The 57,671-nt window shown below is 50.4% G+C and carries 40 protein-coding genes and 1 pseudogene (2 of these 41 cut by a window edge); 20 read left to right on the forward strand and 21 right to left on the reverse strand.

Features of this window, described 5'->3' with window-relative positions; all coding sequences use genetic code 11:
- The 3 genes in view from P8N76_25855 to P8N76_25865 are tightly spaced (each overlapping or abutting the next) and all read right to left on the reverse strand, a layout consistent with a single transcriptional unit that may run on beyond the window.
- On the reverse strand, window positions 1–222 hold the start of the coding sequence (locus P8N76_25855) for a class I SAM-dependent methyltransferase (GenBank protein ID MDG2385122.1). 501 nt of this gene lie to the left of the window's left edge; only the first 222 of its 723 coding nucleotides appear in the window; it begins with the start codon at window positions 220–222; its stop codon lies beyond the left edge, outside the window.
- A complete protein-coding gene (locus P8N76_25860) occupies window positions 209–1,204 on the reverse strand; it encodes an NAD-dependent epimerase/dehydratase family protein (protein ID MDG2385123.1) in 996 nt (331 codons plus the stop codon). The genes P8N76_25855 and P8N76_25860 overlap by 14 nt, the downstream gene beginning before the upstream one ends.
- The gene (locus P8N76_25865) at window positions 1,183–2,187 is read right to left on the reverse strand and encodes a glycosyltransferase (GenBank protein ID MDG2385124.1); all 1,005 of its coding nucleotides are present in this window, start codon (window positions 2,185–2,187) and stop codon (window positions 1,183–1,185) included. The genes P8N76_25860 and P8N76_25865 overlap by 22 nt, the downstream gene beginning before the upstream one ends.
- 747 nt (window positions 2,188–2,934) lie before the next feature.
- On the opposite strand from P8N76_25865, the gene P8N76_25870 reads away from it, so the two are divergent.
- Window positions 2,935–4,068 (forward strand): hypothetical protein, encoded by a 1,134-nt coding sequence (locus P8N76_25870; GenBank protein ID MDG2385125.1) that lies wholly within the window; start codon window positions 2,935–2,937, stop codon window positions 4,066–4,068.
- A gap of 90 nt (window positions 4,069–4,158) precedes the next feature.
- On the opposite strand, the gene P8N76_25875 is transcribed toward P8N76_25870, so the two are convergent.
- On the reverse strand, window positions 4,159–5,310 hold the full coding sequence (locus P8N76_25875) for a hypothetical protein (GenBank protein MDG2385126.1): 1,152 nt from the start codon (window positions 5,308–5,310) through the stop codon (window positions 4,159–4,161).
- A 173-nt stretch (window positions 5,311–5,483) separates the two neighbouring features.
- Window positions 5,484–6,437 (reverse strand): glycosyltransferase, encoded by a 954-nt coding sequence (locus P8N76_25880; protein MDG2385127.1) that lies wholly within the window; start codon window positions 6,435–6,437, stop codon window positions 5,484–5,486.
- Window positions 6,438–6,772: 335 nt separating this feature from the next.
- Between P8N76_25880 and P8N76_25885 the strand changes: the two genes are divergently transcribed.
- The 3 genes from P8N76_25885 to P8N76_25895 are packed head-to-tail and all read left to right on the forward strand — an operon-like array spanning window position 6,773 to window position 10,608.
- Window positions 6,773–8,158: a hypothetical protein gene (locus P8N76_25885; GenBank protein ID MDG2385128.1), complete on the forward strand. Its 1,386-nt coding sequence runs from the start codon at window positions 6,773–6,775 to the stop codon at window positions 8,156–8,158.
- A gap of 15 nt (window positions 8,159–8,173) precedes the next feature.
- Window positions 8,174–9,583, forward strand: coding sequence for a glycosyltransferase (locus P8N76_25890; GenBank protein MDG2385129.1), 1,410 nt, complete (start codon window positions 8,174–8,176; stop codon window positions 9,581–9,583).
- On the forward strand, window positions 9,580–10,608 hold the full coding sequence (locus P8N76_25895; GenBank protein ID MDG2385130.1) for a hypothetical protein: 1,029 nt from the start codon (window positions 9,580–9,582) through the stop codon (window positions 10,606–10,608). The genes P8N76_25890 and P8N76_25895 overlap by 4 nt, the downstream gene beginning before the upstream one ends.
- A 422-nt stretch (window positions 10,609–11,030) precedes the next feature.
- Here the strand turns inward: P8N76_25895 and P8N76_25900 are convergent, their stop codons facing one another.
- Together P8N76_25900 and P8N76_25905 are read right to left on the reverse strand one after the other, a co-directional pair.
- Entirely contained in the window at window positions 11,031–11,474 is a 444-nt protein-coding gene (locus P8N76_25900; protein ID MDG2385131.1) for a hypothetical protein, read from the reverse strand.
- 10 nt (window positions 11,475–11,484) lie between these two features.
- Entirely contained in the window at window positions 11,485–11,973 is a 489-nt protein-coding gene (locus P8N76_25905) for a 2,4'-dihydroxyacetophenone dioxygenase family protein (protein MDG2385132.1), read from the reverse strand.
- A 544-nt stretch (window positions 11,974–12,517) separates the two neighbouring features.
- Between P8N76_25905 and P8N76_25910 the strand changes: the two genes are divergently transcribed.
- The 3 genes from P8N76_25910 to P8N76_25920 all read left to right on the forward strand — a co-directional run bounded on the left by P8N76_25910 (window position 12,518) and on the right by P8N76_25920 (window position 18,932).
- Complete coding sequence (locus tag P8N76_25910) at window positions 12,518–15,742, forward strand: DUF1553 domain-containing protein (GenBank protein MDG2385133.1); 3,225 nt, start codon at window positions 12,518–12,520, stop codon at window positions 15,740–15,742.
- Window positions 15,743–15,808: 66 nt separating this feature from the next.
- Window positions 15,809–17,212 (forward strand): DUF1501 domain-containing protein, encoded by a 1,404-nt coding sequence (locus P8N76_25915; GenBank protein ID MDG2385134.1) that lies wholly within the window; start codon window positions 15,809–15,811, stop codon window positions 17,210–17,212.
- 298 nt (window positions 17,213–17,510) lie between these two features.
- On the forward strand, window positions 17,511–18,932 hold the full coding sequence (locus P8N76_25920; protein MDG2385135.1) for a sulfatase: 1,422 nt from the start codon (window positions 17,511–17,513) through the stop codon (window positions 18,930–18,932).
- A gap of 62 nt (window positions 18,933–18,994) precedes the next feature.
- On the opposite strand, the gene P8N76_25925 is transcribed toward P8N76_25920, so the two are convergent.
- Complete coding sequence (locus tag P8N76_25925) at window positions 18,995–20,380, reverse strand: Gfo/Idh/MocA family oxidoreductase (GenBank protein ID MDG2385136.1); 1,386 nt, start codon at window positions 20,378–20,380, stop codon at window positions 18,995–18,997.
- Between the two features lie 497 nt (window positions 20,381–20,877).
- Here P8N76_25925 and P8N76_25930 point away from each other — a divergent pair, with 497 nt between their 5' ends.
- Together P8N76_25930 and P8N76_25935 are read left to right on the forward strand one after the other, a co-directional pair.
- Window positions 20,878–23,988 carry a DUF1553 domain-containing protein gene (locus P8N76_25930; protein ID MDG2385137.1) on the forward strand — a complete coding sequence of 1,037 codons (3,111 nt, stop codon included), beginning with the start codon at window positions 20,878–20,880 and terminating at the stop codon, window positions 23,986–23,988.
- 8 nt (window positions 23,989–23,996) lie between these two features.
- Entirely contained in the window at window positions 23,997–25,415 is a 1,419-nt protein-coding gene (locus P8N76_25935) for a DUF1501 domain-containing protein (GenBank protein ID MDG2385138.1), read from the forward strand.
- 54 nt (window positions 25,416–25,469) lie between these two features.
- On the opposite strand, the gene P8N76_25940 is transcribed toward P8N76_25935, so the two are convergent.
- Complete coding sequence (locus P8N76_25940) at window positions 25,470–26,345, reverse strand: hypothetical protein (protein MDG2385139.1); 876 nt, start codon at window positions 26,343–26,345, stop codon at window positions 25,470–25,472.
- Between the two features lie 410 nt (window positions 26,346–26,755).
- Here P8N76_25940 and P8N76_25945 point away from each other — a divergent pair, with 410 nt between their 5' ends.
- The 7 genes and pseudogenes from P8N76_25945 to P8N76_25975 all read left to right on the forward strand — a co-directional run bounded on the left by P8N76_25945 (window position 26,756) and on the right by P8N76_25975 (window position 35,007).
- Window positions 26,756–27,631, forward strand: a complete 876-nt coding sequence (locus P8N76_25945; GenBank protein ID MDG2385140.1) for an alpha/beta fold hydrolase — start codon at window positions 26,756–26,758, stop codon at window positions 27,629–27,631.
- A gap of 485 nt (window positions 27,632–28,116) precedes the next feature.
- A complete protein-coding gene (locus P8N76_25950; GenBank protein ID MDG2385141.1) occupies window positions 28,117–29,001 on the forward strand; it encodes a glycosyltransferase in 885 nt (294 codons plus the stop codon).
- Window positions 28,998–30,011 carry a Gfo/Idh/MocA family oxidoreductase gene (locus tag P8N76_25955; GenBank protein MDG2385142.1) on the forward strand — a complete coding sequence of 338 codons (1,014 nt, stop codon included), beginning with the start codon at window positions 28,998–29,000 and terminating at the stop codon, window positions 30,009–30,011. The genes P8N76_25950 and P8N76_25955 overlap by 4 nt, the downstream gene beginning before the upstream one ends.
- Window positions 30,012–30,019: 8 nt before the next feature.
- Window positions 30,020–31,225 (forward strand): glycosyltransferase family 4 protein, encoded by a 1,206-nt coding sequence (locus tag P8N76_25960; GenBank protein ID MDG2385143.1) that lies wholly within the window; start codon window positions 30,020–30,022, stop codon window positions 31,223–31,225.
- Window positions 31,226–31,367: 142 nt separating this feature from the next.
- Entirely contained in the window at window positions 31,368–32,804 is a 1,437-nt protein-coding gene (locus P8N76_25965) for a hypothetical protein (GenBank protein ID MDG2385144.1), read from the forward strand.
- The gene (locus P8N76_25970) at window positions 32,797–34,215 is read left to right on the forward strand and encodes a cytochrome P450 (protein MDG2385145.1); all 1,419 of its coding nucleotides are present in this window, start codon (window positions 32,797–32,799) and stop codon (window positions 34,213–34,215) included. The genes P8N76_25965 and P8N76_25970 overlap by 8 nt, the downstream gene beginning before the upstream one ends.
- A 330-nt stretch (window positions 34,216–34,545) precedes the next feature.
- Window positions 34,546–35,007: pseudogene (locus P8N76_25975) on the forward strand (Stf0 family sulphotransferase).
- A 366-nt stretch (window positions 35,008–35,373) separates the two neighbouring features.
- Here the strand turns inward: P8N76_25975 and P8N76_25980 are convergent.
- The 6 genes from P8N76_25980 to P8N76_26005 all read right to left on the reverse strand — a co-directional run bounded on the left by P8N76_25980 (window position 35,374) and on the right by P8N76_26005 (window position 42,155).
- Window positions 35,374–36,576, reverse strand: coding sequence for an MFS transporter (locus P8N76_25980; GenBank protein MDG2385146.1), 1,203 nt, complete (start codon window positions 36,574–36,576; stop codon window positions 35,374–35,376).
- 392 nt (window positions 36,577–36,968) lie between these two features.
- On the reverse strand, window positions 36,969–37,910 hold the full coding sequence (locus P8N76_25985) for a glycosyltransferase family A protein (protein ID MDG2385147.1): 942 nt from the start codon (window positions 37,908–37,910) through the stop codon (window positions 36,969–36,971).
- Window positions 37,911–38,391: 481 nt separating this feature from the next.
- Window positions 38,392–38,898 (reverse strand): hypothetical protein, encoded by a 507-nt coding sequence (locus P8N76_25990; GenBank protein MDG2385148.1) that lies wholly within the window; start codon window positions 38,896–38,898, stop codon window positions 38,392–38,394.
- A complete protein-coding gene (locus P8N76_25995) occupies window positions 38,876–39,382 on the reverse strand; it encodes a hypothetical protein (protein ID MDG2385149.1) in 507 nt (168 codons plus the stop codon). Before P8N76_25995 ends, P8N76_25990 begins: the two co-directional genes overlap by 23 nt.
- A 15-nt stretch (window positions 39,383–39,397) precedes the next feature.
- Entirely contained in the window at window positions 39,398–40,318 is a 921-nt protein-coding gene (locus tag P8N76_26000; protein MDG2385150.1) for a hypothetical protein, read from the reverse strand.
- A gap of 442 nt (window positions 40,319–40,760) precedes the next feature.
- On the reverse strand, window positions 40,761–42,155 hold the full coding sequence (locus tag P8N76_26005; protein ID MDG2385151.1) for a hypothetical protein: 1,395 nt from the start codon (window positions 42,153–42,155) through the stop codon (window positions 40,761–40,763).
- A gap of 495 nt (window positions 42,156–42,650) precedes the next feature.
- On the opposite strand from P8N76_26005, the gene P8N76_26010 reads away from it, so the two are divergent.
- Complete coding sequence (locus tag P8N76_26010; protein MDG2385152.1) at window positions 42,651–45,185, forward strand: LLM class flavin-dependent oxidoreductase; 2,535 nt, start codon at window positions 42,651–42,653, stop codon at window positions 45,183–45,185.
- Between the two features lie 244 nt (window positions 45,186–45,429).
- Window positions 45,430–45,918 (forward strand): nuclear transport factor 2 family protein, encoded by a 489-nt coding sequence (locus P8N76_26015; GenBank protein MDG2385153.1) that lies wholly within the window; start codon window positions 45,430–45,432, stop codon window positions 45,916–45,918.
- A gap of 232 nt (window positions 45,919–46,150) precedes the next feature.
- On the opposite strand, the gene P8N76_26020 is transcribed toward P8N76_26015, so the two are convergent.
- Entirely contained in the window at window positions 46,151–46,510 is a 360-nt protein-coding gene (locus P8N76_26020; protein ID MDG2385154.1) for a hypothetical protein, read from the reverse strand.
- A 438-nt stretch (window positions 46,511–46,948) separates the two neighbouring features.
- On the opposite strand from P8N76_26020, the gene P8N76_26025 reads away from it, so the two are divergent.
- Together P8N76_26025 and P8N76_26030 are read left to right on the forward strand one after the other, a co-directional pair.
- Window positions 46,949–48,211: a DUF1552 domain-containing protein gene (locus tag P8N76_26025; protein MDG2385155.1), complete on the forward strand. Its 1,263-nt coding sequence runs from the start codon at window positions 46,949–46,951 to the stop codon at window positions 48,209–48,211.
- A gap of 12 nt (window positions 48,212–48,223) precedes the next feature.
- A complete protein-coding gene (locus tag P8N76_26030) occupies window positions 48,224–51,214 on the forward strand; it encodes a DUF1592 domain-containing protein (protein MDG2385156.1) in 2,991 nt (996 codons plus the stop codon).
- Window positions 51,215–51,304: 90 nt separating this feature from the next.
- On the opposite strand, the gene P8N76_26035 is transcribed toward P8N76_26030, so the two are convergent.
- The 5 genes from P8N76_26035 to P8N76_26055 all read right to left on the reverse strand — a co-directional run.
- Complete coding sequence (locus P8N76_26035; GenBank protein MDG2385157.1) at window positions 51,305–52,189, reverse strand: hypothetical protein; 885 nt, start codon at window positions 52,187–52,189, stop codon at window positions 51,305–51,307.
- Window positions 52,190–52,283: 94 nt separating this feature from the next.
- A complete protein-coding gene (locus tag P8N76_26040) occupies window positions 52,284–53,618 on the reverse strand; it encodes a DUF1501 domain-containing protein (GenBank protein MDG2385158.1) in 1,335 nt (444 codons plus the stop codon).
- A gap of 253 nt (window positions 53,619–53,871) precedes the next feature.
- Window positions 53,872–55,455, reverse strand: coding sequence for a sulfatase (locus P8N76_26045; protein ID MDG2385159.1), 1,584 nt, complete (start codon window positions 55,453–55,455; stop codon window positions 53,872–53,874).
- Between the two features lie 183 nt (window positions 55,456–55,638).
- On the reverse strand, window positions 55,639–57,048 hold the full coding sequence (locus P8N76_26050; GenBank protein ID MDG2385160.1) for a sugar porter family MFS transporter: 1,410 nt from the start codon (window positions 57,046–57,048) through the stop codon (window positions 55,639–55,641).
- A gap of 159 nt (window positions 57,049–57,207) precedes the next feature.
- On the reverse strand, window positions 57,208–57,671 hold the 3' portion of the coding sequence (locus P8N76_26055; GenBank protein ID MDG2385161.1) for an alpha/beta hydrolase. It continues 238 nt past the right edge of the window; the window shows 464 of its 702 coding nt (coding positions 239–702); its start codon lies off the right edge, out of view — the gene reads right to left on this strand; it ends in the stop codon at window positions 57,208–57,210.

Raw genomic sequence — 57,671 nt, forward strand, 5'->3', positions numbered from 1 at the left:
TAGAAACTCATGCCAAAATGGAATTGCGTTTCCTGTTCCGGCTCCAAAATCGAGGATCTCTAAACTGCCTGCGCTGGATTGTTGATCAGGGGGATAATGCTTTGCGACGTCACCAATTTTGTAACGCAGGTAGTAGCTCGATTCCTCGCCGCCGATCGCAATGCTATCTTCGAGCAGTGTTTCGTAATTCTGGGAAAATTCATCGAATTCAGGCTGTGCCATCACGAACCCTTCCGGCATCAAGGCTGTGTTTGTAACGAAGGGGCTCTCCGGCCGCTCTTCTTGTGGCGATGATTTGGAATATCCCCGATTGCAAGGATGTTTTGGCGAGATGCGACAAGTCAGGATACACGATTGACTGAAATCGAAAACACGGTTGGTATGCCTTTGCTTTCTCTGGTTGAAAACCTGATGTGATGAGATGTCGCCGTTTGCTGATTTGTTGGATGGTGTGGAGCAACTCTGCAATCGTGGTCGGTCGCTCTGCACTCACGATTTTGATGACCGATTGACGTTGCTCAAAGGCTCGTTTTGATGACTCGATAAGGATTTCTGCCGCATCCTGTGACCAGAGATAATCTCGGATCGTTTCCAGGGGTACGAAGACATGGGTGGGTTGCCTTTTCAAAAGATGATCCACCAATATTGCAATTAATCCCTTCGGTTGTTTTCCCGGTTCTTGAATTCCATAGAGTGTCGAAATGCGAGCGATAAAAATCGCACTCCCTGATCTAGCAAGTTTCGAAGTTGAAACGATCTGCTCTTGAATCAGCTTTTGTTTGCCGTAGTTGGTTGAAGGACAGACTGGCGATTCCTCATTCAGTAACCTTGTCGATGCTGCGCTGTAGATTGCTCCAGCGGAGCTGGAAAAACAAAAGCATCCAGGAATTTTCAGTAATCGCGACTGGCTGCCAATCATATCGATTAAGTGAGAAAGATAGCGAGTTTCGATTGTGAGTTGGTCGATTGAACTGTTCATCGAGGACACACCGCCAGCCCAGTAGATTTCCCATCCAACTGCCGGATCAATCAATTCGCTGAATCTTTGTACGAGCGATTTGATTTGAGTACATGCCAAGTCCGGTCGACCCCAAGCGAGACGTTTCGCCGGATAAAACATGCGGCGGTTTCGAACTTTCAGACTAGCAGTGAGAGCGGTTCCGAGTACACCGCCAGCACCAACTACCCAGGTGATGGGTTGCATGACTCTTGGTGTCCATTTGCGGCTGGTTTTGATAGGACGACATAAAGAGGTTTACCCATCGAAATATTCATGGTCAACGCGAGGTATTCAGCGATGACTCCCAGAGCCGTCAAGTTACACCCCGAAAAGAAGGCAACCAATACGACAAGCGAAGCCCAGCCGGGCACTTCTGCGATCCCAGTTAATTTGGCGTAGATTGCAAAGACTGCGGCCATCAAGGCAATTAGCAGTGATGCGAATCCCAACAATGAGATCCAACGCAAGGGGCGGGAACCGGAAGAGAGTAACATTCGCCAAAAATGGGCTAAAAGCTTTACGAATGAGTAGCCGGACGGGCGGCCCACTTCCTGACGGAGCCGTACGGGTGATGACCCAACTCGTGAAGTGACCCAGGAAAGCGCGATATCGAGGTAAATACCACGGCCGCAATAGGCAGCCAGATTGCGTGCAACCTCGCCTTCAATCAGTCGGAAGGAATTGAACCGAAAGGTTTGACTCTCTTTGGAGAGGAAACTGCCGATCCGTTTTGCCAACTGACTCATTGAATTTCGCAAGAATCCGTGTGGAGCTACATTTATCGGTTTCGCGTAAACCAACTGATAAGGCCCTGCAATGGCTTTATCGAGTAACTTGGCGATGTCCGCTGGAGCTTGCTGTAGATCTTCGTCCATCGTGACCACCCACTCGCCGATTGAGGTTGCCATGCCTGCCAGAGTTGCAGCATGTTGGCCAAAATTGCGCGATAACCAAATGCCACGTATCCATGGATATTCCTGTTCCAAAGCTTGAATGGTCCGATGGGATTGATCTGGCCCGCAATCATGAACCAACAGCACCTCGCAAATCTTCATCGAGAGTCCGTCTGCCGTGTGCCTCACATTGGTCCATGGACTTAGCTCCTCAGTCAGTTTTTTTAATGTTGTCTCACCACGAAAAACTGGAACAACAACCGTGATTTCAATGGGTGATTGAGCAGATGACATAGTGGATCTTTTGAGCCATCAAGAGGTTCGAAATCAATATGGCCATTATGGTTTGATCGATTCTGAAGTCAATTTGGATGTGATGCAAGTTAAGCTTGCTGAACAAAGAAGCTTGGACTGTAAGTTGCCGAACGTAAGTAAATGGGAGCTGGTCTTGGCAAGAGGAATGGCTGCGCGCATTTCGTAGAAGATTGTTTTTAGGTGATCGAGGTGAATCGCGAGTCGAATCGTGGCGCTAGAATTTGCAGGAAAAAGGACAAATCGCATGTGTATCTGCAAGCTTACAATTGACGAATTACGTGGGATGGTCCGATCCGGCCAATTCTGGATTGAATCCAATCTGCCCGTGCGAAGGTGGATTGATGCTGTCTGTCGAATCGTAATCGTTGTCCTCCTTTCAGGAAAAGGGCGATAACGACCTCCGTGACGCGAAATTCTACGCTGCGGCGGCAACTGAACTGTCTAAGTCATTTACGTGTCTCGCCTGCAAATTTACTTTTGAGATTCCGTCGATCTTGGATAACGATTGCCGAGTACAGGAAAATTGGTTTCTTTCCAACGACAGTCGAAGGCTGTTGTCGCAAACTCCTTTGGAAGCTGGTTCTCTTTTGGACTGTTTCGATCCATGTTTTGTTCGGATATTGTCTTGATGTGCGAGTTACAATTTAATGTTGGTCGAACCCCATTTCATTCGAAGCGCTAAGAGTACGTAATTGAAACGGCTCGTAGAGCTGAGGCGAAACAGAAGTGTCAAAAGTCATTGTTCATATTGGATCTCCTAAAACGGGTACGACGTCGATTCAAGCAAGCCTGGCGCATAGCCTGAGCGATTCCCGATTTCGATTTATTTCTGGAACTTCTAGCCAAGGAAATCTGGCTGCTCTCTGCTTGTTTGGTGGAAATTGTGAACGCTATCTCAAGGTTCGTCGTATCAACAGTTCTGCGTCGAATAGGGAGAGGCTAAGGCGATCTGCAAACAAGCAATGGTCTCTGCGTTTGCGGGACGCTCTTGCCGATAATGTAACACCCATCGTGTCGTCAGAAACCTGTTGGAAATTTGATGAAGCTGAGTATCGTGATCTGCGGAAATTCTTCGAAGACAGAGGATTCGAAGTGCAGATTGTGGCGTTCTTGCGTCCGGTTCTTGATTATCTATCAAGTGCTTTTCAGCAATTGGTCAAGTGGCAACGGATGGACTGGGATAGTTTCCTGGCAGAACAAGCTGCCGTCGATTACTGGAAGAAAATCAAAATGTTGGACCATGTATTTGGAACAGCAAACGTCACATTGGCATCTTACGATCCCAGTAGATTTCCCAATGGTTGCGTAACGCAAGAATTCTCCAGCTTGATCGGCCTGGGAATGACACCCCTGCAGTCTACTCGTCGCAATGAGAGTTTGAGTCAGGATGCGGTTAAACTTGTCTACGCATTGGATCGGTCTACATCTCTCCAGCAAGTGGCTTGGAAGGATCAAGTGAAACGTAGTCTTTTGGTCCGAAAGATGTTGGAATTGGAAGGTTCGGAATTCAAGTTTCATCCAGCTGTTTTTAAACAACTGGAATCGGCCTTTTGGAAACGAAAGGATTTGTTGGAGCAGCGTCTTGATTGCTCATTTTGTTTCTCGACGGATTCAGTGTTGGATGACCATGTTCGGAGCGAGGATTCTCTTTTCGATTATTCGCAGAGCACGCTTGACTGGCTCGCAGCGAATTCGGGTGCGCCTGTCTTAATCACTCGATCTGGAGACAATTTAAGTCGTCAGGTGGTGAGGCAACTTAAGCAGATTCCCTTGTACACCGATGTGGATATCCTAAGGCAAGAGGCTAGAAATATTGCCTCTCGCGTACGCCAGACGTTTAGTCCGCTTTTTTCGAGATGATCGCATTACGAATGTGATTGTTGAGATCCTTGGCGGATGGGGCGGCGATCTAAAACATCCATTTTCCTCGATGGTCGAAATGCAGTAATCCTAACAGATCGGATTGAAGAGTTTCTTGCGATGTTTACTCAACTCTTCAGATGCCCAACTGGTAAATGAGGTTAGATCAGGCCGTCGAAAAAGGCGATCGACCCGTTCCGCGACTTGCTGAGCCGCTTGTTTGCCATGCAACTTCCGAATGGGTGGGCTGTTTGATTCACGGCAAAGCCAATTCAAACTCTCTTCTGAAAAGCGAAAAAGATCTCGGTCGTCATCAATACACTCTTGATTCGCCCTGTTTTGGACGCTGCTGGGAATGGACCGCCCGAGGCGCTGTTCCAGCCAGGGTCGTTGTTTCTCAAAAGTCTCAATTTGATCGGCGATCACATTCTTTGATAGACAAATCCGTTTGCCCGGTAAGCGGGCCATCCGCGAGATGAGCATGAGGCGGCGAATCCTGTCGATTCGTCGCCTCATTTGCGGTGGCATCAATTGAAGCCACGAAAACAACATTTGGATAGCCGGAAAGGAAAGGCTTTCGTTAACCTGGATGACCGAGTTTGGGTCTAACTCAATTTCTTGCTTTGCAAGAAAATGTCGAACGACACAACCTTCGGGGAATGTTTTCGGATCGAACAAATGAATCTGAACATTCTCCCGGCCAAACAGATTATCGAACGCTCGAATTTTTGGAGCGAAGTCCAGGGAACTGTGTTCCTCGATCCTTGTTAAGAATGTTTGTAGATCCGTTACCTCCAATGATTTTATGATTTGCTGGAAGCAGCTGTCTAGCCAATCAGCTGGTGGACGTAAGTAGGCGATTATGACTGGCCGTAGCTTTTGTTGTACAAGCGACTCTCGCATTTGCGCGATGTCTTCTGGTGCTAAGCTCCAAACTGTTTCGCCGGATAGGATTAGTGACTTGTTGTTTTGTCGGACTTCCTTGTTTGCTAATTGTAGCTTCTTGTGGCATTTCGTTTTGAATCGCCGCAGTTTTGCCAGCGACCAACCCTGGTCTTTCATGAACCAACTTGATTTGGCTGATGAATCAAACAGGGTTATCAACCCGTTATCACTAGAAACATCGCCGAAACTGAGATAGTGAAAACGACGGTCCTGCAGCCGATAGAACAGGGTCTGCTGAATTGAGGAACTTCCTGTCTTGTGCATGCCGATATGAATCAAGCACTTTTTCGCCGTCATGCTTCTTTGATGGGTAAAGGTTGTTTCGTCTGGTCTGTTTCAAATCGAGTGGCACGAGACGCGTCACGAGTTTCATGTTTTGCGAATTGGCGGAAAGCTGGTTGGGGGTTCTTTTTGAATAATCGAAAATTGTAGCTGAATAGCTTGATTGAAGTCGCCAAGCCGTCACGCGATTAACGGGTGAGCTTTCGGCGAATTGCGATTTTGAGTCGTCTGAATTCGTTGGCAGCTTTCAATGGCCTAAATTTTTGGAAACTGGTTCGTGAAAGATAATCCCACCACAAACTGCTTTCAGCTGAATCATGGGGATCGCCATACCAAGGCTTGTCTAGACCCGAAAAGTGAATGATTGCAGGATCTCGCAAAGCCTCATCTACCTCGTCCATGGGAAAGAATGTGTATGCCCATGTCTTGGGTGAGCGCAATGCATGGGTTTGATTCCAACGGAGTTGCAGCGGTGTAAAATGGCCGGCAGTTGCCAGATTGATTGCGTCCATGTCATTCCGGAAATAACGGCCATGAGTTCGGCAGAGTGTTTGCAGGGTTGCGGTCGTCTCACGGTCTTTCCAGGATGTCAGGTTGAAAACCAGTACTCCCGATTGAAGATAGGGCGTGTCAGGTGCAATGTGCAGTTCTCTCCAAATGCTTGAAAGCGCAGAGTTAGGACTGGAAATTGTTGGGTTGCTTATTGCCGGCACCGCGGCAAGGCTATGGTTACCGATTCGGGTCGTAAACAGTTCGGAAAGATCTTTTCGGACCAGGATGTCTGTGTCTAGGTAAACAGCTGTTTGACGCGATTCTGCCAGGTAATTTGCGGCAAAGAAGCGTCCCCATGCCTCCTGGCCTAGGCGTTTTTCCGTTGGAAACAAATCCACTGGCATTAGTTCCCTGAGACTCTCGAAATGAAGAGCAAGTGCCGGCACCGACGCTTGTATTTGATGTTGTGTTCTTTTGTTGATGTCGCTGCAAAAAAGATGGATTTCTAGATTGGTCGTGGCCTGCTTCGTTTCCTGGATGGATCGCAGGAGCACTGCCAGTGGCATTGCAACCTTGGTGTTCCCAACCATGAATAGCGTGAGAGGATCGGTGTTATTCAAGTGCGGTATTCGCCGTTTTGGTTTGTCCAAGACGAAGTCCTAGGATTGCTCGTCAGTGAAATTCGATGACAAAACAATGGGTGTTGGCGTCTACAGGGTGCTTTCAACTCAGTGTAATCCGCACGGCGAGTATTAAATATTTGGCTTGCTGTGGAATCGCTGATTTAAGTGGGCCAACTTCCGTTAATTCATTTATTCCGAATAACTCGAATGCCAGATGAGAAATGGGGACATCCTGAAGTTAATGCTGTTTGTGTTTCGTAAACCGGAATTAGGTTAAGTAGATTGGTCTCAGTTTACTTATTGTTTGTGACTCTGTTTCGTAATGTCTGTTTCGTAATGTCTGTTTCGTAATGAATGTGCTTATGAAGTCGCACGACAGAAGATCTGTGAAAGGTTGGGTGCGCCTCTTCGTTGTGATGAGTGCTATCGGTCCCATTGCGTGGGTTTATCGATTGCTTTACACCTGCCTGGCCAAGCTGGCAGTCGCCGATCTCAAATGTAGGTCCGGTTTGATTGCGGTCTACCTCTGCCGTGGCCTTAGCAAAAATAAGTCGCTTGTGATTCCCGGGATAAGTGACATTGATTTCATTGTCGTCGTCAAGAACGGTGGGGAACACGCAGTTGTTGCCGATCGAATATTGCGAAAGTGGAATGCGCTGACCTTCGGTGTGATTGAATACTATCCAGCTGTGGTGATGACGGAGTGTGAATTTGAACGTATGTGGCACACCAATCTCGTTCGCAGGTTTCGCTTTTTAGAAGGCCAGTCTACCTGGACTTTGATGGCTGGTGCCGACGTTGTGAATCAACTGCCAGAATTAAACGAACTGAAGAAACGAGAGGCTTATTACGCGGAGTTGAATTACTGGTGGGTGCGATTTGTTGCAATGTGCTTTCACGACGAAGCCTTTTTGAATGAAAGGCTGTTGAGGAATTCTATTTGTTACAAGGCGGTAACCGAAGTTAGCAATTTGAAAAATGCACTTCAAACCGGAGAGCTTGTTCTACAGCGGGAAGATGCTTTTGAACGCGAGCAGGGTGATTTATTTGAACGATTGAAGAATCAGAAAGAGTCACGGTGTTTGACGCGAGATGACGACTTAGTGAAGGATACGCTCCAATTCATTATGGGGGCAATTTCAGATGTTTGGTCTGCTTTTTCGACGCAACCCTTCCTGACAACTCATGCCGACATTGTTCAAACTACAGCAGCCACCGAGAGTTGTCAGGCGAACAAGCAGGTGGAGGCGATGTTGGAGCATTTTCGACTTGGGTTCCACCGTAAATTCGTCGAGGCGGATTTGCATGTGGAAGTACTTCAAAGTCTTTGGTGGCAATCGAATGAATTGTTGGTGGTCGTTACGTTGCCGGCTGCATTTGAAATTGACGCGAAAATCATCACGGATTTGATTGAGGCTGCCAAGGTACAGACGTCGCGATTGCCACGATGTTTCCTCTATCTTCGAATGGGTGATGTGTTATTTCCGTTGACCCCCGAACTGCCAAAGGATTTTTACCGTGGCGTAATTACGGCGGCAACGATCCCGGATGTGATTTTGCGGTTGGGGGGGGAGGCGGTCTTTTGGACTGATTGGTCGGCATGTCTGATTAGCGGGCCGGAGGTGGAACGCCTCTGGCCTTCCCTAACTCATCAGAAAAGAAATCAGTTGAATCAAGTTAGTGAAATGGTGGCCACGGGAAGTATTTGTTATTCAACAGACTTGAGCGAATGCCAAGATGGCTTGTAGAGTCGATGTTTTGCTATGAATGTTCTATTTAATGTGATGTCAGGTCGAGGGCACACCCAAGCGGGGCTTCGGCTTGCGAATGCACTTCGCACGAAAGGTCATTACGTCACCTTTTTGTGTTGGCCTGACGCTGTTGAAGAATTTCGTGCACAAGGCTTTTCGACGGTGCTCTATGCTGAAAAGGTTTTTTCCGATTCGTTGTGCCATCGGGCGTCCACGAATGATTTAGTCGCGCCGATTCGATCGGGGGCTGTCAATGCTAGTAATCCGAAAGCGGGAGATCTGTTCGAAGCTTATTTGCATCACATCGTCAACGGTGAGTTCGACGCGCGAATAAAAACTAGTCAACCTGATGTATTTGTTTTCGATAGTTTTCTTTGGGCTAATGCACTGCGCGTTTTGTTTCTCGGTATCCCCGTTGTTGGCCTTTCCATTCCGATGGCATTCCGCCTGAACACGAAAGTCCCACCTGTGACCTCGGGGAGAACGGTTAGGGGAAACCCCCTGGATCGATTTTCGGTTTTGTTGGAGTGGATGTGGGTGGAAACAAAAAGTGTTTGGATTAATCGTTCTAGATCGCAGTTCGCAGGGACCTATCGGCACCCCTATCGTTTTCATCACCTAACTTACATTTACCGAGAAATTGCTAAACAATCAGGGATTGCCGCCAGAAGGAATCGCGACTTTGTTTTAACTGAATTCGGTCCGCGATTAGTGGTTCCGGAAATCGTTTGTGCCCCGCATGAGTTACAGTTTGAAGTGAAAGCGAAAGACTCTCGTGTTTTTTTCGGTGACTATGTTGACATGAACCGTTCAGAACCAGTTGGGCGAGTTGATGGTTTAGATCCGAAAAAGCCGTGGGTTTATTGTTCCCTGGGGACTGAGTCGAAAAACTATCCTTATTCGAAGCGTTTTTTTCGGGCGGTTGTCGAAGCAAGTCGTTTGAAATCAGATTGGCAATGGATTTTGTCCGTGCCGAATGGAGAATTAGAAAGCGATCTAGAGATTCCCAGGAATCTGGCTGTTTCTAACTGGTGGCCGCAGATCCATGTGCTGGGAAGAGCGGCCGTAATGGTGACTCACGGCGGGATTAATTCCATCTTGGAAGGGATCGAAAGTGAGGTTCCCATGGTGATCGTACCTGGGACTAGAGACCAGCCAGGCAATGCGGCCAGAGCGGAGGCTTGTGGGATTTCTCGACGCTTACCAATGAAGAATATTCGCCCAACCGAATTAATAAATGCCGTTCAACATTGTGTTGATTCATCGTCGATCAAAGATGCACTGACACGCATTCGTAATTCGATACGCAATGGAAATACTCTAGGTGAGGCGATAAATCTTATCGAATCGGTTGCTGCTGAATCGAAAAGATGTAGGGGTACTATCCGTCCAGCTAAACAGAATCACGCGTGTAGGAAATGACGATTCAAAAACTCGATAAGCTCACACTTTGGTTTCACGGGATTAAGCTGAATGTAAACAGTAACTGTCCTGAACTCTTAGAGTCTTTAAGGAGAGATTTTGAGTCGTTTTCTAAATCGAACCGTCCCGTTGAACAAACGATAAGCATTACGGCGCAGCATGGTCCGTTTGACCCCAAGCAAATACGGGGTTGGCCATTCTTACGACATCTCGGTGGAAAAGCATCTGGCTGGGGAAATGAGAGGTGGGTCGATTATGGAAATGCCCTGCTTTTTTACAATGCAGCCCAACGCTGCGGTCGAGTGGAGGCGGAAGATTCAAATCCGCTCTATCACTATACCTACTATCTGATCATCTCGACGCTCGGGGTCACGATGGATCAGATGGGGCTGCACCGCTTCCACTCGCTAGGCGTTTCCTATCACGGAACGTCAGCTTTATTCACGATGCCCATTTCAGGCGGTAAGTCAACACTTGCGATGGAACTGCTGGGAGACTTGGATGTCCTATTGATTTCAGAGGATACACCTTTAATTGATCTGAATTCAAAAGTGTTTCCTTTTGGAATTCGAATAAGCTTACGCGAAATCGATAAACTTTCTATCCCGGACGATCGGTTCAGAATCAAAAACGATCCCGTGTTCGGAAAGAAGTACTTGCTTGATATGAGTCATTTTGGAATGTCTCGCTGCATGCATCATGCAATGTCAACGCATTTCATATTTTGGGCTGAAAAAAGCAGTCTGGATGAACCCGAAATTGTCCCCGTGCCCAGTCGGAAGAGTTTGCCAGATTTACTGATTGCCATTGGAATGGGAAAGGATTGTCCACAGCGCGCGGAAATGGTGCTGCGACTGAATCCCGCGGGGATTCGAGAGATCGGAGTTACCCTATGTAAACGGCTTGCTTGCGCCATCAGTTTGTGGCGGCGCGTCAAATGTTACCGCTTTCTAATGACGAAAGATGTCGAAAAGAACGCTAGATTCCTCAAAGTATTTCTGGCTGAACATCGGACACATGATTAGGGCGAGTTGCTTGTGTCGCTGGCGATACAGTCGTTGTCAAGCCAGAAGATCAACTGGAATAAAATACTGTGCTCATTGATCCACCTGTCTTTTTGTAAATCGTAATTTGAGCGTGTCGTTGCAATGGATCCAGAATTTTTTTGTATCGGGTTTTACAAGACTGGAACAACCTCGCTGCAGGTTGCTTTGCAGAAACTTGGTTATCGGGTGCGGGGCCTTTTGGTATTCACAATCCCAGAATACATCTCGATGTTTTGCCATTGGCTCATTCGATCGTGTCCACACACGATGCGTTTCAGGATCATCCATGGCCCATCATTTTTCGAGAAATGGACCGGTCTTACCCCGGGGAGAAATTTATATTGACGGTCCGTGATGAGAAGGCTTGGATTCGTAGTGTCCTGAGTCACTTCGGTCATCAATCAACAGAATTGCGTCGTTGGGTCTACGGTAAGGGTTCCCCGAAAAGCAACGAGCAAATCTATCTTCGACGTTATCGGCAACACAACGCCGAAGTTCGTGAATACTTTCGTGAACGGAGAGACGACTTTCTGGAAATGAATTTTGGCAGAGGGCTGTCGGGTCGCTTTCTGCGGTGGCATGAAACCAGCTGAGACAATCTCAAGCATCGATTGCAGCAGATCAGCATTAGCCGCCAGCTTTTCGCCAGAAGTCAATCGAGCCAAATCGAGTTCGCCTTTGTTCTCTTGGGCGTTGTGGCACGCGTAGCAATTTTGTTGCAAGATCGGTTGGATCACGTTGGTGAAACGGTCGGGCTGAGCTTCGTCTGCTCCCAGAGCAGGAGGCAGCGATGGACACAGGCAAATGCTGATGAGAACGACCAGTGTCAATGCGGCTTGTCTCATGTGCGCCTCGTCAGCGTATGAATTGGGTGACATAGTCGTCGCCAAGACCTGTTTGTGAAAAATGACGGCGACACATTTCTATTTTGGTGTGGACATCATCATGTCCCACTGTATTGTCATCATCGTCAAAATAGATCAGTGCCCCAAAGATATGAAACAGCGTGATCATTTCATCCGCGTTGTCGACAACCAATGTATGGACTTCACCAGGAGGCTCGAATACATAGTCGCCCTCGCGAGCGGTCCAGTCGTGCTCGAGGTAACGCCAGGATCCCTTGATGACATATCCGTGCACTGGGGCTGGATGTCGGTGTCGACTGAGCACGCCCGTCCGTCGGACGCGTAGTAGGTTTACCCACGAACCTCCAGTCACATCGAGCAGCAACGGACGGAACCAGACGTTTTCCGCTTGCGGAACCCAAAGCCGTTCGTCTTCCGGAAGCGTCGGCGTGACTATATCTGAAATTGCATGCGATAAAGACAAGTTTGATTGTGCCATGAGAAATGGTTTGTCCTAATGGTGTGTAACACGGGCCGCCGCTGAATCCAGCTTCCGACGAGTAATGCCGTTCAAGTCTTCCCATAATACAACAACCGATGTTGTGGGGCGAATGTGCCGAGCCCATTGTTAAGGCCTGCGAATAGACTTTCGGGAAATCGTCACAGGCTGTCCCTATCCCCTGAGCGACTAGCACGTTTTCGGATCGACACTGTCAGCGGACGAAGTGCTTTCGATACGCTGGTAGGGTACAACTTATGGGTGAGCCAGGCTCGGTCATTGCCTGTTCTCGTGCCTCGACGTGAACAGAACGGGCACCGATCACAAATCGTAGATCGACTCATTCTGTGGTTATTTGGCTTTTCCATCGTGCAGGCTTCCGGGAAAAGAGTTCTCAAAGGATGTAAATTCGAATGGGGAAGCCGATTTGAGGGAATAGTATGACTCACGCTACGATGGATTTATACTGATTAGCAGTTGCAATGGTGCCAGATGGTGGACCGGGCCAGATAATGGCAGAGTTAATCCAAGTAAGAATCAAGGAATGTTGGTGATTCAAGGAAACTGCGTGGTGGTTAAATCGTTGAAAACACTGTTGGTCATGATGAGCGTAATGCTTGTTGGTAGCCCCAGTATTGCTGCGCCCGATGCTGTTGATTTTAACCGCGATATTCGCCCCATCCTTTCAAATTATTGCTTCAAATGTCATGGCTTTGACGAAGCAGCTCGAGTCCATGATTTAAGGTTGGACGATGCGAACACGGCCCTGGCGGAACTATCTTCCGGCGAACGTGCTATTGTGCCAGGTGATCTGGAAATGAGCGGACTCATTGATCGAGTGACGTCGGCGGATCCGGATTTTCGCATGCCCCCACCCGATACGAATCAGCAATTGAGCAATAGGCAGGTTAAGTTATTGCGCGATTGGATCGCCTCGGGGGCCAAGTACGAAAAACATTGGTCCTATGTGTCACCGAAGCGTATCGATCCCCCTTCCGTGAATCAGCAAGCTTGGCCTCGAAATGAAATCGATCAATTTGTGCTCGCTCGCTTGGAAAAGGCCGGCCTGCAACCAAGTCGCGAAGCAAGTCGACGGAAGCTTATTCGGCGACTCTATTTTGATCTGACAGGACTCGCGCCTGAAATCGAAGAGGTCAATGAGTTCCTGTCGGATGACAGTCCGTTGGCCTACCAGCGATTAGTCGACCGATTGCTGGAATCGCCCCATTACGGCGAACGAATGGCACAGAATTGGCTGGATTTGGCCCGTTATGCGGACACAACGGGCTACGCAGCCGACGCTCCACGTACCCAATGGTTGTATCGCGATTGGGTGATTAATGCCTTCAATGAGAACAAGCCATTTGATCAATTTACCATCGAACAAATTGCCGGCGATATGTTACCGAATGCGACGATCGACGATCGGATTGCCACAGGATTTTACCGCCAATCAACGCAAGCGTTAGGGAATAATCCACGCAAAGAAGAGTTTCGAATTAAGGGGATTGTCGATCGCTTGATGACAACTGGCCGTGTTTGGATGGGGATGACACTTGAATGTGCTGAATGCCACAATCACAAGTATGACCCGATCACGCAACGAGAATATTACCAACTGTTTGCAATTTTCAACAATGTTCCACACCTTGGCGAAACGTTTGGTGTTCATGGTCCTCGTTTGAAAGTCTTGCCGACGGAACATCAGCAACGACGTGTCGTGATTCGTTCAACCATTGATGAGTTAGCGGGAAACCTCAAACAAGGTGACACGAAACTCGTCGAGCGGCAACTGCGATGGGAACAGAACGCGAACCCGCAAATCGTACAGCCAGATCGATCGCCGCTGGGAATTTGGATTGCAGACAGGAAAATCGGGACTGGTCAATGGGAGGATTCGAGTCGGTTGGTGGGACAGGCCGAGACTGCTTTGCCTGATTGGTCGAGCCATGAGCCGTTCAAGAATGCAGCTGCGCTCAAGTTAGCCAATGGAAATCATGTGAGAGTGTCTGGTTGGAAACCAGACAAGAAACTTCGGGACCTGACTGTGTCGGCTTGGATTAAGACCGACGATGACGTAGCCGATATTGTGTCTAACTATGATTGGCGACCAGGGAAAAGATCTTTTGTCTTTGGTATCGGTGGAGAGGGTGAACCGAATGCTCCACCGGGTCGGCTGTTTGCCTGGAGTTCTGCGAAGACGGACCAGTTCAGCGGAATTGAAATCTATGGAAGTCAACGGGTTAACGATGGTCGCTGGCACCACGTGGCGTTAACCATGCACGCCGGCCGTGCTGCCCAATTATTTGTCGATGGTTTGCTCGACTCAGACGCGAAGTCGATCGGCAGCTGTCCCGATGCGATCGCGATTAGTCCACGAGACCTGGCGATTGGGGCAGGTTTCAACAGCAGTGATGACTCGGGTGCCTTTGCGTTGAAAGGCCAGTTGAGTCACGTGCAGATTTTTGATGCTGTGGTTGATCCGTACGCCACGATGGGAGGGTTTCTGCCTTCGATCAAAGCCGCACTGGAGCAGCCGAGGCAGAAGCGGACTTCCCAACAGGCAAAGGCAATCGCGGATTATTATCTTCGCATCGATCCGAAACGGAATCAGATTCTGAAACGGCTTGCTTCCTTGCGTGAAGAGGATCGGCAGTTGGATGCTGACGCGATCGAAGCTCAAGTCATGGAGGAAATGGCGACGCCTCGCGAAACTTATCTGCTTGTTCGAGGGGATTTTTCTAGGCAGGGTGAACAGGTGTATCCTGACGTACCAACTATTCTGCCGGCGTTAGGCGAAGGTCCCAAAGATCGATTGGCATTTGCCAAGTGGCTTGTTTCTGACGACCATCCACTCACTGCTCGAGTTACGGTGAATCGAATCTGGCAACAGTTCTTCGGTGATGGGTTAGTACGCACGGATGCGGATTTTGGTTATCAAGGTGAGTGGCCAACCCATCCGGGATTGCTCGATTGGCTTTCAACGGAGTTTGTAGAAAACGGATGGGATGGAAAAGAGCTCGTTCGATTAATCGTAATGTCATCCACCTATCGGCAAGATTCTTCGATTTCCAAACTGGCCTTTGAACGCGACCCCAAGAATCGATTGTTAGCACGGGCGGCCCGTTTTCGACTGCCGGCGGAACAAATTCGTGACGCGATGTTGTCGGCAGGGAACCTGCTCGACCGTCGGGTTGGAGGCCCAAGTGTTTTTCCCGTCCAGCCGGATGGACTGTATGGTGAACGGACCACCGCAGCGATGGGACCATTCGAAATTAATTGGGAGACAAGCGTTCCAAAAGATCGATATCGCCGAGGCATGTACATCTTTTGGAAGAGGACCATTTTGTACCCGTCACTGAAAGCCTTTGATGCACCTGCTCGCGATGTATGTCGTACTCGACGGTCAATCACAAATACGCCAATGCAGGCTTTGGTTTCCTTAAACGATCCCGTCTTTGTCGAAGGAGCGCGAGCACTGGCAGAGCGAGTCTTGAAAGATGCGCCGCAGAGTGATTTTGAGTCACAAATCGCGTTTGCCTTTCGAATTGTCCTAGGGCGCGATCCTGATTCGCAAGAAAAACTGCGGTTCCAAGAATTCTATCAACGTCGGAAAGAATATTTTTCAGAGAATCAGGCAGCGGCTGAAGCGCTCTTGAAAATAGGTGTCGCAGCCGGCGGCCGACTTGAATCGAACGCCAAATTGGCGGCTTGGACCTTGGTGGCTTCGACGATTCAAAATCTTGATGAAGCGATTACCCGAGAATGAACCGCGAGGTTGAGTGGCATGATTTTTCGGCTTATGTGTCTGGTTTGTTGGGAAGGATGAAAAAGGGTGGATCTGCGAGATAAATCCCTGGAAGCCATGACGCGCCGTGCGTTTTTTGGACGTGGTGCGACCGGCGTTGGAGTCGCTGCACTCGCGTCGCTGCTGAAGGCAAAAGAGTCTTCCGTAGAAGCTTCGGTGCACTTTCCACCGCGGGCGAAACGAGTGATCTATCTGTTCATGTCGGGGGGGCCATCGCATGTCGATACGTTTGATTACAAGCCACTGTTGCAAAAACGTGACGGCCAACCTATGCCCAAGGAGATCATCAAAAACCATCAGTTTGCGATGATCAAGTCGGATAAGCCACTCGTAAAAGGCTCGCCGTGGAAGTTCTCCCAGCACGGTCAATCCGGACAGTGGATTTCGGAACTCTTGCCGCACACGGCAACGGTTGCCGATCACTTAGCCATTGTGCGATCGATGTATACCGAGACTTTCAATCATGATCCGGCCGTCTCCATGATGACCTCAGGCGATGTCAGACCTGGAAGGCCTTCGTTGGGGGCCTGGCTCTCGTACGGAATTGGTAGTGAAGGTCAAGATCTCCCCTCCTTCGTCGTGCTGGCCTCCGGGACCGTTCTCCAGCCGCTTCTGGATTTTTATTGGGGCCCTGGTTTCTTGCCGACCCGCCATCAGGGAGTCCAGTTTCGGCGCTCCGGTGAACCGGTGCTGTATGTGACTAATCCGGCGGGAATCGATAGTGCGACCCGACGTGAACAGACCGATCTGCTCAACTGGATGAATGAACGCCGTTTTGACGCGGTGGGTGATCCCGAAATTCAAACCCGTATTGCGCAGTACGAAATGGCTTTCAAAATGCAGATGTCCGTTCCCGACCTGACTGATGTGACAACGGAGCCAAAATACATTCAGCAGATGTATGGCACGAAACCGGGAAAGAATGCCTTTTCAAATAATTGTTTGCTTGCCCGCCGACTGATTGAACGAGGCGTTCGTTTTGTCCAATTGTTCCATACGGGTTGGGATCAACATGGTAATCTCATCAAGGAACATCAGCGGCAATGCGGTGAAGTGGATCAGCCTATCGCCGCGTTGATTCGCGATCTTGACCAGCGCGGATTGCTCGACGAAACCTTGATCGTTTGTACGGGAGAATTTGGCCGCACTCCGATGGCGCAGGGTGGCGGTGATGGATTCGGTCGTGATCACCATCCGCACGGATTTACATCTTGGCTCGCAGGAGGAGGGATTTGTGGCGGTGTTTCTTATGGCCAGACCGATGAATTTGGCTATTTTGCTCAGGATCAAAGAACACACGTTCATGATTTAAACGCCACAATTCTGCACTGTCTGGGCGTTGATCACGAACAATTGACCTACCGATTCCAGGGACGCGATTTCCGGCTTACGGATGTTCATGGAAATGTCATCAAGCCGCTGCTGACCTAAACGGCACGCGCAGAGCAGGTAGATTCGTCAATGTTGTCGGTGTAGATTTCAGCCGGACGTTCAAGCCGCTGATGGCGCAGGTGGGAAAGGAAGCGAGTGGCTTGTCAGTGGATCCGAAAATTGTTGATGTTCTCCAGGCTGGGTTAGTATACTTGAGTTGCAACCCGTCACCGATGTCTCCAGGCTTACCGCCTTCAAATCGTTCCGGCTTTATTTTGTAATGAAAATATTCCGATCTGTAGTCTCGTTTCTGTTACTGTTCGGGAGTCATGGGGTTGTCTGTGACGCGGATCCTGTCATGCGACCGAACATCGTCTTTATTCTGATCGATGATTTGCGCTATGACGTCTTTAGCCACATGAATCATCCCTTCGTGGAGACTCCGCATATCGATGCCCTGGCAGCGGGGGGAATGCAGTTTGAAAATGCATTTGTAACGACATCCCTTTGTTCTCCTGCAAGAGCATCGTTCTTGACCGGTCGTTACATGCACAACCACAAGGTTGTTGATAATTCCGATCGGATGCCTGAGGGAACCGTGACGTTTCCTCAGCTCTTGCAACAAACTGGATATGAAACGGCCTTCATCGGTAAGTGGCATATGGGAGGGAGTAGCGATGCCATCCGACCCGGGTTTGATCATTGGGTCAGTTTTCGTGGACAAGGAAGCTATTTTCCTCGTGGACAAAAATTGAATGTCGATGGTCAATCGGTTCTGCAGCAAGCTTACATGACCGATGAATTGACCGATTATGCAACACGTTGGCTGATGCAGCGTGATACGGAAAAACCATTTTTACTCTATCTTTCACACAAGGGGGTGCACGGTTTGTACGATCCGGCTCCTCGCCATCTTGATCGCTACAAGAGTGAGTCTCACGTGCCTGCAACGGATCGCGCGGGTCAAAAAGGTGCGAACGAGTTGAAGCCGATGTGGGTGCGCGATCAGCGGAATAGTTGGCATGGTGTTGAGTTTCCCTATCACGGGCGTGCCAAACAGAGCCTTTCCGAAATGTATCGACATTATTGTGAGATGGTTTTGTCGATCGATGAAAGTGTGGGACGAGTTGCGACGGCACTTAGAAAGATGGGAGTCACCGACAATACGTTGATTCTTTTCACGAGTGACGGTGGGCATCTGTGGGGTGAGCATGGTTTGATCGACAAAAGGTGCGCCTACGAAGCGTCGATTCGGATTCCGTTTCTCGTCCAGTGGCCCAAGACGATCAAGCCTGCTTCACGCTGCTCCGCAGTTGTCATGAACATCGATGTCGCCCCCACGCTGCTGGATATTGCTGGAATTACGATCCCAGCTCAAATGGACGGGCATAGCTTTCGTGCATTGCTCTCGAATCCAAAACGTGCAGATGAATCGCAGCCTCTGCTCTATGAGTACTATTGGGAGCCGACGTTTCCGCAGACGCCGACGACCTTTGCGCTCCGTAATGATCGGTACAAACTGATTCAGTATCACGGTATCTGGGACACGGACGAACTCTACGATTTGCAAGCCGACCCACAGGAGACGACGAATCTGATTCTTGAAGCGGCGCAACAAAGTCGCGTTGCGGAGATGCGAAGAGAACTCCATGAGCGGCTTGCAGAAACAGAAGGGCTTGCAATTCCCCTCGGGCGGAAACGAAACGATGGCCGGAATTTGAGGAGTTCAACGCATTCAAAAAGATCTCCTTTTCCACCTCATATGATTTCTCCTCCGTGAGAAATGGGAAATCCTGCCGACAATCGATCGAATCCTGGAAGCGTCGAATCGGCTGAAATGGGTCAGACCCAAGTCGGTTCCCAACCCTTGCGGTAGGACTTGCTGATCCACTCTTGTGCTTGCGGATGGTTGGTGATTTTTAAAGCGTCGGCATCCCAGATCAGCTCTTGCTGGGGAAATCGAATCCCAATGGTTCCTAGTAAGACAGTTTCGGTGAGCGGTCCGGCATATTCAAACCCTGACGTGGTTTCGTCTTTGCCGAGACAGGCATCTGCCCATTGTGTGTAATGGTTGACTCCTGGAATCACTGGTAGTTGATCGGTAGGGAATTTTTCTTCTGGAAAAGCTCTCGGTGCGGCGACGTGTGGGATAACGAGGGAACCTTTCTCACCGACCAAAACAGAACCAGCCCCAGGTAACGCATACTCAGGCGGAAGGTCCCCTAACTTTTCTCGTGGCGGGGACACACCCACGGCGTCGTACCAGGTGACGGGCAGGCTCGCTCCAGCTGTGTATTGCGTGCCTGGAAATTCGTATTGCACCGTGGCGCGATCGGTCCAGGATTCTGGGTGCAGGGCTGGGGCTGCTACGGTCAGTCGCGTGGGCGAAGTTAGTTCGAGCGATTTGAAGACCGGATCCAAGATGTGACAGCCGAAATCGCCCAGTTGTCCCGTGCCGTAGGCTTGCCAGCCTCGCCAGTTGAACGGATGGTACGCGCTAGCCTTATAGGGTCGCTCGGGAGCGACGCCTTGCCAAAGATCCCAATGCACATGGGCCGGGATCGGATCGTTGCCTGATGGTCGGGGGCAATGACGTGGCCAGCTAGTTTGACCAGCCTGCCAAGAATGGACTTCTTTTACTTTTCCGATCAGCCCCTGGTGAATCCAATGGACCGCTGTCCGATAGGCGGAATGCGATTGGATTTGATTGCACATTTGAGTCACTCGTCGGAATTTTGTCGCCGCCTTTTGCATTTGTCGCGCTTCATGCACGCTATGCGTCAGCGGTTTTTGGCAAAACACGTGTTTCCCTAAATGCATCGCGGCCAAGGAAATGGGTGCGTGCATGAAGTCTGGAGTCGAAACTAGAATTCCTTGAAAATCTGGTGCCTGATCCAGAAGTCTTCGCCAGTCCGTATATTGTTTTGCCGATGGGTACTTTTCCGCTGCCCGACCAAGATGGTTGACGGAACTGTCAATATCACAAATCGCAATCACATCAACATCGGAACTCGCTGCAACACCATTCAAGTCGCTCCAGCCCTTGCCGCCCGTTCCGACGCTTGCGATTCCCAAACGACTGTTTGCCCCGTAAACCCGTGAGTATTGAAAAGCGTTCAAACTAATGGCTGTGCCGGCGAACGCGGCCGACTTCAGAAATGAGCGGCGACTGGCTCCTGTAAATCGCCTCTGTTTCCGTTGCGGTGAGATTGAAGGCGGGTGGATCATCCTTGTTAATCTCCTTTTGTGTGGACAGGATTCGGAAGCTCCGAGTGGCAATCGAATCGTTGATGCGATTACCAGCCGAGCGCTGTGTCAATTGGTGGCGATGCGTACTACGGTGCTAGTGCCTATTGTAGCGACTGTCGAACGCGATGGTGTAGATCGACAGCAGCAACGTATTTTGGACGCGGCAGGTCGCTTTCGGTGAGTGGACTCGACAACGTGGCTTGGCTGAAGGAAGTTTAAGTCAGATGGAGCTGATTTGGCTGAGACACCTCGTTACTCCTAAAAATCAGCAGTCGCGTTCCTTGTGACGCGGATGCTTCTAACGGTGAACAGGAAGGCGAGTGTGAACCGCTTCAGCGTTTGCTCGTTTATGTTAAGATGGGGAGGCATGAAGTTCTTTTTGATAGAACGATGTTCCGATGAAGGGTGCATTGGTGTAACTGGTCGAAAAGCTTCTACTCGACGTAAACGAGGGCGCAAGACCGTTGACTTTTTCCGTGATCACATCTTTGCTGAAGATCTGCTTTCCAGTTCTTATGCTGTCAGTGGTGGTTGAGGTTCGCGCAGAAGAGCGACTGGATTTCAACCGAGACATTCGTTCAATCCTTGCAGACAAATGTTTTTCCTGTCACGGACCGGACGCTCAAACACGGGAAGCCGACTTGCGTCTTGATCGAAAAGATGCAGCCAAGGGAGAGCGAGGTGGTTATTCGGTTATTGTTGCTGGGTCTCCTGATCAGAGCGAGTTGTTGACTCGTGTTCGAGCAGCTGATCCTGATCTGCGAATGCCGCCTCCTTTGTCTGGAAAACAGCTGACGCCGACCGAAAAGCAACTTCTAGAGCGTTGGGTTGCTGAGGGAGCCGAATATCAGACGCATTGGGCATTTGAATCGCTCAACCGTGCGAAGATTCAAGGCAATGCGATCGATTTCTTGATTCGTAGGCGGCTGGCCAAGGAGGGGCTCAAGGCTTCGATGGCAGCAGCACCTGCAACGCAACTTCGTCGTTTGAGTCTCGATTTGATCGGACTGCCACCGACGATTGCGGAGACCGATCGATTCTTGGGAAATCTCGAGCAGAATGGACTCGACCTAGCTTATGAAATGGCCGTTGAAAGGTTGTTGAATTCACCACGATACGGTGAACACATGGCATGGTCGTGGTTAGAAGTGGCCCGATATGCGGATACCGACGGTTATCAAAATGATGGGCCACGTGAGATGTGGCGGTGGCGAGATTGGGTGATCCGTGCCTTCAATCAGAATTTGAAATTCGATCGATTTACGATCGAACAATTGGCGGGCGATCAACTTTCCGAACCGACACCGGATCAGCTGATCGCGACCGGTTTTAATCGCAACCATCGCTACAATTCGGAAGCCGGAATTCCCATCGATGAGTTTCTCTTGGAGAACGCTGTCGATCGTGTGGATACAACGTCCACGGTTTGGATGGGACTGACGATGGGGTGCGCGCGCTGTCACGATCACAAGTTCGATCCACTGAGTCAGCAGGAATACTATCAGCTGATCGATTATTTCAACGATGTGGCAGAAAGCGGCAGGGCAATCAAGTTCGGTAACTCCGAGCCATGGATCAAGACGCCGACGGTCGAACAAGAGACAAGACTTAAGCAGCTTGATGCCGATGTCGAATTATCGAGACAGGCTTTGGAGCAGGTGGAAACGGAAATTCAAGCCTCGCAAGCCAAATGGGAAGCAGCGACAGATTTCAGTCAGCCCTTGCTTACTCATGGATTGCACGCTCACTGGACATTCGATCGAGAACGAGATGAGCAGTTTTCGACTGCTACGTCTGCCATTGTACGAGAGCCGGGGCTGTTTGGTGATGCGGTGCATGTCGACTCCGAACATCACTTAGCACTAAAACCGATCCACGGTTTGATCGGGGACGGTCGATTTACCATTGCGTTTTGGATGAAGCCAGCCGATGTTCAGCAGGGAGCGGTCATTTCAAACGAAGGTAACAACACCGTACGCGCCGGCAATCTGGTGGAGTTCGCCGCAGGGCGTTTGCGCTGGCATATCATCGGACGTTGGATATCTGGGGTTCAGGCTGTTGAGACGCGTCAAAGTTTGCTGGCTGACCAATGGGTCCATGTCGTGTTGGCGAACGATGGTACACAACGGGCAGCAGGTATGTCCATTTATTTGAATGGTGTGCTTCAGCCTGTTGACGAAATCTACAACACGAACAGCAATAAGATCGATCCCAAGCAACAGAGTTTGATGCGAGTGGGATTCAGTCATCATGTTCCTGAATGGCAAGGGGATATTGACGAATTGCGCTTCTACGCGGGTCGAACATTGTCGGCTCAAGAAGTGGAATTGCTTGCAGTGCCCCATTCGCTCCAGGCAATCGCAGCCAAGCCAATTTCGACTCGTTCAATTGCTGAGCAACAAGTCTTGCGTTCAACCTATCTCGAACAGACCGAGAATGAATCGCACCGAAAACTGCTCGAGGATTTGCGCGTCGCCGAATCAAAACGCAGTGACTATTTCGATCGTTTACCAACCACAATGATTATGCGAGATTTGGTCGAAGGGAGACCCTCGCACGTTCGCCAACGGGGTGTCTACAACCAATTGGGCGAACGAGTCGAGTCGGGAGTGCCGTCCATCTTCGCCCCGCCTCCCAGCGACGCTCCTCAGGGAAGGTTGACGTTCGCTCGCTGGTTGGTCAATGACCAACATCCGTTGACGGCTCGCGTGACGATGAACCGCCTTTGGCAGTCTTTCTTTGGTCGCGGAATTGTTCGTACACCGGGAGACTTTGGGTCTCAGGGATCGCCACCCTCGCATCCAGAATTACTCGACTGGCTGGCGGCTGAGTTCATTGATAGTGGTTGGGATTTGAAATGGATGGTTCGTCAAATCGTCCTCAGTCAAACCTATCGGCAGTCTTCTCGGTTGCAGACAGTTCATCGAGAGCGGGACCCAGAGAATTTGTTGTTATCGCGAGCGCCTGCCATTCCATTAGCCGGAAATGTGCTTCGCGACCAAGCGTTGGCCGTGTCTGGCTTGTTGGTGGAAAAGGTCGGAGGTCCATCCGTGAAACCTTATCAGCCGAAGAATCTTTGGCGGGAGGCGAGTAACTTCACCTATCGCCAGGGGAAAGGTGATGATCTGTATCGTCGCAGTTTATACACTTATTGGAAACGGACCCTCGCGCCACCTACCATGGCAATTCTCGACACGGGGGACCGGGAGTATTGCACGGTGGAACCAAAACGGACCAATACTTCCCTCCAAGCTTTAGCGCTGTTGAATGAGGTGACCTTCGTCGAGGCTGCCCGAAAACTGGCCGAACGAATGTTGTTGGAGGGTGGCGACTCCGATCCGCAACGCATCGTGTTTGCCTTTCGGACTGTGGCCGTTCGATTTCCCTCGAAACGGGAGCAGAAAGTCTTGCTGCAAGCTCTCGAGGATTATCGGGCGGATTATCAAGGTCAGCCCGAACTGGCTGCAGAACTGTTGGGCACAGGGGATTCGAAAGTCCATCCGGAACTGGACAAAGTGGAACTGGCCGCCGCGACGGCGCTGGCAAATGTTCTGTTAAACCTCGATGAAGTGACGACTCGGGAGTGATCTCAAAGATGAATGGCAGGGAAGATCAATTGGCTTTGCGAGCTACCCGTCGACAGTTTTTGCGAGCTTCGGCACTTTCGGTGGGTGGGATGGCTCTATCGCACCTGCTGAATCCGGAACCCTGCCAGGCCGAGTCGCCGGTGATGCACGCTCCGAAAGCGAAACGTATCATTTATCTGTTTCAATCAGGCGGCCCTCCTCAGCAGGAAACGTTCGATTACAAACCACACCTGGAAAAAGTTCATGGTCAGGAAACGCCCGCATCGGTCTTGAATGGCCAAAGGCTGACGGGAATGACATCAGGGCAGACCTCTTTTCCAGTCGCCAGTTCCGCCTTCAAGTTTCAGCAGCATGGTCAGAGTGGGCAGTGGATTAGCGAAGTGATGCCTCATTTGGCCAAAGTGGCGGATGATCTTTGCATCATACGTTCCATGCATACGGAAGCCATTAATCATGATCCTGCCATTACGTTCCTCCAGACGGGTTTTCAAATTGCGGGACGACCCAGTATCGGAGCCTGGATGAGTTACGGGCTGGGGAGCGAAAACGAAGACCTTCCCGCCTTTGTAGCCATGCTTTCTGGCGGCGGCGGACAGCCGCTTTATGATCGATTGTGGGGTGCTGGATTTCTGCCGTCGGTTCATCAAGGTGTGCGTTTTCGGTCCGGTAAGAATCCTGTTCTCTACTTGAACAATCCTGAGGGAATGAGTGACGGATTGCGTCGCAAGACGCTCGATCATCTTGGGCAATTGAATCGATTGCGACTCGATGTGACGAACAATCCCGAGATTGAGACGCGGATTGCTCAGTATGAGATGGCCTATCGAATGCAAACTTCAGTTCCCGACTTAACGAATGTCGCAGATGAACCTCAAAGTACCTTTGATCTTTATGGTGAAGACGCGCGGAAACCGGGAACCTATGCGCACAACGCGCTGATTGCTCGACGGTTAAGTGAACGGGGAGTGCGTTTTGTGCAGCTGTTTCATCGAGGTTGGGATACGCACCGGAGTTTGCCTAGCCAGTTACAAAAGGCTTGCAAAGCTACCGATCAAGCCAATGCGGCACTCATTGCCGATCTCAAACAGCGAGGACTTCTGGACGAAACGCTTGTCGTTTCAGGCGGGGAATTTGGCCGGACCGTTTATTGCCAAGGAGAACTTAAGAAGGAGTCGTACGGTCGGGATCATCACCCTCGCTGTTTTTGTATGTGGGTTGCCGGTGGAGGATTTCGCCCGGGTCTGACCTACGGGGCGACCGATGACTATAGCTACAATGTTGTCGAAAATCCGGTCAGTGTTCATGATCTGCATGCCACCCTCTTGAATCAAATGGGTGTCAATCATGAACGACTGACCTACAAGTTCCAGGGACGCGATTACCGGCTCACTGACATTCATGGAGAGGTGGTGAAGCAGCTGATCTGATCGCTTGAACAAAAACACGATTCACGCAACGTGCTGCGCATGCCTCCCTGTTCGCTATCGAGGTTTTGCGCGAACTGCTTCCCATGCCACATTCGACCTTAAGGCGTAAACGTGGACATGGGGACGGAGGTCGCGAGTGCGACCCGGACGAAGCCGGAACTCTACCGTATCGTCGGATTCAGCATACGTGAGTTTGTCCTGCCCAGAGCCTCGCCAAGCAAAAACAAGTAGGAACTGCTTGTCGAAGTTAATCTCTTTGTCGATCTGCTGCAGGCCGACCGATGTGAGATATCGTTCCGCTTCCTGTCTCGTCTTGATTTGGATCGGTTCAAGTAACTTGGCCACGGCAAAGACTTCAGGAGTCGTGGGCAAATTGTCTAACCTGATGACGGCTGGAATTTCGGCGGAAGGTCGCTGCTTTTTGTTCGACAAAAACGTGTCGTCTCCTTGGCCATCCTTGCGACTTAACACAATAATCACTGCGTCCTTGTTTATCAGTTGTAAATAATACGGGTCGACCATTTTTCCCGACACGGAAACCAATACCGGTGTTGGTTGTTGCAGTCGCTGCAAGACCGTTTGTGTGTCGAGAGGCTTACCGGCGACGTCGACCACCTTGGAGTCCGGGATCTGTGACAAAGTTTGAAACCGTAAAACGCGAGACATTGGTTTGACTTGCGTGACTACCTCATTGAAATCCGCAGTCTTGGTGTTGGAATTCGCGTTGAGTTGACGTCGGACAATTTCGTAGCGAATGGCAGGAATGACCAAATCAATTCGGTAAGCCGCTGCTTGACCGTTGTTGTTAGCCTTTGCTGTCGCCACCGCGACAACCGGCGGGATATCTCTGGGCAGACTTGCTTCGTTTTGGGATTTGGCGACTGACGAAAGAGTCAGGCTGAAACAAAGCAATGGGAATAGTTTGAGCATGAGGTCTCGAATCTCTTTTGAGAATAGTCCGAATGGTGGTGGAAACGTTTTTCAACTTGGGAAAGTATGCGTCGCAGGACGGATTTGTCTCGACACGCTCGTTTGGCATCGTGTGCGATCGAATCGGCTCCGAATCCCCTTCAATCCTAACGAAACCTTCTGAGGAATTCGAGATTGCGGCTGTAATCATCGGGAAGGTGGCCCATCAAAAAAAGGAAACGGTCGTTGGCTGGCTGCGAAGCGAGGCGGATTAGAGGATAAAATATGGACACGCCCATTTGGGGTCTAACGACGTTTTGGGCGAGAAGAAAAATCAAAAACGCAGGCGTCAGTTGCATTTGAGCAAACAAGACGATCACTGCTTTGACAAAACATGTCGGTAATTTCTTGCTGGGACGAAGGAGGAGTAGATGGAACGCTACGTACGGATTGTCGGTATCGCTTGGTTCGTTTTCCTGCCTCCTATTTCTCTCGCGGAGACGGCGCCGGGCGACGATTCACCGGTCATGCGTCTGCTTCAAACACCCGAGAAGACTCGGTTTGGCCTGTTTGGTGAAAAGTCTGATTCACCACTTCCAACGTTGTTTGTGTTTGCTACAAGCGTGGACGATATGCGCAAACTTCGCGTTTATTCAGAAACGGGCCGGTTGCTAGCGAAGCAAGGGTGGCTGTACGTGACGATGGACCCGCCTTGCCACGGTTACGATCACCGTCAAGGTGAGCCGGCCAATCTGGAGGGCTGGGCACATCGCGTCAAATCCGGGGAGGACTTGACCAAACCGTTTGTCAGTCGTTGCGTTGAGGTTCTCAATTATCTCGTTGAGCAGGGTTATACAGATCCGAAGCAAGTAGCAACCTGCGGCACTTCGCGCGGTGGTTTTTGTGCCCTGCATTTTGCCGCTGCCGATTCCCGTATTCGCGCAGTGACCTGCATTTCACCTGTTACTGATCTGTTAGCGCTGCGCGAATTTAAAGGAGTTTCGGCAGAACAAGTACGGAGCCAAAACGTTTTTGTGCTGGCCAAGAACTTGGCTGATACTGCCGTTTGGCTGAGTATTGGAAATAACGATCAGCGTGTGGGGACCCAACACTGTAGGAAAGCTGCAGATTGTTTTCAATCAACCAAACGTCGACAGCGGGCAGGGATACGTGCAGCACCCGTAGAAATACTGGTCAAACCGACTAACGGGCATCAACCGATTGAGAATGCGTATAGGTTGGCTGCTCAATTCGTATTGGATCGGCTTGCATCCAACGAAGAAAACAAACCCTCGCCTCTGCGCTGACTTACTTTCCTTCACCCAATGCGATTCGGTTCGCCCCGATGTCGATCGATAATTTTCCATGGTGCGTGTTCTGAGTAAGTGCTAACTGAATCGCGCGGAACGAAATATGTTGGACGCGTATCGCATCACCGTGTCAAAGTTGCTGAGGAACAGAAGTTTGATGAGAGCAGGCACGTAGAACATGACTGAGGGCAAGGACTGTTTCCTGTGCGCTGCAGACCGAAATGTGACTGGTTGAAGCTGGAGTGCGATGCCATGGCGAGTAAGAAACAGCCCCGGAATCCAAATATTCGGTTTGTGACGCTTTTTCGATATTCGATGTGGGGGATTACGGAGGATTTTGCTGTGGCGATTGTCCGCCGTGTTCTATCGTTTCGAAGGGCGTTCTTCGAAGTCTTTCGTAAGACATTATGGGGCCGGAAAGCAATTGTCATGTGGTTTTGGTGATCTTTTCTGTATTTATTCCGTGCACCGTTTTGATCCTCATGAAATTCTCTATTATTATTCCAACATGCGATCGGCCGGATCGACTAGATCACTGTCTTGTCTCGCTATCGAAGTTGGAATTTCCTACGGAAAATTTTGAGGTTGTCGTCGTCGATGACGGAAGCCAAGAGCCGCTCGACACAGTTGTTGGGGAATTCGACGACCAATTGAACATCAGCTTATTGCGAACAAGTAATCAAGGTCCCGCTGCCGCGCGAAACACGGGCGCCGAGCACGCGAAAGGGGAATTCTTGGCTTTCACGGATGATGATTGCGAAGCTGATGAAAATTGGCTGAATCGCCTTGATGATGTCTTCACTGAATTCGGCGAATGCATGATCGGTGGTCGGACGATTAATCGATTAACCAAAAATTATTTTTCTATGTCAAGTCAGTTTATCGTCGATCTTGCCTACTCGTTTTATAATCGTGATTGCAAAAATGCGAAATTCTTTGCGTCAAATAATATGGCATTAACAGCCCATCTCTATAAAAAACTTGGCGGTTTTGATGCTGACTTTCGGATTGCTTCAGAGGATCGAGATCTCTGTGATCGTTGTCGCTTTGAACGAAATCGATTGGTCTACGAACCAGAAGCCGTTATTTGGCATTCGCACAGCTTAAGCTTTCTTAGGTTTTGGCGACAGCATTTTCGTTATGGACGCGGTGCAGCCAGATTCCATCGTGTTCGAGCTTCGCGCGGATCGGGGCGGATTTTTCATGATTTTTCTTTCCACCTTTTTTTCCCGCAGTTGTTTCTGGACCGATGTCGGGAAATGAAATGGACTGACTGTGTCGTTTTGATTCCAATCCTGCTGGTCTGGCAATTTGCTAATGCCTTGGGATTTGGTTTCGAGTTCGTTGCAGGTGATCGAGTGAAATGAGCCATGACGTCATTAAAGTTGCGTTGGTGGGTTGTGGCCGGATTGCATCCTGGTTTCATCTGAAAATTCTGCAGCGGCATCCGTTGGTCCAATTAGTTGCCATCGCCGATGCGAGTCAAGATGCGTTGCAAGAGGCCAAAGCCAAGGCCTCCCAAGTGAAGACGTTTGTTCGGTACGAAGATCTACTACAACTTGACGATCTCGATGATGTCATCATTTGCCTGCCAACGCATTTGCATACCTCTGCCGCAATCGCCGCTTTTGCAGCAAAGAAGCACGTTTATTTAGAAAAGCCTCGTGCGATCAGTCCAGCGGAAGTGCAGCAGGTATTTCATGCTTGGCGAGCCAGTAATTGTCTCGGCATGGTTGGCTTTAACGGACGATTTCATCCGGTGATTCGACAGGCCAAGGCATTGGTTCAAAACCGGGCAATCGGAACGGTCACCTCGGTGCGAACCGTCCAGACTTCCTTCGCGAAATCCTTGCCAGAATGGCAAAAGAGGCGTGAAACGGGCGGTGGCGTTTTGCTTGATTTGGCAAGTCATCAATTTGATCTCCTGGCCTGTTTACTGAACACACCCATGACGGAAGTCATGGCATCGATTTGGTCGCAACGCTTTGAACAGGATTCTGCGATGTTGCAAATTCTTCAGCCGTTGAAAATCGGATCGAAATCATCGGGGAGCGGGGAGCGGGGAAGAATCGTGACGGATCGAATTGCTTCGACAGTTCACGTTTTTCCAATGGAGCCTACCTGCAGTCGATTGCAACGATCCTTGGAATTCTGGCGGGATTGTAGTCGGCAAATTTCTCGTTTAAGAGAGATTGTCGCTCCTGTGGCAGAACCCTCGTATCGCTTGGCGCTAGATTATTTCATCGACTGCGTCCGTGAATCTCGGGCGCCATCGCCTGATATTCTTGATGGTTGTAGAAATGTCGCTGCAGTTTTCGCTGAGGAGGAATCGGCAGAGACAGATGTGTGGAAGAAACCGGTGCCCAATGATGAATAGGAGGCCGCATGCGCATTCTGATGATGAACGACTTGGGAACACCCACGGGTGGTGCCGAGTTGATGACGCTTGCTCTAAGTGAGGCAATGCGACAGCGGGGGCACGAGACATTAGTCTTGACCAGTAATGCAGATAGCCATCCCGACATGTTTGGTGATGTGAAATGTTTTGGGGCCAAAGGCGGATTGGGCACGGTCTTGAAAATAGCGAATCTGTCTGCCTTACATGTTTTGCAGCGGACCCTGGATTCATTTAAGCCGGATGTTGTCCACGTACGGATGTTTATGACGCAACTGTCTCCACTGATCTTGAAGGCGCTTCGAAACATTCCGACCGTCTATCATGCGGTCAGCTACGAGACGTTGTGTCCAACCATCAATAAGATTCTTCCAAACGGTTCATTTTGCGAACATACTGCCGGTTGGATTTGTCGAAAGATGGATTGCCTGTCACTTCCGGCTTGGGGCGCTGCCATGGTTCAACGCCGACAGTTAATGGCCTGGAAAGACGAATTTGATCGTGTGGTCGCAAATGGGACTGTTCTCGCCAAGGATCTGGAATCCATCGGATTTTCAGATATTGAAATTGTGAGTAACGGCGTGAAAGTCATGCCACAGCGATCGACCCTGTCATCGCCTCCGACGATCACATTTGCCGGACGCCTGGTCTTTCTCAAAGGCGTCGATGTTCTGCTAAGGGCATTTCAGTCGATTCAGGCCGAGGTAGGTGACGCAAGACTCCAGATCGTAGGAGGTGGCCCCGAGGCTTGTAAGCTGAAAGCGATGGCCAACGATCTGTCATTAAGAAATGTTTCCTGGTTTGGGCAAGTTGGAAAGCAACGGGTTTCAGAAATTTGCGACGACAGTTGGATCCATGCGGTTCCATCACGAGTCGAAACCTTTGGGATTTCTGCAACCGAGGCAATGATGCGAGGAACTTTGGTGGTTGCCTCACGTGTCGGAGGACTTATTGACCAAGTCGAAGTTGGCACTTCGGGAATCTTGTGTCCTATTGCCGACGCTGACGCACTTGCTGCGGCCATGATGGCGTTACTTCAGGATCGTTCGCGTTGCGAACAGATGGGATTGGCAGCACGTCAACGCGCCCTGGAATTTTTTGCGATTGATCGATGTGCTGGAAAATTCGAGGAAATCTATCATCAAATGCGAGTTGGAACTTTCAAAACACCGAGGCGATCGACCGTTGGAACATAGCAGACTCCCGAGACCCCTTCTGATTTTAGGACTTGACGTTGGAGATGCGGAGTGTATTTCTCGCTGGACGCGTGAAGGTCATTTCCCGGCGATTGCCTCCGTGATGGAACGAGGATGCTAGGGCACGACTGGGGGCGCGGAGATGATTGCCGAATATGGTCTCAGTCTCTCACTCTTCTGTGGGATCTCTCGGAAGCATCATGGCAGTTACTTTTATCGCCAACTCAAGCCACGAACGTATGAGACTTTCCAGGTAAAACCCGGTGATGTAAAGGCGCTGCCATTTTGGAGCCGACTGAAGAATCGTCGAGTTCTGACGATTGACGTTTCAGACACGAATCCAGTACCGGGTCTTGATGGAATTCAAATTTCAGATTTGGCGACACATCATGGATCGATCTGTGTACCGCAGATTCAACCTCCGGGAGCTGAAAAGTCGATCTGCAAAATATTTGGACCGCAGCTGAAGATACCCTTTCAGCCGAATCCAAAGGTCGAGGCTGTAATTGCAAACGTGCGAAAGCTGAATCAGAGAGTCGAGAAAAAGGGTCGGCTGCTGAGGATGTTGCTTGAAGAGGGAAATGTTGATTTTGTCTCGGCATTCTTTTCGGAAACGGATGCTGGTAGTCATTATTGTTGGAAATATCGTGCTGATGCGATTGGAGTCGATAAGCCCGTTGATGTGCCCGAGTTGATTGGTGGGATTCTGGGACTCTATCAGGCGATCGATCGTGAGATGGGACAAGCAATTGAACTCATCGGGAAAGACGCGAACGTCATGATCATTTCGCTGTATGGAATGCGCGATGAATATCTCACTTCAACGTTGTCGGAATATTTTTGTCGCCAACTGGGCTATCATGTTTTGCTCGATCAAGAAGCGACGGATCAGTCTGCCGGGACCGCCTCCTCGTCAGCTAAGAAAAAGAAGTTTTACCCAATTTCGCTCGCGCGAATGATCATGCCAGAGTCGCTGAGGACAGCGATCAGCCATCATTTGCCCAGGTCGACGCAGGAGAAGCTGTTGGGTAGCAGCCTCCGTGACGGGACCAACTGGAGTTGCACGACGGCATTTGCAATTCCATCGATTTCAACGGGATTCATTCGCGTGAATCTACAGGACCGGGAACCTCAGGGGATTGTCAAATCCGGCTCGGAATATCAAGAGTTATTGTCGCGAATCGAAGCTGATTTTGCCTTGTTGACGGATCCGAAGACAGGGAAGCCTGCCGTCCGACGCACGGCAAGGGCAGTTGACCTTTTTGGTGCAGGACCACCGGAACTGCTCCCCGACTTGTTCGTTGAATGGAAACCTGGACCGAGATTTCTTGACCGCGTCAAGCATCCAAAGACAGAACTCGTCCAGCCGAAACCGAGTCATTTCTTCGACAGTCAGGAGAAGTTACAGGGGTTTTTTGCAGCAGCGGGCCCCGATATTCAAGGACAGGGTGATCTGGGAGAGGTAGCGGTGCCGGATATGGCACCGACGTGGCTGCAGCGATTCGGTGAATCCCCTTCGGCTGACATGACGGGTGAGATTATTTCGAGGATGATCGAGGGAAGTAACGTAAATGCTTAAACGAGCGTTAAGCGAAAGCCACCCTGAAGAAGTTTCGTGTCAATTGCCCTGGTTTATCCGTCGGCGACTTGGCTTGTTGTCTCGAGGTAACATCCCTTATGACCAAGCTGTCCGGATGCGATTCGGTGAATCCACCTTCATGTTGACTCATCCGGACGATATTCATTACGTGCTTGTTTCCCGAGCTCGTGACTTTGTAAAAACTCCAAATTTGGTTAGCGAGAAAGGCCGGCAACGTGCCGGCAGAGGCTTGTTAACCAGCGCCGGTGATCGACACCAACTGCTTCGTTGTGGCCTGCAACCGATCTTTGTGAATTCCGCTGCATTGCCCTTTACGGCATCAATTCAGGCACACACAGAAAGACGGTTGCGCACTTGGCATGATCAGCAAACGTTAGACATCTCAAATGAGATGACGCAGTTGGGACTCGAAATCTTGATCGGGATGGTCTTCGGTAACGATTTTAATAATCTAGACTCAAGATTCGGACAGGCCATTGCGCACCGCCGGCGCTATAACGAATATGTCATTAATGGTCGCATGCCTTTTCGAACTCGTATGCCGACGCCTACTGTTCGGAGATATCAATGGGCAATGAAAATCATTGATAAGGAGATTTATCGGGCAATACGCGAGCGGCGACGCAATCAGCAGGGGGCGAGTCAGGATTGCAACTTCGTATCGTTGCTGTCTGGTGTCAGTTTGCCAGACGGAACCCAACTGACGGATCAGCAGGTGAGGGATGAAGTTTTGACGCTTACGACTGCGGGCTATGAAACGACCTCAGATGGTCTCTCTTGGACGCTGTATCTGTTGGCAAAGCATCCTGAGTTTCAAGACATCCTCCGGGAGGAAGTTGTCGCGAATCAGGAATGGCGTCACCCGAGTCCGACATGTCTCAAGTCACTTCCCATGATCACAGCAGCTCTCGAGGAGAGTTGGCGACTTTATCCACCAACTTGGATTTATGTGCGAACGCCTATCAAAGCTGCCACACTTCCATCTGGTACGAAGGTACCAGCGAATAGTCGTTTGTATCTATGTCCCTATGTGATGCATCGTCATCCGGATCATTTTTCCGATCCAGAACGATTCGATTCAAACCGTTTCGCTCCTGACGCTTTGAGCCCGCCTCGTTCGGTGTACTTTCCTTTTGGTAATGGCCCTCATATCTGCATTGGTGCTCCGTTGGATCGTTTGCAGAGTTCCTTGATTCTGGCAGCCATCTTGGCACGTTTTCGAATTCATGACGATTCCAGCCATTCCGTCAAACCGTTTGCCGGAGTAACACTGCGGCCAGGAAATGGGGTTAAGGTGCACCTGGAGTCGTTGCGAGATCAAGCAGTCACGAGACCGATAAAAAAGCACGTAGTTGAAGGCTCGGGGTATGGGAAATGGAGAACAGGGTAGCGTTGATTTGCCCGATCCTTTAGTCATCTGTTGCAATCCACGAACGGGTTCTGGACTGCTTTGTGATCTTCTTGTTAACACCGGCTTTTTTGGACTCGTACGAAAGGACATGAAGTCTTGAATCCCAATCGGTCAGATAATGCCTGCACGATTGATTGGGATCGCCAAAAACTTGACCTCTATCTGCAGGGACAATTTGACACGCATGGTTGGTTCAAACTCCATTGGAAGCAACTTTGCTTCCTGACAGCGAGCGCTCGTCGATCCCGGAAATATCGTCGCTTAGCGACCAGCTAGGTTGGCAAATGGTTTCCCAAGTCGACTCGATTTGTCTTCCTCGATCGGGAGGATAAGTTAACGCAGTCGGTCTCTCATCTCAAGGCGCTGAAGACGCTCGAATGGAAGCGTCTTTCATCCGAACCGGATCAAGAGTCAGCTGCGTTTGATCACCACGTTTCGCTGTTCCAAATTTGCTATCACATCGAAGACGCAAAGATCGTGGATGATCGATGGCGTCATTTTTTTCTCCAGAACGATCTTGAGCCGTTGGTGCTGACGTACGATCAAATTGTCCAAGATTCGAGAAATGCGGTGGAAGACATCTTGGACCATCTGGGAATGCAAGTTACAGATGATCTCACCATCAAAACGAATCGAGTCAAAATGGCAGATGAAACAAATGACGAATTGATCAAAAAATATAAGAGACCGAGCCGATCGATTCGTTGGGTTTTTCATCGCCTGGCACGAACTTATATTCGCTGCCAGTATTTCATTGAAAAATCCTACTAGCTGAGCCTGAAATTACGAAAAGAGCCAAATCGATCGATTCAACCGTTGGTGGCTCGTCGTGATTCTTGACTTTGATTCATGTTCACGCTGGGGTGGCAGCTTGGTCGCCTACCGCCCGATCAAGGATTGCGATCCGGGCCGACGTTGTGCTTGTCGATCAGCTCATCCAGGATGGGTGTGGAGATTTTCCGGGTGATGCTGTGACCGATTCACCAGGGTCTTCATCGTGGGCCTATCGCCCGTCCCGTAGCGGCGGTTGGAGCCAGGACATCAGGTTTGAGCGCTCCTCTTTCTCATTTGGCAGCATACAGGACGACTCAGTCGATTGGCGAACGCCTGTTCCAGAACCGCTTGGCCTGGCTGGAGCTATTTGCGACCTCCATAAATCAATAATCCCGCCGAAAAGATCGATGCGATTGCGCCGATCAGAATCGGATATTGAGGAGAGAGTCCGGCCAAAATTCCGCCGGTGAAACAGAGCAGGGCGGAGCCCAGTACGCGAACGGAATGCGATACGCCCAGCATGCGACCCTGTGCATCGGTCGGGGCGTTGTCCGAAAGCAGTGCTGACATGTTCGTGGTTGCAAGAGCCATCGTTGCGCCAACCAATGGCAGAATCAAACAGAGCCATTGCCAATTTTCCGGTGCAATCTGCAGCGTGAGCAAGATGCCCAACGCGATTGCACTGCCGGTTGTCACGATTCGCGGTGTCCAACGTTTGCCGGCTGGCTTGATTAACAGCCATTGCGTGAGCACCATCGATGCGCTGGTGTAGGACATTAGCCAGCCGACCTCTGCTGAACTGAACTTCCACTTTTGCACAAAATAGACCGGGTTAAATTGAAAGACAAAGTCGATGCCGAGATAAATGAAGAAATTAACAATCAGTAGAGATCGGAAAGGTGCCAGTCGAAAAGCCTCGCCAAGTTCGCTGATGCCTCTCGTTAATTTTACGGGCGCTTCGCTGTTTTTTTTGGGAACTGATTTTGGGAAACGCAAAAGAATCAGGAAGGTGCATAGCAAGCAGATCGCTGTCGAAACATAGAACGGTAAGGAATAAGAAGCCCACGGCAGATAGTTTTTGTCTGCCAGGTGACCGCCTAGGACAGGCGCGAAAACATAGGCGAGGCTGCTGGCCAGGTAAATGTATCCAAATCGTTGGGTCTTTTCCTTCCCCGTCGATTGTGAAGCAACTTCGGATTGCGCGAGCACCAGTAAGACTCCAGCGAATCCAATGAAAAATTGGCCTGCGATGATCACCCAGACCTGATCACCTGCGATGGCGAGTGCAATGGCCAAATTACCGATTGCCGTGATCGCCATGGCGGCTGCTAATACGATCTTGCGCCCTAAGTGATCCGAAAGCTGACCTAAGATGGGCGAGCCAAAAAATTCTCCCAGTTTGATCATTGCCATGGCGAGACCCAATAGGAAGGCTCGCGTCGCACCGCTGGTGTCATGGGACAGCACCCCGTGTTCCTGGGGATGGAGAAACATCGGAGACATGACCGGAGAAACCAATGCACCGGCAAAGAAACCAAGAAATACCAAGCTGTAGATCAGTGGCATGAATGATGGCTTTCAAATGCTGAACGGCGGAAATCTTTTCGGTGGCGAGGAATGAAATCGTGGTCGGAGGCTGATCGAAACGGGAATGCATCAAACAGCGACAGAAAAGGAGCATCCTATTATCCAGCGAGCCTGATTATCCAGCGAGCCTGATCCGTTGCGTTTTTCGTACCGGATCGCGGTTATAGACAGTCTCGTGTCCTTGGGGAAGCCGAGATAGAAAGAGAATGGTATCCGTTACCCGATTTGCATCGCTGTGAACGGGTGCGATGCGAGTCGCCTCGATTGGGGCATCCTTACCGTTGTTTTGATATCGATGGGCTCAGTCGCAGATTTTCACCGCTTGCCGCGTCAAGGACGATTGAATCTGCTAAACGGCCTTGCTGGACGCTTCAATCCATTGTCTCGAAAGACGTTGGCCTAGAGTGTTGCGATCGTTTGGGAGAAGCCGAAGCGGATAGGTTTTGTCTGACTGGAAGAGTTTCGGTTTTGATTTTCCAGCGTTCCTTCAGGTCGCTGACGGACCAGTCCAGCATCCCCCGCATGAGCATGGCCAGCAGTTTCAGCCGATCCATCAAGGGGTAATCGCGAGTGCGGATTGTTTGAAGAAAGATTCTCCATCGATCGGCGAAACCTATGGACTGGGTGGGTTGCAATATTTTATTGCGTTGTCTGCTACGGGCGTAGGCTCGTACTTTTTTGAAGTAGGTGCTGAGACAGTCGACTTCAAGGTGTTTTACGCTCATCTCTGGGTTATAGGCAACCGAATTGGTGGAGAGGCTGTCTACGATGGAACGCACGTACATCGTATCAGCGCCACGGTTAACCTCGTCGAATTGACCGTAGCTGTCAAATAGAGCACGACGAACGACCATGTTGTTGGTATGTCCGTAATAGCATCCAGCCATTTCGCTATTCAGGATATACGCGTCCTTCTGATTTTCGTAATCAAAAAGCAACGAGAGATTCTTGTGCGGAATGGCGATGTGACGTGATCCAATAGTAATTTGCACGTCGGCTGAGTGCATGGAAATCAACGCCTGCTCAAGCCAGTCGGATCGAGGCACGCAGTCGGGATCGGTGAGGGCAACGAGTTCACCCTTGGCGGCACTGATTCCTCGATTTCGAGCTGCGTAAGATCCCTGTTTGGTTTCCTGCAGCAAATGAATCTGGGGGTAGCGACCCACGATCTTGGCCGACAAGTCTGTCGAATTATTGTCGACCATGATGATTTCGAAATCATTCGTCGGCAACGATTGCAAAAGTAGCCCTTCGATACATTGTTCGATGTACTGTTCGGCGTTATAGAATGGGATGACAACAGACAGTTTCATCGTTTAGGCATGTCTTGTGTTAGCGCATTCGAGGTTGATCTTCGATTGTCAATTTACCCTTACCGCGAAATTCAATAACCGTCAGGTAATTAGACAAGGTGGCTGATCTGTTTCGTGAAACTGTTTTTTAAATAACTGTGGAGCCTGTTCGCGATATGGAACAAGACAATGCTTCAAAGAACCTTGTTCAAATTTACAGTAATTCGCGGTTGGCCGCTGTTAGTAGAGATTCTTGGTATTTGTATACGAAGATTTGCATTTCGTTTTGATTATGCGGCCTCGATGTCTCGTGCAGCCGGAAGTCTGAAAACAGGGGAACGATTGCCCTGAGATTATGGGTGTCGGCGATTATGGGTGTCGGCCGAAGTTGTGCATGAGGTCTCGCAAGACAGGCTGCTTAAACTGATGTCTTTGCGATGGAATGTGGATCTACCGTATGCCTTTCGAAATAAATGAGAGACAGTAAACAGCTTCTGTATAGTCAACCGCCGGGTTGGCGAGCTTTGCGCATGGCTTTCGCGCATAGTCGAGGCCATGTTACTAATTCTTCGACAAAAGAAGCTGCGCTAAAGGAACCGGGCGTTTCGATCGGACTTTCCCTGTTTGATGCGCGATAGAGTTCCCAAAAAGCTTCGTTGATTTGCTGATAACAGCGACTACGTATTTTCCAGCGTTCCATTCCCAATGGACAGGAAATGCCGATGTCTGGGTTGGAGTTGATTTCGAAGACCTGCACTTCGCCGTCGACAATGGCGTAGTCGATACGACCGAAATCGATTTGAGCTGTTTCGAAGCAGTGCATTAGCGGCTTGTCGTATTTGATTTCTGAAGAGGCGCGAATTTCTCGATCGACGGTCGCTGAGGCCAAGTTGTCGGCCAGCTTTCGGCACCAGGAAGTGCCGCATACCATGCCACCAAATATCAACCGTTCGCCGACACGAAAATGGCTGTATTTATAGAATTGTTCATCCTGCTTCTTTGTAATCAAGAAATTCCACTGCAATCAGTTGACGACCGTTTTTCTTCGCCTTTAGCTTGGCGATCTCCAACTCCAATGTTGCCGGTTCGTGGATCAGATCCGATCCGTTGCCGTCGTGCCCGTCACTGTATCGAAGGAAAAGGGGAAATCGGGCGAGATCGTGTTCACCCAGTCTGTAGGCACCGAAATGGTTGAATCCCGATTGGTGGAGCGCTTGCAGTAGCTCAAGGCGCCCTACGAATCGCAGTGGATCGTTGAGGACAGTCCCACCTGCCTCTTTGATCAGCTGATACCAATCCCCGGCCTTCTTTCTCTTTTCGGTCGAGAGCCGATCGAGGTCTGCAAAGACGTAAACGCCTCCGGGTACGGAACGCATTCGAAAAAGCCGCTCATAGGAAAGCGACCGCAATACGTGAGCCAGGGATGCGCCCCAAATCTTCTTGTATCCGTGAATCGTATAACGGTCTTTAGAAGTTGTTAGGAATGTGATCATCGGTGTCCAACATTACTAATTCAACAAGTCTTGATCCAATAGCCAAGTGGCCAATTCTCTAGCGACGTAGGTTTGAATTCCATCCGTACCCGACTGGATTAACATGTTGAAGTATTCAGCGAAGATTGCTTCTTGACCTTCTGCAAGCCAAAGGTCCTCTTGCCGATCGCGAACAAGATTTAGTTCTGTTGAAACTGAGTAGGCGAACAGCGGAACATCAACCTTACTTTTGATCTTCGAGATGAGTGGCACACCGAGTAAAGCAGGTTGAATGCTCAAGATCGAAGCACCCTCCGCTACGTACTGGCAAGCGGCTGCCATGATAGCTTCATCGTCAGAGGGAAGCAGATGGGAGCGAAACGTTTCTCCCGCTTCTGGTTCGGTGCCCATCATGACTCGATAGGGTGCGTAGAACCCTGTTCTTAGTTGGATAGATCCGATCACGGAAACGTTGGGATGACCGTTTAAATCGAGCGCATCACGGATGGCAGCAATGGATCCGGGGTGAGTCAATCCTGCGACGATCGTTCGGGCACCGGCGTCTGCATGAAGAACCGCTATCTCGCTGACCAGCTGATGGGTCGCCATGTTGTCGATGCCATTTGGATTTGTGATGACGCATTCGCCGTCCGAATGGTAGGCGCATGCACACACCTCCGTTCCGACCTTCATATTGGGATTCGAATTCATGATCTCTTGGACGGCGCGAACCATCAGGGAATTCTTTTCTAGCCCTTGACTCGCCTTTTTATCCTTGAGATCGTTTCTCGTTTTTACATAGAGTTTGCAGCGGTTCAGCCCTAAGTCTGAAAGTCGTTTGGCTTCATCCGCTAACTCATTGATCGGGAAGAAGCGAAGGTGTCCAGGCGGCGTGTCATGGTCCTCTTCGGTTACAATCAGGAGAGGGTGCAGATGATCGATCGTGAGCGATTGCATCGATGTCCTTTAATAATTCGAGCAGTGTAAATTTGTCAGGTCCGCTGCCATGTCAATCTGGAGTCCTAATTGGCTGTCGTTTCCAGCCTAATTAGACGTAGGTGGGTACTCAACGCAAATCGCCACATCGTTATTAGGAATCCATTCTGGTAGCATCGTGCTAATTCGAACGATTCATGTTTTCTACGCTGCGCGTTGCGGGTATTTAAGGGCGCATGGGGACCATGCCCCATATTCAACGGCCATCTCGCTAAGTTTCCTGATCATCTGAAAGCCGGAGCAGAAAACAGTGCAGGGAAGATCTCGATAGTTCTGGAAAAGAGAGTGCGTTACCGCCAATCGTCAACTGCTGTCAACAAATCACAGCCTTGATCTGAAACAACCAACAGTTGGCAAGACGATCCATGCTGTCTGCGACGCTACAGTGTGCGGTTCGGATTCGCTACGTTTTGGGCAGCAGCGTTTGAATGCCGCTGGATAGTATCGAGTCCATCTCTGGCCCGCACATAGCAACGCTGACGGCATAGCCTCCTTGAGGATAGGCCTCCTCAGTGGGGATATACCAGGGACCGCCATCGCCATAGGCCGCACAGGCGATGAAACGGTTGGGCGCTGCGGCTTGAGCGCGAAGTTGGTATTCAATGAAACACTCGGCCGGCAGGTGCATTAGAGAAACGTCGTTTACGTGTAACGAACTGAGTGTGATCGGGAGCCGTGCATTGATACGGCGGATGAACGCGACCGCGTACGAAGGTCGATTTCGTGAGACAATCTTGTTTTCACGATTTGAAATTCCGGCCATCAGCTCCGACTCATCGAAATTCGGATTGAGGGGTGGCAAAATGTCGTGAGTTTGCCATGCGAGTTGGCGGATAGGTTGCGGGTTCAGGTCGGCTTCAGAAGTGACGATACCGTCGAATATTCTTTGAGTCAGGTCAACACGAGCTTGCTTTGAACCATCGTTGTACTTGCCTGCACCGATGTTGCCACCACAGCCGTTGAAATAAAGATGAAGACAGTCTGGCTCTTGGCTTTGTCTTTGCTTTCGAGCCAACCCACAAAAGTCCGCGCTAACCCTCCCGTCACCATAGTAGCTCATCGGGTGACACGCATAGAAATGGGAGGCGACTAGTTTTTTGTCTCCGTTGTAAAAAGCGATCGTTTTTAGCATTGGGTCAATCAGTCCTTCTGGGTACCGATGATGCTTGGGGTCGCGCGACGAACTGCCTCGCTGCGAAATTAGTTTTCCGTCCAGACCGATGATGCGTCGGTTACTCGCAACTTTCGAGACTCTCGCTTCACCACGCCCGATATGAGTCACGGGAACCGTTTCTGCGATCGCTTGACTGACCGCCTTGCGAGCTGCAGTGAGGCAAGTCTGGAAAAATTGGGGCTCGATGATGTGTGGCAAATCTCCTTGTTCTAGAATGATCTGCTCGGCGTCCATACAGGCGAATGGAGCGTTGTGTTGATGGACACATTGCACGGCAACACGATCGATGGATGTTCCCGCTGCATCCGCCAAAGCCTGTCGCCATTGCCGATGAGCCGAGTTGAGTAATCCGGTCCAATCAACCGCGCAGATCACGATCGGCTTGCCCGCACCCAGCAGAACGTATCCAACTGCTTCCAGTGGGTCGTCGATGCCGGTCACCGGTTTGATCCAACCTCCACACAACGAATGTCCCGCGGGTGGCGTGACGTCAAATCGGAACCTGCCCAGCCGCAGGTTTTCGGTTGAGTCGGCTGCCGACATCGGCTGGGAGGCGATCACATGAGCCAGTCCGGTGCCCGCCGTAACGGTAACGAACTGGCGACGATTGATTCCGATCTGCATGATCTTGGTTCCTCGAGACAACGGGATTCAAAGGCGAATCTAGTTTCATCATGATCGTTCCTGAGCCAAACCGCAAATGATGGAGCGATTTCTCCCGCACCCAAGGGGTAGGTACAGGAGTGAACCGATGGAAACGATGCCCTGGCGTTGCCAACCGAGCGTCCGATGACTGGTAAAGAATATGAGCTGTGAAAGTTCGAACCCATGCATTGGTGATTGGGGCGGAGCCTGCCGAAGAGTCAATGTGAGCTGACCGGTTTTTTAATCTCGATTTTCGTACACCACTCAACTGTGTTGCAAAAAGGGATGATCGTTGTAACGAATAAATCGGCTGGCAATAAGTCTCTAGATTCCGCGCCAAATCGCTGACGAAATGGCCAGGATGTATTAGTTTTCAGAGAACTTGGGCATTTTGCTGGCGTGTTTCCGCCTAGTTGGAGCTAGTGTTAATTAGTTCATTCCTTACGAAGCGTCGTCGCGCTTGAAGTAGCTGCCATGATTAGAGTTTTTACTTCTTCGAATCTCTGTTTCCTTTTTTCTGGTCAGGGTACGGTATGGGGTAAGGCCACTCGTTCACTGTATGAAGCTTGGCCACTTTATGCTGAACAGTTGGATGCTTGCCTGGAGAAATCGGACAATTGGCTGGATTTAGATCTGCGAAAAGTTCTTTTCGCTCAGGCTGACAGTTTTCGAGATTCGGATTCGATCTATCAACAAACGGTTTTCGTCCAGCCAGCCCTGTTCGTGATAGAATACGCGCTCAGTCAAGCCTTAATGGAAATAGGAGTCGATCCGTCTGGCTTTGTTGGCCACAGTGTGGGTGAATATGTGGCTGCTTGTCTGGCCGGAGTTTTCTCGTTTGATACAGGCCTAGAAATTGTGGCCAAGCGAGGACAGTTGATTCAGGAAATGCCTCCTGGTGCGATGCTTGCTGCTGCTGTTTCCGTTGATGAAACGGAGCAATTTCTTTCTGACAAGATTTCATTAGCTTCGATCAACGGACGTCGGCAGTGTGTGTTTTCCGGATGCCCGGATGGAATCGATCTACTCGCGAGACAATTGAAAACGCAAGGTATTGCGGCAAAACGGCTCCCTGTGACGCGTGCTTTTCATTCGGCAATGCTTGACCCTGTCCTGGATCCCTTCCGAGAATTTGTTGGGAGCAAAGATCTGCAGCGACCTCTCCGCCCTTTCATTTCCTGTTTGCATGGGCGTTGGGCAGATCCGGATGAGGTTAGGCAGGCAGACTATTGGGTGCGTCAGATGCGAGAACCTGTTCAATTTTTGAGGGTGATTCAAGAATTGACCGCGAGACCTAACGTTTCATTCCTCGAAATCGGCTCAGCGGGTTCAATGTCCCAACTCGTTTCCGCCCATTTCGATAAGAGTGAAACATCGCGGTTTCTGACGACAAGTCCACCCTCGTATTCCGAAATGAGTGAAGTGAATCATCTGTTTGATGCTCTGAACCAACTTCAAAAGCACGGCTTAGCAGTCGATCTGGAGCGATTTTCGAGCTTTGTGTTGTGTAAGGATTCTCAAAAATCCTCGATTGAGCATGACAAGAAGGAGGTTCAAAGGGGCGACCTCAATGACGACCAATCCGGAATAGATGCATTGGAGGAACAAGTTGCTGATTTGTTTTGTCGAATTCTTGGAATCGATGAGATCGACAAGGACGAGAGTTTTTTGACGGCCGGTGGCAACTCGTTGATGGCGATGCAGGTCATTTCTCGAATTCGAGCAAGTCACGCCATTTCCATTCCTATCAGTAAGTTCTTTAAGGCGCCGACAGTCAGCGATGTGACTCGCTTGGCTTGCAATCTTCTACAGAAGAAGACTGGACGGGACAGTCCAAGGGGTGCTACCCCAAGTTCGGACAATAGGCGTTCAAGCCACATCGCTACCGTCGTAGAACCATTGCCTTCTGCTGAATCCGCGATGGACAATGGTCGGCGCGGTCAGCAGCAGGCTATGCGTTTCAGTCTTTCTTTCTTTGCCGGCGACGAGAATGCAAACAGCGAAGATCGATATCGATCTTTGATGGAAGCTGCTCGGTTTGTGGATAAAGCTGGATTTTCCAGTATTTGGCTGCCCGAAAGGCATTTCAATAAATTCGGCGGCCTTTACCCGAGTCCAACTGTTTTAGGGGCTTCTATCGCGGCGATTACAAAACAAATCCACATTCGCGGTGGGAGTGTCGTGGCGCCACTGCACCATCCGATCAGGATCGCTGAGGAATGGTCGGTCGTCGACAATCTTTCGAAAGGTCGAGTCGGCGTTGCGTTTGGGAGTGGATTTCATCCGAATGACTTTGTGTTTGCTCCCGATGCTTTCGGCAATCGTAAAGAACGGATGTTTGAAACAATCGCTTCCGTGCAAAACCTCTGGCAAGGTGGTACGTATCAAGGATGTTCCGGGTCGGGCGACAGGGTTGAAGTTCAAATCTTTCCCCGTCCCTATTCAAGTCAACTACCCATTTGGCTCACGACTTCTCGCAGTGCGGAGACCTTTACTGAAGCAGGGCAGCTTAACGCCGGTATCTTGACTTCGCTCTTGCGACTTTCTGTCGCCGAATTAAAGGAACGGATTGGCTTGTACCGCAAGTCGCTGGAAGAAAACGGGTATGACCCACGTGCTGGACACGTCACTCTGATGCTTCATACGTTTCTTTCCACGAGTCCGAACGATGCACGCTCTCAGGTCGAAGTTCCTTTGAGGGCTTATCTGCGAAGCCACATGGAGCATACAAAGGCCGTTTCTTTTGGCAAAGTCATCGATGCGAATGATGCTCGCCTGAGTCCAGAGGAGGAGGAAATGCTACTCGACTATGCTCTCGATCGATATCTCGAAACAAGTTCACTCATTGGTACAGAAGAATCATGCTTCGACACCGTGACGCAACTTAAGCGGATTGGCGTTGATGAAATTGCCTGCTTGGTGGATTTCGGTGTTGAGCATGCATCTCTGATGTCGAGCCTTCAGCACTTGCAACGGCTGCGATCACGAATCGAGCTTTCCAACGAGTAAAAGCTGCCTGGTATTCAACGAACTGCCATGGGTTTTCTGGCTTCCCTGGAATCGTGGCTGTTCAACTGTTATAGTCGCGAACTCTGATCTGCAGACAATGCGGCCGCAGCATTTATGGCATTGGCCAATTTGCCACACGAGGCAGGTGAACGCCTGATAAATGTGCACAAGAGGCATGATACACACGACCGACGCGTGGATAGGCACCAGCAAAATTCCCGTAAATTCTAAGGACATTAAGAGCATGAAAACTAACGTCACTGTCGTACTGATTTTTGCCTGTCTTGCTACCAGTGCTTTGGCTCAAGACGCCAATAAAAAAAAGGCCGCTAAGAAAGCACAGAGAGACAAGATTCTAGTCGAAGTGACAGACGTACTCGAACAATGGAAGACGGCGTTCAACGCAAAAGATGCGGAGGCCCTTTCCAAGCTTTACGACCTGAAGGCCGATGTGATTTATGACGATGACGTTCATCATCGCAGCAGAAAATCATTGCTGAAAAGATTCGAGGAGGAATTTGGTAAAGACGGTGCTGTACAACAGGAAATTACCGAGGTGGATCGCAAGATTCTTTCGCCCCGCATTGTTGTTGAGACAGGCGTTTGGAAAAACACCGGTAGCACCGACAAATCACGAGCAGATCGTGGGCGCTACAGTTGCATCTTGGTCAAGAAAAAAGGCAAATGGCTGATTGTTCAGGATCGAGGTTGGGCTCAACCAGCCAAAAAGTAATCAGGAGAATTATGCCAGTTTGTTCACTCCATCCGGCTCCTGCGACACATGCTTGAGTTCGTCGAATTCGCGTCGTAAGGCATCGACACGACGGCAAGAAGATGCATCGGCGGTAGGACAAGGTAAAGCAGGGATATGAATGATGAATTTCAAAAGCTGCGCCGGTGGATCGCATAGGACCCGAAGTCGTTCGCAACGCCGATTTATCGATGACCGCTAATGGCGGGGCGCATCATTCCGCAATCTTTAAATCGCCAATTTCGTGACGTTTCCCATCCGGATCCCGGTAATAAACTGTGTACTGTCCTTGAGAAGCCTCAGGTAGAACGAGTCGACGACCCTTCTCTGGGTTCGTGTCAGTATGGACTGACGTGATGACCGTCATTTCAATTTGGTTGTCTGCGACTGTCGTCTTCACATCGATCGGAACAATCGCAGAATTTTGCTGCCAATCACCGCCAATGTACTTCATCGGAATAAGAATCTGTCCGTCTTGAGACGCGGGATCGCCGAGCTTAATTTGGCCGACGTAGGCGAGCGGTTTTGCCTCTCGGGTAATCGTTCGAACGGTCGCGTCACAACCTGCAAGCACGACGATAGCCACGGCGGTAAGCAAACTCAGCGAGTTTATCCTCGAGTTTTGACTCGGGTGCTGGCTTCGCGCCGGCAGCGTTCCGTTGTCGGCAACTGCTCGATCCAAATTAATTACTAGCTGACCTGCGATTATTTTTTGCGAAATGATGGTACTCCTTGATTCTAACGCTGCGAGGATTGACGGCGAAGCTTAAGGCTTTGGCTGCAAGGCAGCAAGTGTTTATTGAGCCGCCGGCAATTCGTGATGGCTGTTGTTGCGTTCCCTGAAGACTTTCGTTCGATCCGTCGAATTGTTGGGGAAAATACTGTCCATTTCTGGAGTTTAAAGGCATGTGCGAGGGAGATTCCCTTGAGCATGGGCAATGAATTGGAGTTTTATCGAGCTGTCAACTAAAATATCAGCTCACGTTGTTTCACTCTAGGCTGAGAATTTGTAATGCGAACAGTCCTTGATCGACGAACTTTGCTTCGTGGCGCCGGCGTGGCAATTGGCTTGCCGATGTTGGAGGCGATGGTCCCATCTGCAAGAGCGGCCGAAGCAAAACGACCCATCAAGCGATTTGTCTGTCTTTCCAATAATTATGGCGTTTACCGGAAGGCGTTTTTTCCCAACAGTGAGCAAGCCGGCGCTAGCTACGAAATGCCGGAGACCCTTCAGCCGTTGGAACGCCATCGTGAGCAATTAACCGTTTTTTCGAATCTGGATCACGGCAATACGATTGGTCATCAGGGCGTGCCTGTGTTACTGAGTGGTGTGCGTCCACACCTTGCCACGCACTTTTCCGAAGGCAATATCAGTGTTGATCAGAAGATTGCCGAGTATGAGGGCGCTGCCACGCGTTTTCCGTCGATGACGGTCCGCGTGAATGAGTCGAATTTTGTCAGCTTTACTCGGACAGGAGTTCAAGTTCCTGCCATCGACCTGCGGAAAATGTATCGGGCGTTATTTCTGGAGGAGTCTTCGGAAAAGAAAGCGAGTGTTTCAGATCGCCTGAAACGGCGACATAGCATTTTGGATGTTGTGCTCGATAAGGCAAAGTCTGTTCACCAGGATCTAGGGAAACGTGATCAACAGAAGTTTGCCGAATACTTAGACGCCGTTCGTACGCTGGAAAAGAAAATCGAACAGCAGCAGCCCTGGTTGGATCGCCCAAAACCGACAACCGACCGCTCCGAACCGGTACAGGGGAGAGGCACCGAGGCAGATCTGAAAGCGACGGTTGAGTTGATCGCTTTGGCCTTTCAGACGGATGCCACTCGCGCGATTACGCTTTCATCCGGGTTTGCGAATGGTGACTTTGGATTGAGTGGTGGTTATCACGGTTTTTCTCATCATGGAGAGCGGCCTGACCATATCGCCGCGCTCAAGCTGATCGAGAATAACAAAATGCGTCAGATGGCGCACCTGATTGATTTGCTCAAAGCACAGGAAGACTTGATCAATGGCGGAACGTTGCTGGATCATACTACCGTCATGTTTGGCTGCGGTATGGCGACTGGCCCCCATTCGACAAAAAATTTGCCTTTGTTATTGGCAGGTGGAGGTTTCCAGCATGGTGAGCACAAGGTTTATTCGGCAGAAGATTCTCGCCGCGTGCCTGCTGCGAACCTGCTGTTGTCGATTCTTCAGCATCACGGTCTTGAGATTGATCAATTCGGATCGAGCACCGGAGCGCTGCCGGATTTCGATTGGAGTTAATTGCGCGTGCGAATGTTGCTCGTTACGATTCTGGTGATCCTGTCATGCAGTGGAACGCACGCCGAACCAGTCGATGTGGTACGGCCATTTCTTGAGAAACACTGTTTTTCATGCCACGGTGCCGATAAGCAAGAAAACGATCTGCGTGTTGATACGTTGGCGGTGGATCTTTCTGATGTTGAAACGTTGAGACGCTGGCAAGGGATTTTGGATCAACTCAATCTGGGCGAGATGCCTCCTGAAAGCGAACCGACGCCGGACGCGTCGCGGCAAGCCGAGGTGATTGATTTGCTGACGCAGCGATTGCGTAAGGCTTACGCCGCCCGTCGCAGTACCGGTGGAAAAACGGTTACACGCCGTTTAAATCGATTTGAGTTGCGGAACACGGTACGCGATCTGTTGTACATCAACGATCCGGAAATGCGAGTTGGAAACGTCGCCCGTTTGGTCGACAACAATGGCAACGGTAGCGTCGAAAATACGAGCAACGATCCTTTTCGATCTTTTCCGGGGGATGAGGTGGAACAGGGCTTCGACAACATCGGCAATCGCTTGGTGATGTCCGATTTTCTCCTGAACCTAATGTTTGACGCGAGCGAGGAAAGTCTCTTACTTGCAACGGAAGCAGGTCCACGTCCCAAGGTGCCGACTCGAAACCTGACCGGACATATTGTGAAGAAGCCGCGCGGAGACCTCGAACGAATCGCTCGCGAGGTCCAGCCAGATTGGGACACGTTTTATCGACGCGAGACGATTACACCCGATGAGTTACGGGGCGGTGTGGGTACCTCTTGTCGTTATCGCATCACCGTTGAAATCTCCAGCCAGAATCAGCAGCATCCCTGGGGGCAGATGGTCACTGCCAGTCAGGATGAGCCAATGCGAATTCAGTTGCGACTGTTTAAAACCAGAACACGTAACGATCACATTTCACTGCAGACGTTCGAGGTTCCAGGGGATGGTCAAAAGCGAACTTTTACCGTTGAGTGTTGGATCGACACTCGCTGGACACCACAGCTGATCTGGGAAAATGGGCCTACGGATCGTGAGGCTCGCAGCGACTCGATTGTGAAGACATTTCTGTCAGACAAGTATCGTACGCCGCCCGATCGTAAACAGATTACAGATAACGAGAAGTACAAAGAAGCTCGGCAACAGTGGTCCCGCGAGATGGCCGTGGGGGCGCTGGAAGATTATCGTGGCCCCAGCGTGCAAATCCATCGTCTGAGTTTGGAGCCCCTCATTGATGAGTGGCCACCGCAGAGCCACACTGCACTCTATGGGAGTGGTCACACTGCTTCTGGTCAGCGGGAGGAAGATTCGATCGAGCCGCTCCTGCTGCGTTTTGCCGAGCGTGCTTTTCGCCGACCCGTTACAGCGGCAGAAATCTCGCCGATTGTAGAACTGGTTCGCTCGCGATTAAAGCCTCAATCCAGGCCAGAACCAAAGGCGATACAGAAGCTTCGTTATCGTGCTTATCAGGGGAAGTGGTCGAAATTGCCCGACTTCTCACAGCTGAATCCGGAAAACGAAGGATTGGCGGCTAGCGGTTTGATCGACATTCGTCTGGCTGGTCGTGATGACTATTTTGGACTGGTCTTCGAGGGGCAGCTTGTTGTGAAGCAGGCGGGTGAATACACGTTTCAGTTGGCCTCTGACGATGGAGCTCGCATGCTTGTCGACGGGCGGCAGGTGATTGAGCACGACGGTCTGCATGGCGCCTCGCAAAAAAAAGGCAAGTTGAAGCTCGAACCGGGAATTTCTTCATTGTACGTCGAGTACTTTGCTTATGGCCGTCCTAATCGCTTTCATGCTTCCTGGAGCGGACCTGGATTTCAAGATGTTCCGCTTGCCGTCAAAGAGAACTCAAGTAAGAAGCCGGTGAGTTTAGATCGTGAGACAGCTCGCCGGATCAAAGCCTTGCAGGCCGGTTACACGGCGATTCTGTGTTCACCCGATTTTCTGTACTTGCGAGAATCTGGTGGTCCCTTGACTAGCTTTGAGATTGCGTCGCGCATGAGTTACTTTCTGTGGTCGTCCATGCCTGACAAAGAACTGTTTGAATTAGCGAGGACCGATCGCCTGACAGATCCTCAGGTGCGTCGCCAACAGGTCGACCGAATGCTTGCTGATGATCGAAGTGCTGCCTTTACGAGACACTTTACAGAACGCTGGCTGCGACTCGATAAGCTGGCGGAGACGCCGCCCGAATTGACCGGGCCGTTTCGAGTCTATTGGGATCGACGCTTGGAACCGCAAATTGTTGCCCAAACGGATGCCTACTTTGCAGATTTGGTGAAAACGAATGGACCGTTGCGGCTGCTGATTGATTCCGATTACACCTTTTTGAATGAAGCCATCGCTTCGGTGTTCTACAACCGAAAAGATGTTCGCGGTGAATCGTTGCGAAAGGTAGTGACAAACGATCGGCGTCGAGGCGGTATCTTAACACAGCCCAGTGTGATGACCGCCACAGCGAATGGTGTCGATACCTCACCGGTTAAGCGGGGAGTCTGGGTGTTGGAAAGTATCTTGGGGATGCCTCCTTCACCTCCTCCGCCCGATGTGGAACCGCTCTCGCCCGATTTGCGGAATGCGAAGACGATTAGCGAACAACTGAAGATCCACCGCCAGCAAGAGGTCTGCAATCGGTGTCACCGAAAAATCGACCCCTTGGGCTTCGCGTTCGAAAACTTTGATCCCATTGGTCGTTGGCGCGAACGATACCCGAAGGGCGGCCCCCCGATTGACGCATCGACGACGATGGCAAACGATCGTGAAGTGATGAATGTCGTGGAACTCAAGCAACTGCTGCTGGAACGCGAAGGTCAGGTGGCTCGCTGCCTCACGGAAAAGATGTTGACCTATGCAACAGGCCGATTGCTTGAGCCAACCGATCGCGGCGAGGTTGATGCGATTGTCGAACAATGGAAGCTTGACGGTTATCGCATGCGCGATCTGATCCAATTGGTGGTTCAGAACGACGTCTTCCTGACGAAGTAAATGCTCAACGGCTTACCGGTCCATCGCCGACTTTCCAGAATTTGGCTTCACCGTTTGTCTGAATGGTTCAGGAGGTTTTCTCAACCGACGCTACGCTTCGCTGGGAATCACCGCAGAAGCATTGTCCTCTCCGACAAGGAAATATCCAAGCGGTTGATCATCGTCGTCGGTTACCAACCACACATTGCGTGCGTAGCTGTTTTGTTGACGTGTCGCGCCTGGGGCGATCTTGGCGTAAAATTGAAGTTCGCCGTTTCCATAGGTGATCCAATAGAGCTTAATGCTTTTAGCTGATTTGTTCTCGAACAGGAGCTGGCAATTAATTCCGGTTTCGGATTTTGGAGGAGCCTCGGATCGATGGTTGATGGCAACCCAATCGAGCACGAGTGTTGGTTTGGCGATTTCCGCCTCTGCGGGAAAGGACGTAGCTAGCTTATTCAAGTCTAAGCCGCGAACAATCTTAAGCTGTGGAATCGCCTTTTTGAGCTTGGCGACGCCCGTATCGGTGACAGACGTTTGCCACACGTACAACCGAGCAAGTCGTTTGGATTGGCTGAGCTTTTCAAGAGATTTGTCAGTGATGTTTGTCGAGTACAGATTCAAGTATTCAAGGTTGGGTAGTTGGCTTAAATAGTCCATGCCATCGTCGCCCACCTGCGTTTTTTCTAAATGCAACCAACGTAACTTGTCGAAGTCTTGCAGATGCACAAGTCCTGCACTGGTGATCTTCGTGTTGCTGAGATTCAAAGCCACCACATTTTTCAGTTTGGCAAGCCGGCTCAGTTGGTCGTCATTCAGCGCCCGTCCTCGCAAGTGAAAGTCGATCTCAAAATGACCCCCTTTTTGCTGAACGGTGCCGCCCATTTTTTCGATGAAAGAAATGGTATCCAGATTGTTATCGCTGTGAGCAAAGCTTGAGCAGAACAGTCCAGTGAAGACGATCCAACAGGTAAATGTTAGTGGGGAATATTTCACAGGACTACTTTTTCGATAGGCAGCGATGTTCAGATAGGCAGTGCGAATGCAGGATTGCGATCTTTTGAGTCGGATGTTGCAGGAACAGATTTTTTCAAAATAAGGGTAGTGGTTTCCCATGACAGATCTGAAAGGGGCGACCGGCAGCATCTCGTAATTCCTCACGTGGATCGATCCCCATGGCTCGATAGACGGTTGCGTGAAAGTCTGCGGGCGTGCAAGGGTTGTCATGGGGCGCGGCACCCTGGACGTCGCTGCTGCCGTAAACCTGACCGCCGCGAATTCCACCGCCGGCTAAGATCTGCGAGTAGACTGCGGGGTAATGGTCGCGTCCACCATTATTGTTGATCTTGGGAGTGCGACCGAAGTCAGTCAGTACAGCGACCAAGGTTTCCTCGAGGGAACCGCGTTGTTCCAAATCGGTAAGCAAGGCGGAAATCGATCGATCAAAGACGGGTAAGAGACGTTTTTTCATTTTGGGAAAGTGATCTCGATGGGTGTCCCAGTTGTCGCCTCCACCCCCTGCAAGATCACCGGCTCCGGCATTTACCTGAACAATGGGAACCCCCGCCTCGGTCAGTCGGCGCGCGAGCAACATACTTTGGCCGCCGATATGATCACCGTACATGACGCGGATTCTTGGGTCTTCGTTTTCGAGGTTGTAAGCTTCTTTGACCGGCGAACTCAGTAGCATATCTTCGGCCATCGTACGGAAAAGATTGTGTTCTGAGAAATCGGATTGTGTGCCGACCTGCCGTTCCAAATGGTTGAGCAATCCTTGCCGATGGAACGCTCGCTCCCGCTTCATGTTCAGCTTCAAATCCAACTCGTGGTTTGTGTATCGGGAAGTGCCGCCGTACGGTTTTCCGGCGGGAGTTCGCATCATGATCGGATCGTATTTTCCACCCAGCCAACCCCCGAATTGACCTTGAATCAACGCTCCGTTGTCGTAGTTCAAATAAGGCATGCAAATTGCGCGTGGTGTTCCAGCATCTGAATCACGAAACTTGGAGAGCATCGAGGTGATGGAAGGCCAGTTTTTTCGGTCTTTGGCCTTACCCTCTGGCGCCCGTTGCCCCGTGATGCTGTTGTAGAGAGCTCCACCGTGGCCGCCGATCGTGTGATGAAGTGAACGCACTACCGCGAGCTTATTGGAATGGTTGGCCATCAAGGGGATGTGTTCGCAGAATTGAATGCCCGGAGTCGCGGTTGAAATCGCTTTGAACTCACCCCGCAAGTCTGACGAGGCATGCGGTTTGGGATCCCAGGATTCTTGATGTGCAATACCCCCCCACAGGTAAATAATGATGCACGACTTTGCCGACCGTTTTGGTGAAGCCGAATGAGCGCGCAATTGAAGTAGCGTTGGTAGTGTTAGACCAATGCTGCCTCGCAATGCATCTCGGCGTGAGAGCTGAAGGGAAAACATCGTGTGATTCCTGAGTCTGACTTTTTCCCAATCCGATTCGTGAATGTTAGTCGATGCGCCCGTCTCCTTCAACGTGATTGTAATGGGAAAGGAGCCGTGGAGGACATCTGTTGGGTGGGGCGTGGCCCAGGAGGCGAATTATACCCCGAGAGACAGATTTGTGAGCAAGTGTGAGAGACGCATGGCACGAGGTAAGCTGGTCTGTTCTCGAGCCTTTCTGCCATGAAATGGGTCGTGAAAGGGGCGGGGGGAGCTACGGAAATGGTGGCGCATCGAATTGTTCACGCAAACGTACGAATTCCGCCTCAAGCGATTTTCGAGTGTCTCGATAAGCCGGTTCATTGTGGACACTGATCATTTCGTCTGGATCTTGTTTAAGATCGAACAAATTCCACTCTTCGGTTTTCGGGAAATAAATCAGTTTATGTTGGTCGGTGCGAACTCCAAAGTGCTGTGGAACCGCATGCTCGCCTAACTCATAGTAGGCATAGTAAAGAGAGTTACGCCACTCACGGTTGTCACCATTCAGCAGGGGAACAATTGAGCGCCCTTGGATATCGGCGGGGCTTGCGAGCCCAGCGATCTCCATGAATGTTGGCGCATAATCGATGTTTTGAATTAGCTCGGTCGGTCGCCTGTTGGGGGCCACCGTTCCCGGCCAACGGATCAGAAATGGCATCCGAAATGATTCCTCAAACATCCATCGCTTGTCATACCATCCATGCTCGCCCAGGTAGAACCCTTGATCGGATGAATAAATGACAATCGTGTTTTCGGCCAATCCATTTTCTTCCAGATAATCGAGCATCCGCCCGACACTTTCGTCGACTGCTTTCACCGTGCTGAGATAATTCCGCATATAACGCCGATATTTCCACCGAACGATGTCATGATGACTGAGTTTTTCAGATTTGAAATCTTTGAGGAAATCACGATTTCGTGGACCGAAGAATGCATTCCAAGTGGCCTTTTGAGAATCTGTCATGCGATTGTATTCGGGCGTGCCATAGCGGTCTGGCGCTGGTAGGATCACATCGCCCCGTTCGTCTTTTCTAACTTTTGCGTCATAGGCCCAATCGAAGTGGCGATCGATTTCCATCTCGTTGCCGGCTAGCGTTTGGCTGCGATTCTGATAGTCGTCAAATAGCGTGGTCGGCTCCGGGATTTTCACGTTGTCGAAGCTCCCTAGATGACGTAACGCTGGCGCAAATGTCCGATGGGGCGCTTTGTGCTGACACATCAAGAAGAATGGCTTGGATTTATCACGCGTTTCCATCCATCGCATCGCTTTGTCGGTCGTGAGATCGGTTGCATAGCCCTCAAACTGTTTTCGCTCTCCATCCATTTGGATGAATACAGGATTGTAATAGCTACCCTGCCCAGGCACGATTTCCCAGTAATCAAATCCGACGGGTTCGGTTTTTAAATGCCACTTGCCGATTACTGCGGTGTGATAGCCGCCCTGCTGCAAGGCTTTGGCGACCGTCCATTGACTCTGGTTAAATCCTTTGCCTGTGTTTCGCATGAAGCCGTTCTTGTGGCTGTGCTTCCCTGTGAGAATCGTTGCTCGCGAGGGGCCACAGATCGAATTCGCGCAGAAAGAATTGAGGAATACGGCCCCTTCGCGTGCGATCCGATCAATGTTGGGTGTGGGTGCGACCTCGGCGAAGGGACCACCGTAGGCTGAGATTGATTTGATGGCGTGATCATCGGAAAAAAGAAATAGAATGTTAGGTCGGTCGTCCGCGCTGAGCGAAATTGGATTGCCAAATGTGACGACCGCGACCAGGAGGGCAAAGATGTAACTGGGGCAGCGAGAGATTCTCGTGATGTGCAATTTACTAGGCTCCATGACTGCGAAAGGCAGGACGACAGCAAGCCATTCATTGTAGGTGCCAGCTGGTTGGGCGCGAACCAAGTGGTTTGAGCCGGTTTGCTACCATGGGAAATTCGTCAAATACTTTTCGATCGGCCGTGGGAGCGGATGCCAAGTAAATCATCTGAAACAGACGATGGTAGCTCAACGTGAGTCCGATTCTGAATTCGATTGGCCCAGATGTTTCGTGGGTACGCCGCGTCGCAAGTTATCTTCAATCGTGTCCAAGGCAACGCCTTTCGTTTCCGGAATATAGAGTCGGCAGAATAACCAGCCAACCATCCCGATCGACGCATAAAGCCAGAACGTACCCGCCTTTCCAAGCCTTTCTACTAAGGTCAAGAAAGTAATTGAAACAATGAAATTAAATACCCAGTTCGAGAGAGTGGCGAAACTCATGGCAAGTCCGCGCACCTGCAAGGGATAGATCTCGGCGATGAGTAACCAGGCGATGGGACCGACACTAATCGCAAATGATCCGATGTAGATAAAGAGCATCGTGATCGTCATCCACTTCAGTGCGGCGCCCATTTCGGCTTCAAACTCAAATCCGAGAGCTAAACCACTGAGGCTGATAGTCATGCCGATCAGACCGCCGGAGAGGAGCGGTTTTCTCCCGATTCGGTCGACGAGTTGGATCGAGACCAGGGTCATCAAAACGTTGACAAGTCCGACACTTACGGTGGCAGTAATGGCCGTTGTTGCCGATGTGAATCCAGCCATTTCGAAAATAGTGGGAGCATAATAGATGACGGTGTTAATGCCGGTTGCCTGTTGGATGAACATGATCCCCACGCCAACGAACAACGCCGGTCGTAGCCAGGCTGACAGCAGTTGCTTCTGTGATTCTTTCTTATTCAGCGAGGTGGCCTGTTTTAAATGGTTAAGCTCCCTGTCAGTGTCGAGACCCGGCATCAGGCGTTGCAAAATAGTTTTGGCTTCATCGTCGTGTCCTTTTCCGGCCAGCCATCCTGGAGTTTCTGGCAGGAAAAACATACCGACTCCGAGAATCGCGGCTGGAATTACGCCTGCGAAAAACATCGCTCGCCAGCTTTCTGAGGTATTGGCAAAAAGATCATCCACGATGTAGGAAACCACGATACCGATTGTTAACAGCAACTGGTTGAGTGAAACCAAGGCTCCTCGATATTGCGGGGGCGATATCTCTGATATGTATAGCGGTACCGCATACGACGAAACGCCAATCGCTAAGCCAACGACAATACGGCCAGCGATGAGTGCAGCGACATTTCCAGCGAAGGCGGTCCAGATTGATCCGATAGCGAAAATGCAGGCTGTGTAGATGATGGATCGACGACGACCCAGTTGATCGACCAGGCTACCGCTGACGGCCGAACCCGCAATGCAGCCGAGTAAAACGGCGCTGACGACCCATTCCTGAGCACCAGAAGTAAGTTTGAAATCCTGCTTGAGAAATAGCAGGGCACCGGAAATGACACCCGTGTCAAATCCGAAAAGCAAACCACCTGTTGCTGCAATCGATGCGATGCACCACACAAGTTTCTTGTTAATGGAGATCTTATCTGAACTCATGCGTAATCCCATCGCGTGAATAAATTTGAATCAGCAAACTGGCCGGACAGATCAGCAAGTGGATGGACTGCCTCGGGTAAGTGTTTCTGTTCTGGTCGATTGTTGCGGAAGCTTTGTTTTCGATCTGCACGAGATTTATTTGGTCGCTTGAACTCTGGTTTAGCTGTGGAATTGGAGCTGTAGACGGATTAGTGAGGTGACTGCCTGTGGTTGCTCGATCGGTAACATGTGGCCGCAATCTTCAACAACGGTCAAGTTTGCCTTGGGGATTTTGTCGCAGATGTTTTGCTGAATCTTCAGAGAGAAAAAAGCGTCTTGTCGGCCGTGAATGACGAGGGTTGGGCAGGTGATTTGATTCAAATAGTTCGTTGTTGATTCGCTGTGAATTTCTGACTGAATTTGATTAATCAAGTCTGCTGTTGGAAACCGATCCTGGGCGGTTTTTAGCGTCTGCATAAGGAACTCATCGTTGAGATGATCCGGACGGACCGTTGTGGGTCTGATCGCATCGAGCATGCTTTCTCGTTTTCCCGAATTAACTTGAGTGAGCATCTCTCGGAAGGTTTTGAGCAGTGCGGGTGACGAGTCTCCCGGCCAGGTGCCGAGCAAGGTCAACGTTTTGA

It is taken from the genome of Pirellulaceae bacterium, from assembly GCA_029243025.1.
GTDB lineage: Bacteria > Planctomycetota > Planctomycetia > Pirellulales > Pirellulaceae.

Bases quoted from the DNA above. Each gene is read 5' to 3' on its own strand.
- P8N76_25860 (MDG2385123.1), bottom strand. From the start codon at position 1,204: ATGCAACCCATCACCTGGGTAGTTGGTGCTGGCGGTGTACTCGGAACC.
- P8N76_25865 (MDG2385124.1), bottom strand. From the start codon at position 2,187: ATGTCATCTGCTCAATCACCCATTGAAATCACGGTTGTTGTTCCAGTT.
- P8N76_25875 (MDG2385126.1), bottom strand. From the start codon at position 5,310: ATGACGGCGAAAAAGTGCTTGATTCATATCGGCATGCACAAGACAGGA.
- P8N76_25885 (MDG2385128.1), top strand. From the start codon at position 6,773: ATGAAGTCGCACGACAGAAGATCTGTGAAAGGTTGGGTGCGCCTCTTC.
- P8N76_25890 (MDG2385129.1), top strand. From the start codon at position 8,174: ATGAATGTTCTATTTAATGTGATGTCAGGTCGAGGGCACACCCAAGCG.
- P8N76_25895 (MDG2385130.1), top strand. From the start codon at position 9,580: ATGACGATTCAAAAACTCGATAAGCTCACACTTTGGTTTCACGGGATT.
- P8N76_25900 (MDG2385131.1), bottom strand. From the start codon at position 11,474: ATGAGACAAGCCGCATTGACACTGGTCGTTCTCATCAGCATTTGCCTG.
- P8N76_25905 (MDG2385132.1), bottom strand. From the start codon at position 11,973: ATGGCACAATCAAACTTGTCTTTATCGCATGCAATTTCAGATATAGTC.
- P8N76_25910 (MDG2385133.1), top strand. From the start codon at position 12,518: ATGTTGGTGATTCAAGGAAACTGCGTGGTGGTTAAATCGTTGAAAACA.
- P8N76_25920 (MDG2385135.1), top strand. From the start codon at position 17,511: ATGCGACCGAACATCGTCTTTATTCTGATCGATGATTTGCGCTATGAC.
- P8N76_25925 (MDG2385136.1), bottom strand. From the start codon at position 20,380: ATGATCCACCCGCCTTCAATCTCACCGCAACGGAAACAGAGGCGATTT.
- P8N76_25935 (MDG2385138.1), top strand. From the start codon at position 23,997: ATGAATGGCAGGGAAGATCAATTGGCTTTGCGAGCTACCCGTCGACAG.
- P8N76_25940 (MDG2385139.1), bottom strand. From the start codon at position 26,345: ATGCTCAAACTATTCCCATTGCTTTGTTTCAGCCTGACTCTTTCGTCA.
- P8N76_25945 (MDG2385140.1), top strand. From the start codon at position 26,756: ATGGAACGCTACGTACGGATTGTCGGTATCGCTTGGTTCGTTTTCCTG.
- P8N76_25950 (MDG2385141.1), top strand. From the start codon at position 28,117: ATGAAATTCTCTATTATTATTCCAACATGCGATCGGCCGGATCGACTA.
- P8N76_25955 (MDG2385142.1), top strand. From the start codon at position 28,998: ATGAGCCATGACGTCATTAAAGTTGCGTTGGTGGGTTGTGGCCGGATT.
- P8N76_25960 (MDG2385143.1), top strand. From the start codon at position 30,020: ATGCGCATTCTGATGATGAACGACTTGGGAACACCCACGGGTGGTGCC.
- P8N76_25965 (MDG2385144.1), top strand. From the start codon at position 31,368: ATGATTGCCGAATATGGTCTCAGTCTCTCACTCTTCTGTGGGATCTCT.
- P8N76_25970 (MDG2385145.1), top strand. From the start codon at position 32,797: ATGCTTAAACGAGCGTTAAGCGAAAGCCACCCTGAAGAAGTTTCGTGT.
- P8N76_25980 (MDG2385146.1), bottom strand. From the start codon at position 36,576: ATGCCACTGATCTACAGCTTGGTATTTCTTGGTTTCTTTGCCGGTGCA.
- P8N76_25985 (MDG2385147.1), bottom strand. From the start codon at position 37,910: ATGAAACTGTCTGTTGTCATCCCATTCTATAACGCCGAACAGTACATC.
- P8N76_25995 (MDG2385149.1), bottom strand. From the start codon at position 39,382: ATGATCACATTCCTAACAACTTCTAAAGACCGTTATACGATTCACGGA.
- P8N76_26000 (MDG2385150.1), bottom strand. From the start codon at position 40,318: ATGCAATCGCTCACGATCGATCATCTGCACCCTCTCCTGATTGTAACC.
- P8N76_26005 (MDG2385151.1), bottom strand. From the start codon at position 42,155: ATGCAGATCGGAATCAATCGTCGCCAGTTCGTTACCGTTACGGCGGGC.
- P8N76_26010 (MDG2385152.1), top strand. From the start codon at position 42,651: ATGATTAGAGTTTTTACTTCTTCGAATCTCTGTTTCCTTTTTTCTGGT.
- P8N76_26015 (MDG2385153.1), top strand. From the start codon at position 45,430: ATGAAAACTAACGTCACTGTCGTACTGATTTTTGCCTGTCTTGCTACC.
- P8N76_26025 (MDG2385155.1), top strand. From the start codon at position 46,949: ATGCGAACAGTCCTTGATCGACGAACTTTGCTTCGTGGCGCCGGCGTG.
- P8N76_26030 (MDG2385156.1), top strand. From the start codon at position 48,224: ATGTTGCTCGTTACGATTCTGGTGATCCTGTCATGCAGTGGAACGCAC.
- P8N76_26040 (MDG2385158.1), bottom strand. From the start codon at position 53,618: ATGTTTTCCCTTCAGCTCTCACGCCGAGATGCATTGCGAGGCAGCATT.
- P8N76_26050 (MDG2385160.1), bottom strand. From the start codon at position 57,048: ATGAGTTCAGATAAGATCTCCATTAACAAGAAACTTGTGTGGTGCATC.